Raw genomic sequence first — 57,157 nt, 5'->3', positions numbered from 1 at the left:
GCGCTGGTCGAGCGGCGCAAGGAGTACATCGATGCCGCCGTCTGCCTCGGCCTCGGCACGCGCCGCGTGCTGTTCGGCCACCTGCTGCCGAACTGCCTGCCGCCGCTGATCGTCATCGCCACGGTCCAGGTCGCCCATGCCGTCGCGCTGGAGGCGACGCTGTCGTTCCTCGGCGTCGGCGTGCCGATCACCGAGCCCTCGCTCGGCCTGCTGATCGCCAACGGCTTCGAGTACATGATGAGCGGGCGCTACTGGATCTCCTTCTTCCCCGGAGTCGCCCTGGTCGTCGTCATCGTCGCCATCAACCTGGTCGGCGACCGGCTGCGCGACCTGCTGAACCCCAGGCTGCAGCGCTGATGGCCAGGACCGCCGAGCCGCTGCTGCGCGTCGAGCAGCTGGAGACGCAGTTCTTCACCAGGGCCGGCGTCGCGCGGGCGGTCGACGGCGTCAGCTTCGAGGTCGCCCGCGGCGAGGTGCTGGGCCTGGTCGGCGAGTCCGGCTCGGGCAAGTCGGTGACCGGCTTCTCGATCCTCGGCCTGGTCGATCCGCCGGGCCGGATCGTCGGCGGCCGCGTGCTGCTCGAGGGCGAGAACCTGGTCGACGCCGGCGAGAGGCGGCTGCGCGCGCTGCGCGGCAACCGCATCGCCATGATCTTCCAGGACCCGATGATGACCCTGAACCCGGTGCTGCGCATCGACACCCAGATGATCGAGGCCGTCCGGGCGCACCATGGGGTCGACCGCGCCGAGGCGCGGCGCCGCGCCCGCGACGCCCTCGGCCGGGTCGGCATCCCGGCGCCCGAGGAGCGGCTCTCGGCCTATCCGCACCAGTTCTCCGGCGGCATGCGCCAGCGCGTCGCCATCGCCATCGCCCTGCTCAACGAGCCGGCTGTGATCATCGCCGACGAGCCGACCACGGCGCTCGACGTCACGATCCAGGCGCAGATCCTCTACGAGATGCAGAAGCTCTGCGGCGAGAGCGGCACGGCCCTGGTCTGGATCACCCACGACCTGGCGGTGGTCAGCGGCCTCGCCGACCGGGTCTGCGTGATGTACGCCGGCCGCATCGTCGAGTCCGGCCCGGTCGACGCGGTGCTCGACCGGCCGCGGCACCCCTACACGGCCGGGCTGATCGGCTCGGTGCCGAGCCGCAACCGGCGCGGCGTGCCGCTGGCGCAGATCCCCGGCATGACACCCTCGCTCCTCGCGCTGCCCGGCGGCTGCGCCTTCCGCACGCGCTGCCCGAACGCCGAGGCCGACTGCGCCGCGGAGCCGCCGGCCGAGCGTCGCCCGGAGGCGGGGCGGACGCTGCGCTGCCACCATCCGGTCGGCGAGGCCGTGTCGTGAGCGCGCCCCAGCCGCTGCTCGGCCTGGAAGGGGTCTCGAAGCGCTTCGTCCGGCGCCTCGACCTCGCCGAGCGCATCGCCGCCCGGCTCGGCGCCCGGCTGCGCGACCAGGTCGTGCATGCGGTCGAGGAGGTCGACCTGGCGGTCGCCGAGGGCGAGGTCGTCGGCCTGGTCGGCGAATCGGGCTGCGGCAAGTCCACGCTGGGCCGCGTCGTCGCGGGGATCCTGCCGGCCAGCGAGGGCCGGCTCACCTACCGCGGCAAGGACATCACCAAGGCCGCCGGCGCCGAGGCCAAGAAGGCGGCGCTGAAGATCCAGATGATCTTCCAGGACCCCTTCGCCTCGCTCAACCCGCGCCTCAAGGTCGCCGAGATCGTCGGCGAGGCGCCGCTGGTCCACGGCCTGGTCGGGCGCGCCGAGCTGGCCGACTACGTCGACGAGGTGCTGACCAGCGTCGGTCTCGATCCGAGCTACCGGCGCCGCTACCCGCACCAGTTCTCCGGCGGCCAGCGCCAGCGCGTCGGCATCGCCCGGGCGCTGGCGGTCAGGCCCGAGTTCCTGGTCTGCGACGAGTCGGTGGCGGCGCTCGACGTCTCGATCCAGGCCCAGGTGCTCAACCTCTTCATGGAGCTGCGCGAGCGCTTCGACCTGACCTACCTCTTCATCAGCCACGACCTCGGCGTGGTCGAGCATCTCTCGGACCGTGTCGTCATCATGTACCTCGGGCGCGTCGTCGAGATCGCGCCGACCGAGCAGCTCTTCGCCGGGGCCAACCATCCCTATGCCCGGGCGCTGCTCGCCGAGGTGCTGCGCATCGACAGCCGGCACCGCATCTTCAAGCCGGTCGAGGGCGAGATCCCTTCGCCGCTCGACCCGCCGCCGGGCTGCGCCTTCCATCCGCGCTGTCCCCACGCCATCGGGCGCTGCCGCGTCGAACGGCCGCTCTTGAAGCAGATCGCCCCGGGCCGCTATTCGGCCTGCCATCTCAACGACCAGAGCTGAGTGACACCATGAGCCGAGCCGCCGCCCATCCCGCCGCCCATCCCGCCTACGACCTCCACCAGCCGGACGAGGCGGGGCCGCTGGTCCTCGACAGCCCGCACAGCGGCAGCTGGTTTCCCGAGGACATGGGCTCCCTGCTGTCGACGGAGACCCTGCTGCGCGGCCGCGACGCCTACATCGACGAGCTCTACGGCGCGGCGCCCGAGCAGGGCGCGCCGCTGCTCGCCGCGCGCTTCAGCCGGGTCTACATCGACCCGAACCGGGCGCCCGAGGATCTCGACCCAGCGATGGTCGAGGGGACCTGGCCGCATCCGACCCAGGCCGGCCCCAAGACCGGGCGCGGCGTCGGCCTGATCTGGAGCCGCATCGAAGGCCGGCAGGCGATCTACGACCGCAAGCTGACCGTCGCCGAGGTCGAGGCGCGCATCGAGAGCTGCTGGCGGCCCTACCACACGGCCCTGAAGGGCCTGCTCGACGACGCGCACCGCCGCCACGGGGCGGTCTGGCACATCGACTGCCACTCGATGCCCTCCCAGGGCGACCCGACGACCGAGGACGGGCCGGTCGCGCGGCCCGAGATCATCCTCGGCGACCGCGACGGCACGACCTGCGATCCGGCACTGACCCGGCGGGTCGCGGAGATCTTCGAGGCACTCGGCTACGAGGTGGTGCTGAACTGGCCCTACAAGGGCGTCGAGCTGGTGCGCCGCTATTCGGCACCGGCCGAGGGCCGCCATTCGCTGCAGATCGAGATCAACCGCGCGCTCTACTGCGACGAGGCCAGCTTCGAGCGCAGCCCCGGCTTTGCCAAGGTCCGGGCGGACTGCACGACGCTGATCGCCGAGCTCGGCGACTTTGCCCGGCGGCGCGCCGCCGCCTGAGGTCGAAGGTCCCGCGGCAGCGGCCCCGGCTCCCGCGTCGGCCTCCTGTCGCGCCGGCCGGCAGCTGACGGGCGGCCGCTCACGCAGGCGTGGCCGGAATTGAACCGCCGGATCGTCCGGCTCGATTGCATCCGCGGCGCCGCTGCACGATCTTCCGCGACAATGAGTCGCGGCGGGCGCCGCTGAGGGGGCGCCCCGCCGGTGAAGCGGGGGGACTGCAGTGCGCAAGCATATCTGGGCGGCTGGCTCCGGCCTGGCGGCAGGGGTGCTCTCGGCGGTGTCGCCGGCCGAGGCGCAGGTCGAGATCGGCCTCGCGGGCTACATGGAGCAGTGGCTCGGCTACGGCCACAGCGATCAGCACCACTATTCGGGCGCCGACGTGAAGAGCGACCTGCGGCTCGAGCTCGAGGGGGAGACGACGCTCGACAACGGCCTGCAGTTCGGCGTCAGCGTCAGGGTCGACTGGGGCAGCGATCCCGACTTCGAGCAGTTCATCGAGGCGTTCCTTCATACGGAGGGCGCGTTCGGCCGGGTCGAAATCGGCGACCGCGACAGCGCGGCGGCCCTGATGCACTACGCGGCGCCGGACGTCGGCATCGGGCTCAACGACGGCGACGTCTCCGACTGGGTCCACAATCCGACGGCGAGCGACGCCGATTCCGCCTTCGAATCGACCTACCTCTACCTGGGCGAGGACAAGGCGACGAAGGTCACCTACTTCACCCCGCGCATCGCCGGCTTCCAGTTCGGCGCGTCCTATATCCCCGAGTTCGAGCAGATGAACAACGAGCAGCCGGGGGACGGCCGCTATCACGACGGCGTCGCACTGGGCGGCAACTTCGTGGACCGGCTGGACCTCGGGGGCGATCGCGGGCCCGTGGCGGTCGCGGCCTCCGCCACCTTCCTGCGCGCGACGGCGCCCGACAGCGTGGCCGGCGTCGACGACGCGCTGGGCTACGCCTTCGGCCTCAACCTCGGCTACGCCGGCTTCACCCTCGGCGGCTCCTACGCGCACACCGCGGGCAGCGCCGCCGGCGGCACGGATCCCGCGATCTCGCTGGACGGCCACGGCTACGACGTCGGCCTGGCCTATCAGACCGGCCCCTGGGCGTTCAGCCTCAGCCACTACCACGGCCAGGCCAAGGGGGATGTCGCCCTGTCCGGCAACGACCTCAGCGACGTCTTCATGCTCTCGACGGCCTACGCGCTCGGCCCGGGTGTCTCCCTCAAGAGTTCGGCCTACCGCGTCGACTACGACGGCGGCGCCTCGGACAACAGTGGCTACGCCCTGGTCGGCGGCATCGTGGTGGACTTCTGAAGGCAGGCGCCGGGCCGGGCGGCCTGCCGCCGCTCAGGAGACCTTGGCCGGTCCCTCGATCGCCTGTTCCAGGGCGTCCAGCAGGGTCCGGCGGTCGCAGGGCTTGGACAGCAGGCGGGTGACGCCGGCGGCCGCCAGCGTCGCCTCGTCCAGGTCGGCGGCGTAGCCGGTGCACAGCAGGATCGGCGTGCCCGGTCGCTCCTCGCTGATGATGTGGGCGAGGTCGAGGCCGTCGCTGCCGGGCATGGCGCGGTCGGTCACCACCGCCGAGAAGCCGCCGGGATCGGCCGCGAAGATCTCGACGGCCTGCTCGGCGCTGGTCGCGGTCACGGTCTGGTAGCCGGCCAAGGCCAGCTTGGCGACCGTCAGCTCGAGCACGTCCGGCTCGTCGTCGACGACCAGGATGCGGCCCACGGCGGCGACCGTGGCCGGGCGCGCATCGGGCTGTTCGCCGACGGCGTCGGCCGAGCGCTTGAGCTGCGGGAAGAGGATCGAGACGCCGGTGCCTTCATAGGGCTTGCTGACGACGTGGATGGCGCCGCCGTAGCGCGTCACCAGGCTCTTGACCGTGGCGAGGCCCAGGCCGGTGCCGCGCCCGGCCTCCTTGGTCGTGAAGAAGGCCTGGAAGGCCTTGCGCAGCGTCTCCAACTCCATGCCGGAGCCGTTGTCGGTGACCCGCAGGCGCAGGTGCGGCCCGGGATGCAGCAGGCCGAGCCAGAGCCGGTTGTAGCCGCCTTTCTCCTCGACCCGGACCAGTTCGCGCCCTTCGCCCTCGGTCACCAGGCTGCGCAGGGTGCCGGCGCAGCCGCCGTCGATCTCGACCGAATCGAGCTCGATGCGGATGTAGCCGTGGCCCTTGGGCAGGGCGTCGCGGGCGTTGATGCAGAGGTTCATCAGGATCTGCTCGAGCTGCACGGGATCGGCCATGACCACGGCCGGATCGGCACGCATCTCGAGCAGCAGCTCGGTCGGATGGGTGATCGTCGCGCGCAGCAGCTGCACGGTCTCGGGCAGGGCCTCGCGCAGGTCGACGGCGCGCGTGCGCGGCGCGTCGCCGCGTCGGCTGAAGGCGAGGATCTGCTCGACCAGGCCCTTGCCGCGGTTGCCGGCGCGCAGGATGCGCTCGGCCATGTCGCGGTTCGGTCCCTCCAGCGCCTCGACCAGCAGCTCGCTGAAGCCGGTGACCACGGCCAGCAGGTTGTTGAAGTCGTGGGCGATGCCGCCGGCCAGCTGGCCGACCGCCGCCATCTTCTCGGCGCGGTGGAAGCGCTCGGTCAGCTCGGCGCGCTCCTCCTCGGCCTGCACCTTGTCGTCGGCGTTGACCACCAGGCCGACCCACGAGCCGATCGAGCCGTCCCGCGCCCGGATCGGCACGATGGTCATGTCGTTCCAGAAGCTGCTGCCATCCTTGCGGTGGTTGAGCAGGCGGACGCGGACGCCTTCGCCGGCGCTGACCGCCTTCGCCATCACGGCGATCTGGCGGCGGTCGCTCTCGGGCGTCTGCAGGAAGCGCGGATCGCGGCCCAGCACCTCCTCCTCGCCATAGCCGGTCAGGCGCGTGAAGGCGCGGTTGACCCGCCGGATCGGGGTCGAGCCCGGTCCGGGATCGCAGATCACCACGCCGACGTCCGAGGCCTCGATCGCCGCGGCCAGCTCGTCGGCCGTCTGCTCCAGGCGCAGCAGCCGCTCGGCGTTCTTCTTGACTTCGGTGATGTCGGTGTGGACGGCGACCAGGCCGCCGTCGCTGGTGCGCCGTTCGCTGACCAGGATGCTCCGTCCGTCCGACAGCCGCTGTTCCCAGGGGGCGCCGGGGCTGCGCAGGCGGGCCGCCCGCTTGGCCGCCCATTCGCGCGGGTTGCGCGAGGCGACCTGGCTGCCGTGTGCGGCGGTCTCGATGACCTGCTGGAACGGCGTGCCGGGCTCGAGCAGCTGGCTGATCACCGGATAGAGCTCGCGGTAGCGCCGGTTGGCGATCAGCACGCGGTCCTTGGCGTCGAGCAGCAGGATGCCCTCGCTGGCGCCGTCGATCGCGCTGGCCAGGCGCTCGCGCGCCTTCTGGGCGTCGGCCTCCGCCCGCTTGGCGCCGAAGTAGAGCCGGCGGGTGCTGCGGTCCTGGCGCAGCACGACCAGGATCAGGGCCGCGCCGGCGGCCAGCAGCACGCCGAACACCGCCAGGGTCTCGAGCAGGCTGTCGTGCAGCCGTTCGCGGTTGTAGACGTAGTTGTCCTGGATCAGCGTGCGCCGGACGATGTCGCGCAGCGGCTCGGAGAAACCGTCGAGCAGCGCCTCGGCCTTCAGGATCGGCTCGACGGCCGGCGGCTCGGTCGACTTCAGCAGCTTGTCCAGCCGCGGCATCGCCGCGGCGATCGGGCCGACCTTCTCGACGACCCCCTCGAGCTTGCGCAGGCCTTCGCCCTCTTCCGAGTCCAGGATGACCGGCAGGCGGCTCCAGAACAGGTCGTTGCGCAGCATGACTTCGTCGAGCTTCTCGGGCGTCGGCTCCGCCCGGTACTCGGCCAGCGCGCGCTGCAGGCGCAGCAGCTCGCTGTCGGCCTGGACCGCGACCCAGGTGCCGCGCCGGTAGGTCTGCAGCGCCAGCTCGCGCTCGTTGAACAGTCGGATCGCCATGAGGATCGCGGTGGACGCGAAGACCGCGACCAGCGCGAGCAGGATCGGACGGGCGAGCCGGTGGCGCATGGCCTGCGGCCGGGTCCTATTGCAGGGTCAGGCGGAGCAGCTGCCAGACCATCTTCGCTTCCGTGTCGGAGCTGCGCAGTTCGGCATGGGCCGAGAGCGGGTAGATGATCCAGAGCGGCCCCTTTTCGCGCACCGACATGGCCTTGCCGTTCAGCTGGTCGGCGATCAGCACGTCGTATCCCTCGATGTCGCTGGCCGGAATGGTCGCCTCGTAGTCGTTGAGCGCGCGGGCGGCGACGGCCGAGACCGGCAGCTTCAGGGCGGCCAGCAGGTCGCGGAGCAGCACGCCCGAAAAGCGGCTGTCGCCCTCGGTCCAGGGGGTCTCCGTGACGATCGTGGTCCGGGGCAGAGCCGCGAACTGCGCCTTGTCCAGGCTGACGGTGGTGCCGTCCTTGGCGACGACCTCGAGGTAGGGGGCGGCGCGGGCGGCCAGGGGCTGGCCGAGGCCGAGCAGCAGGCTGAGGCCCAGGACCGCGAGGCTGCGCAGGATGCTCTTCGTCATCGGGCTGTCTCCGGTGAATCGAATACGGGTCGCCCAGTTGCCCCAGCGGCGGCGCGGCCACAAGCTGGCCGTGCGGGCAGGTCGCACCCTATCCTTTCGGATAGGTCGTCCGGCTCGGCACGAAGCCGGCGGCCATCGCCTCGGCGACCAGCTGGGTGCGGTTGGCCGCGGAGAACTTCCGGAACAGGCCGCGCAGATGCAGCTTCACGGTCGGCTCGGAGATCTCCAGCCGGTACGCGATCAGCTTGTTCGGCGTGCCTTCCAGGATCAGGTCCAGCACCTCGCGCTCGCGCGGCGTCAGCGCCGGGCCGCCGGCGGTCGGCTCCGGCTCGGCGGGCTGGGTCAGCATCTCGATGGGCAGGTAGCTGCCCCCGCCCGCCATCAGGCGGATCGCGTCGACCATCGCCTGGCCGGTCAGGGTCTTCGGCAGGAAGCCGATGGCGCCGGCGCCGAGGCAGGCGCGCACCGCCCGATGGTCCCCGGTGCCCGAGATGATCGCGAAGCGGGTCTCCGGAAAGTCCCGGCGCAGTTCGGCGACCTGCTCGGCGCCGCCCATGCCCGGCATGTTCAGGTCGAGCAGCGCCAGGGTGCAGTCCGCGGCCTCCGAGAGCGCCGTTCGCGCCGCCGGCAGGCTGGCCACCGAGACGACCTCGGCCTCGGGCAGGGCCCGGCGGATATAGACCTCGAGCAGGTCGCCGACGAGCGGGTGGTCGTCGGCGATCAGGATCCGCAGGCTGCTCCGCTCCACCACTGCCAGTCCAATCCGGTCCCGTGACCTATCCAAACGGTCAGGCATCGATCCGATCCGATTATCACCCTTTCGACAGCTATGGCGAGAGCCGAAGCCCCGATAGCGTCGCGGTACTGCCACGGACGCACCACGCGTCGCGCCGAAGGCCAAGAGTCGGGAGCAAGCCTTAATGACCGGTTATCCTTACCAGAGAAGTGCCTCGGACGGCCTTGCCGGCGCGCCCTGCAGGCCGACCGTCCTGGTCATCGACGACGATCCGGACATGCGCGCGTTGATTGCTGCGACGCTGGAGAGCGCCGGCTACCAGGTGCTGACCAGCGAGAACGGCCGCGAGGCGGTCGCGACCCTGATCGAGACGCCGGTCGACCTGGTGATCACCGACCTCTTCATGCCGGAGTTCGACGGCCTCGAGGTCATCCGGGCGATCCGCGACTGCGCCGACCACCTGCCGATCCTGGCGATCTCCGGCAGCAGCGCCTACGTCACGATGGACTACCTGCCGATCGCCCACCTGCTCGGCGCCGACGCCGTGCTGCCGAAGCCCTTCCCGATCAAGGTGCTGGAACAGCAGGTCCGGGACCTGCTGCCGGGCTGCTGCGAGGCCGCGCCGCGCAGCGCCAACGACAACTGAGCGGCCGGATGCGGGGGAGCGACGGGATGTCGGACTGTCGAGAGAGCGAGCGACCTGCGTCGGAACCGGTGGCCGCGTCGCGCCATGCGACCATTCTGCTGATCGACGACGAGGAGGATGCCCGGGACCTGCTGTCCGCCTGCCTGCGTGCTTCCGGCTATCGCGTCCTGACCGCGCCGGACGGGTGGGGGGCGATCGAGCGGCTCGCCGAGACGCCGGTCGACCTGGTCGTCACCGACGTCTTCATGCCGAGGGGCGACGGCCTCGAGCTCATCCGGGCGATCCGCAACTGGACGCGCCGGTTGCCGATCCTGGCGATCTCCGGCGGCGACGGCGGCGGTGCCGACATGCTGCCGGTCGCCCGGCTGCTCGGCGCCGACGCCGCACTATCCAAGCCCTTCCCGCTGCAGGACTTCCGCAGCCAGGTTGCCGATCTGCTGCCGGCCGGCTGAACCGGCCGGCGCCGCGCGCCTCACCCGGCGGGACAGGCCGCGCCGCTGTCGATCCAGGCCTTGACCAGCTCGCCGAACTGCTTCTGGGTTCCGGGCACCGGCGTGCGGCCCGGGCCCGGGTGCCAGCCCCAGCCGACCAGGCCGTCGTTGGCCATGTGGTCCTGGATCTCGGCCAGCGAGCGGTTGCCGTTGCGGGCCGGGTCCTTGAGCTGGGTGCAGATCTCGCCCAGGCTCTTGCCCTCCCAGGCCATCGTCTTCGGCGCCAGCATCCAGGGCTCGTGGCCCGGAATGCTGCCCGGCTTGGCGAGGAACGCGACGTTCTGCGTGCCGTGGCAGGTGTTGCAGTGCATGCCGGCGACGCCGAAGTCGGCCTCGCCGCGCTGCACCGGCGGCTGGTGCAGGTGTCCGTCGTCGCCCTGCAGCGGGCTGTCGCCGCGCGGATGGCAGTTCACGCAGCGGGGATGGGTGACCACCTTGCCGATCTCCTGGAACAGGGCGAGGCTGCGCTGCCGCTGGTCGGCGATACCGGCGAAGTCCTCGACGCTCTTCAGGCTCTGCGGCAGGGCCGTGGCGTGCGGCTTCGCCTGCTGCGCCGGTGCCGGCAGGATCAGGCCGGCGGCGAGCGTGATCGCGCTCGCCGTCAGGAACACGTACTTCAGCAAGACTCAGCCTCCCATCATGCGGCCGGAGAGGAAGGGCAGCCGGCGCAGCGACTGCCCGGTCAGCCGGCGCCAGGCGTTGGCGACGGCCGGGCCGATCGGCGGCACGCCCGGCTCGCCGACGCCGGTCGGCGCCTCGCGGGACTCGACGATGGCGACCTCGACCGCGGGCATCTCGTGGATGCGCAGCGAGCGGTAGTCGTCGAAGTTCGACTGCGTGATGCGGCCCTGATCGCCGAGCGTGATCTCGTCGAACAGCACGGCCCCCAGGCCGTAGCCGATGCCGCCCTCCATCTGCGCCCGGATGATGTTCGGGTTGACTGCGACGCCGCAGTCGACCGCGCACCAGACCCGGTGGACGCGCGGGCCGTCGGGGCCTTCCGAGACTTCGGCGATCTGCGCGACGTAGGTGTTGAAGGACTTGTGCAGCCCGACGCCCCAGGCGCGTCCCTCGGGGACCGCGCCGCCCCAGCCCGCCAGCTCGGCGACCCGCTGTAGCACGCCGCGATAGCGCGCCTTGTCGCTGCCGAGCAGGGCGAGCCGCCCCTCGACCGGATCCTTGCCGGCCTTCTCCAGCAGCTCGTCCAGGAAGGTCTCGGTGGCGTAGCCGGTGTGGGTGTGGCCGACCGAGCGCCACCAGAGCGGCGGCACGCCGGTCTTCATGGTGTGCAGGCTGACGCGCAGGTTCGGGATGTCGTAGGGCAGGTCCTCGGCCCCCTCGACCGTCGTCGGGTCGATGCCGTCCTTGATCATGCCCTCGAAGGGCGAACCGGCGACCAGCGACTGGGTCGCGATGGTCTGGTCCCAGGCGACGATCCTGCCCGTCTCGTCGAGCGCGCCCCGCAGCCGGTGCACGGTCAGCGGCCGGTAGCGGCCGCCGCGGATGTCGTCCTCGCGGCTCCAGACCAGCTTGACCGCGCCGTCGCGGCCGAGCGCCTTCATGACCGCCGCGGCCTCGGCCGCGAAGTCCGAGTCCGGCTGCGCGCGCCGGCCGAAGCTGCCGCCGGCGAGCAGGGTGTTGAGCGTCACCTTCTCCTTCGGCAGGCCGAGTACGCCGGCGATGGTGCCCCTGTCGACGGTCTGCAGCTGGCTGCCCATCCAGACCTCGACGGCGCCGTCCTTCATCTCCAGCACGGCGTCGAGCGGCTCCATCGGGGCATGGGCCAGGAAGGGGAACTCGTAGACCGCTTCCAGGCTGGTGGCGCCGGACGCCAGGACCTCCGTCGTCTTGCCGCGGTCGGTGGCGAGCGTGCCGGTCTGCATGACCTGCTCGCGGTAGGTCGCGAACAGCGTCTCCGAGGAGCGGGTCTCGGCCTCGGCGAAGTCCCACTCGACCGCCAGGGCGGCGCGGCCCTTGAGCGCGGCGTAGGTGTTGCGGGCGTAGACCGCGACACCCTGCGGGATGCCGCGGACCGCCTCGACGCCCTTGACCGCGCGCGCCGCCGCCTCGTCGAACCTGGCCGGCCTGGCGCCGAAGCTCGGCGCATGGGCGACCGCGACGGCCAGCATGCCGTCGCGGTAGAGGTCGAGGGTGTAGAGCGCCTTGCCGTCGGTCTTGTCGGCGGTGTCGAGCTTCGGCCGGTCGGTGCCGATCAGCACGAAGTCCTTGGGGTCCTTGAGCGCCGGCTCGGCCGGCGGGGTCATGCCGGCGGCCTTCCTGGCGAGCGCGCCGAAGCCGCTCGACCGGCCGCTGCCGGCATGGCCGACGACGCCCTTCGAGACGGTGATCTCGCCGGCCGGCACGCCCCATTCCTCCGCCGCGGCGGCGACCAGCAGGGCGCGCGCGGCGGCCCCCGCCTTGCGCATCTGCAGGTAGGAATTCGCCATGGCGGTCGAGCCGCCGGTGCCCTGGATGCCGAACAGCGTGTTGGCGTAGAGCTTGACGTCGGCCGGCGCCGCGGTGGCGCGCATCTGCGACCAGTCGGCGTCGAGCTCCTCGGCGACCAGGGTGGTCAGGCCGGTGTAGGGGCCCTGGCCGAACTCGATGTGCTTGACGAGGACGGTCACCGTGTCGTCGGGGGCGATGCGCACGAAGGCGTTGGGGCTGAAGACCTCGGGCCCCTCGGGCGGCCGGCTGAGCACGGCGGCGGCGCCGGAGCCGTTGGCCGCGCGCGCGGCCTCGGGCAGGAAGACGCCGATCACCAGGCCGGCGCCGAGCCCGCCCAGGAAGCCGCGGCGGCTGGTCTTCAGCGCCGGCGCCTTATGGCCGGGAGAGAAGTGGGCGAAGGCATGGTCTGCCCGGATCGTCTGCCGGTCGGTCATGCTCAGCCCTCCAGCTTGCCGGCGGCGTCGTGGATCGCCTGCCGGATGCGGACGTAGGTGGCGCAGCGGCAGATGTTGCCCGCCATGGCGCCGTCGATGTCGTCGTCGCTCGGCTTCGGCACCTCCTGCAGCAGGGCCACGGCCGACATGACCTGGCCCGACTGGCAGTAGCCGCACTGCGGCACGTCGAGTGCCCGCCAGGCGTCCTGCACGACCTCGGCCTCCTTGCCGGACAGGCCCTCGATGGTCGTCACCGCGCTGCCGGCGACGGTCTCGATCGGCGTGATGCAGGAGCGGCGCGGCTGGCCGTCCAGGTGCACGGTGCAGGCGCCGCACTGGGCGATGCCGCAGCCGAACTTGGTACCGGTCAGGCGCAGCTCGTCGCGCAGCACCCAGAGCAGCGGCGTGTCGGGCTCCGCGTCGACGCTGACGGGCCGCCCGTTGACGGTGAAGTCGATGGTCATGCTTCCCTCTCCCTAGCGCGAGCGGTCGGGGAAGGGGGCGCAGCCCCGCCTTCGTTCCCGCCACCGGCGACGCCTCTCCGCGCCGACCCGTGGCGTAGCTCCGGCTGCTCATGCCGTGCCGTCCGACCGCTCTGAGGCACCGATTTAGGGCCGGGACCGGGATGCGACAGGGGCCGGCGGGCCGGTTTCGCGACATTTCACCGCCCTGTCGCATTTCTGCATCTGCCGACTGTAGTTTCGGGCAAAGCGCCGCGAGGATCGGGCAAAGCGGCCGCGGGAGGCGTGGCGCGCGGCGCCGGCTTGGGCCATCCTGGCGGCCCACGGCAGGGCAGGGAGGGCCGGATGGACGACGAGCGCAGGACGGTCGAGGGCAGCACGGTCACCGAGGCGGACCGCCGCTTCATGGCCGAGGCCTTCGAGGAGGCGCGCAAGGGGCTGGCCGAGGGCGGCATCCCGATCGGCGCGGTGCTGGTGCGCGACGGGGCGGTCGTCGCGCGCGGCCACAACCGGCGGGTCCAGCTGGGCGACCTGACGGCGCACGGCGAAGTCGACTGCCTGCGTGCCGCCGGGCCGGTCAGCGTGCGCGGCGCGACGCTCTACACGACGCTCAGCCCCTGCTGGATGTGCAGCGGCACGGTCCTGCAGTTCGGCATCGGCCGGGTCGTGATCGGCGACAACGTCAACTTCAAGGGCCGCCTGCCGAGCGGCCTGGAGGCCGAGGCCGAGCTCGCCGCCAGCGGGGTCGCCGTCGCGGTGATCAACGATCCCGACTGGATCGCGCTGTTCCGCGACTGGACCGCGGCGCACCCCGAGCTCTGGGGCGCCGACATCGGCAGCTGACGGCTAGCCGCCGAGCGTCGGGCCGTAGCCGGCCGGCCTCAGGCGCCGGTCCTCGATCGAGCCGACCATGAAGCCGTGCTCGGCATGGGTCTCGTCCTTGATCCGACGCCACTCCTCGTCGGCCATGAAGGCGCTCCAGCCCGACTCCAGCGCGGTCTCGTCGGGCCAGGCCAGCAGGTAGACGAACTCCAGCCGCTGCTCCGTCCGGCATTCCCACATGGCCAGGATCCGGAAGCCGTAGTGCGCCATGATGCGCGCGGCATGGTCGCGGAAGCGGGCGTGGAAGGCCTCGCGGTTGTGCTCGAAGATCTCGTAGATGCGCAGCTGGTGGATCATTCGGTTCCTCCGACGGTCTCGGCTCTCCGGCGTGCCCGGTCAGGCCATCAGCTGGCCGCCGTTGACCTCGACGACCTGCCCGGTGACATAGCCCGAGAGCTCGGGCGCGGCCAGGAACAGGTAGGCGCCGGCGCAGTCCTCGGGGGTGCCGAGGCGCTTCAGCGGGATCGACTGGGCGGTTGCCGCCAGCTTCTCCGGCGTCGAGTAGCGGCGGTGGAAGTCGGTCATGATGGTGCCCGGCGAGACCGCGTTGACCCGGATGCCGTCGGGCGCCAGCTCGCGCGCCAGGGAGCGGGTGTGGGTCGCGACGAAGGCCTTGGCCGCGCTGTAGAGCGAGGAGCCGGGGCTGCCGCCGGTGCGCGCCGAGATCGAGACGGTGTTGACGATCGCGGCCGCCGGCGACTCGCGCAGCAGCGGCAGGGCGCCGGCCGAGAGCAGCACGACCGAGCGGGCGTTGAGGTCGAGGACCCGGGCGTAGTGCGCGGCGTCGACCGCCTCCGCCGGCACGCGGCCGAGCATCGTGCCGGCGTTGTTCACCAGGACGTCGAGGCCGCCGAGCGTCTCGCGCAGGGTCGCGAGCAGCGTCCCGGCGCCCTCCGCGGCGGCGAGGTCGCAGGCGGTCAGCGAGAGGCGCTGCCGCGTCTCGGGCGCGAGCCCGGGGAAGGCCTCCTCCAGGCCGCGCGGCTGCAGCCCGGTGTGGGCCAGGACGCGGGCGCCGGTCGCCAGGAAGGCCTCGGCGACGGCCTTGCCGATGCCGCGGCCGGCGCCGGTGACCAGCACGCGCCGGCCGGCGAAGAGATCGCTGCGGAAGGGGGATCGCATGGTGCTTCCTCCGGCTCGCGGCGCCTCCTGCGGCGGTCCGCGCATCTGGTTTTTCAGGCGGGCAGGGCCCTATAGTCGGGAGCGAAAGACAAACGAAAAGAGCTCGGGATGCAACGCCGCGTTCCCGAGAGGGAAGGCTCTCGATGCTGCCGGAACGTCAGAACCAGATCCTCGAGATCGCCAAGGAGTCGGGCCGGGTCAACGTCGAGAGCCTGGCCAGCCTGTTCGGCGTCACGCCCCAGACGATCCGCAAGGACCTCAACGACCTCTGCGACCGCGGCCTGCTCGACCGCGTCCATGGCGGCGCGATCATCGGCTCGACGGTCGAGAACGTCGGCTACGAGGCGCGCCGCCTGATCGCGCGCGACGCCAAGCGCTCGATCGGCCTGGCCGCCGCCGCGCTGATCCCGAACAACGCCTCGCTGCTGATCAACATCGGCACCACGACCGAGGAGGTCGCCAAGGCCCTGCGCCACCACCAGGGCGTCCTGGCGATCACCAACAACATCAACGCCGCCAACATCCTGCGCGCCTGGCCGGGCATCGAGGTGATCATCGCCTCCGGCGTGGTGCGCCGCTCGGACGGCGGCATCATCGGCGAGGCGGCGGTCGAGTTCATCCGCCGCTTCAAGGTCGACTACGCCGTCATCGGCGCCTCGGCGATCGACGCCGACGGCTCGCTGATGGACTACGACTACCGCGAGGTCAGCGTCGCGCGCACGATCATGGAGAACGCGCGCAAGGTCATCCTGGTCGCCGACGCGACCAAGTTCGAGCGTGCCGCGCCGGTGCGCATCGCGCACGTCTCGGCGGTCGACGTCTTCGTCACCGACCGCCTGCCGGCCGGGCCGATGCGCCAGGTGCTGCAGGACGCCGAGGTGGAGGTGGTAGAAACGCAAGGCCGTTCTGCTACTTAACGCATCTGCGAGATGACCTTCGCAATGCAGCGAATAAATTTTCGCTTCACCCGGTTGATCTTCGAAAAGCGCAAGCGTAGCGTTCACTTCGAGCGCGAAACGAAAACAATGTGACAAGCCGACGCGCTCAGGGAGAGGTCTGCCTTGGAGCGTTTCGACATCGCGGTGATCGGCGGCGGCGTGAACGGCTGCGGCATAGCGCGCGATGCCGCGGGGCGCGGCTGGCGGGTCCTGCTCTGCGAACAGTCCGACCTCGGCAGCGGCACCTCTTCGGCCTCGACCAAGCTGGTCCACGGCGGCCTGCGCTACCTCGAGCACTACGAGTTCCGGCTGGTCCGCGAGGCGCTGATCGAGCGCGAGGTGCTGCTGCGCGCCGCGCCCCACATCATCTGGCCGCTGCGCTTCGTGCTGCCGCACCACAGCGGGCTCAGGCCGGCCTGGCTGCTGCGCCTCGGCCTGTTCCTCTACGACCATCTCGGCGGCCGCAAGCTGCTGCCGGCGACCCGCCAGCTCGATCTCGGCCGGGATCCCGCCGGCGTGCCGCTTTCGGATCGGTTTCGAAGGGCTTTCGAATATTCCGACTGCTGGGTCGAGGATTCGCGGCTGGTCGTGCTGAACGCCATGGATGCGGCCGAGCGCGGCGCCCGGATCCGGGTGCGCACGCGCTGCGTCGAGGCGCGGCGCGCGGATCCCGCCGAGGGCGGCGGCTGGCGGGTCACGCTGGAGGCGGCCGACGGCACGCGCGAGACGATCGCGGCGACGGTCCTGGTCAATGCCGCCGGACCCTGGGTCGAGCAGGTGCTGACCGGGGCGATCGGCGCCAACGCGCCGGCCCGCGTGCGCCTCGTCCAGGGCAGCCACATCGTCGTGCCGCGGCTGTTCGAGCACGACCGCGCCTACATCTTCCAGAACGCCGACGGCCGGATCGTCTTCGCGATCCCCTACGAGCGCGACTTCACCCTGATCGGCACGACCGACCGTGACTGGCAGCAGGACCCCGGCAAGGTCGCGATCAGCGACGAGGAGATCGACTATCTCTGCAAGGCGGTCAGCGAGTACCTCGCGACCCCGGTGACCCGCGACCAGATCGTCTGGACCTATTCGGGCGTTCGGCCGCTCTACGACGACGGTGCCTCCAAGGCGCAGGAGGCGACCCGCGACTACGTCCTGAAGCTCGACGGCGGCGAGGCCGGCCAGGCGGTGCTGCTCAACGTCTTCGGCGGCAAGATCACGACCTACCGCAAGCTCGCCGAGGCGGCGCTCGCGCGCCTGGCGCCGAGCCTGCCGGCCGGCGGCAAGCCCTGGACCCACGCGACGCCCTTGCCCGGCGGCGACTTCCCGGTCTCCGGCTTCGAGGCGCTGGTGGCGCAGGTCGGGCGCGAACACCCGTTTCTGTCGGAAGCGACGGCGCGCCGGCTGTGCCGGGCCTACGGCACGCGGGTCGGCAAGCTGCTCGGCGTGGCGCGCGCTGCCGAGGATCTGGGCCGGAGCTTCGGTGCCGACCTCAGCGAGGCGGAGGTCGACTACCTGATGCGCTTCGAATGGGCGCGGCGCGCCGAGGACGTCGCCTGGCGGCGCTCCAAGCTCGGCTTGCGGCTGACGCGAGAGGAGATGGCGGCGCTCGACGCCTGGATGATCAAGCGCGCCGAGACGCTGGCGGTGCAGGCGGCGGAGTAGGGCATGGCGCTGGAACTGATCGGCATCAGCAAGACGGTCGGCGGCGAGGCGCACATCGTCGACGTCTCGCTGACCCTGGAGAAGGGCAGCATCAACGTGCTGCTCGGCCCGACCCTGTCCGGCAAGACCAGCCTGATGCGCCTGATGGCCGGGCTCGACCGGCCCACCGAGGGCCAGGTGCGCGTCGGGGGCCGGGAGGTGACCGGCGAGCCGGTGCAGCGCCGCAACGTCGCCATGGTCTACCAGCAGTTCATCAACTACCCGACCCTGACGGTCTACGAGAACATCGCCTCGCCGCTGCGCGTCGCCGGCGTCGACAGGGCGACGCTCGACCGCCGGGTGCGCGAGGCCGCAGAGCTGCTGCGCCTGTCGCCGATGCTCGAGCGCACGCCGCTCGAGCTCAGCGGCGGCCAGCAGCAGCGCACCGCCCTGGCGCGCGCCCTCGTCAAGGGCGCCGAACTGGTGCTGCTCGACGAGCCCCTGGCGAACCTCGACTACAAGCTGCGCGAGGAGCTGCGCGCCGAGCTGCCGCGGATCTTCCAGGAGTCCGGCGCGATCTTCGTCTATGCGACGACCGAGCCGACCGAGGCGCTGCTGCTCGGCGGCCGTACCGCGACGCTGCACCAGGGCCGGGTCACGCAGTTCGGGCCGACCCCGGAGGTCTACCGCCAGCCGATCGACCTGACGACGGCACGGACCTTCTCCGACCCGCCGCTCAACGTGCTGGCGGTGACCAAGCAGGGTGAGCGGGCGACCGGCGTCGGCGCGCCGCTCGAGCTCGCCGCGGAGGGCAGCCTCGCCGGCCTGCCCGACGGCCGCTACACGATCGGCTTCCGGCCCCACCACCTCTACCTGGCGCCGCCGGGCGGCCGGGCCGTGGCGCTGACCGCGACGGTCGCGGTCACCGAGATCACCGGCTCCGAGAGCTTCGTCCATCTCGACGTCGGCAGCGAGCGCTGGGTCGCGATCGCCCACGGCATCCACGAGCTGGCGGTTGACGCGCCGGCACAGGTCTGGATCGACCCGGCGCGCCTCTTCGTGTTCGACGGCGGCGGCCGGCTGGTCGCCGGGCCCCGGCCGGCCCGACAGGCGGCCTGAGGAGTCCCGCATGGCACGCATCACCCTCGAAGGCCTCGCCCACTCCTACCTGCCGGCGCCGCGCGGGCCCGAGGACTTTGCCCTGAAGCAGCTGGACCACGTCTGGGAGGACGGCGGCGCCTACGCCCTGCTCGGGCCGTCGGGCTGCGGCAAGACCACGCTGCTCAACATCATCTCCGGCCTGATCCGGCCGACCCGCGGCGAGATCCGCTTCGACGGCCAGGACGTCACCGACCTGCCGCCCGAGCAGCGCAACATCGCCCAGGTGTTCCAGTTCCCGGTCATCTACGACACCATGACCGTCTACGAGAACCTGGCCTTCCCCCTGTGCAACCGGCGCATGGCGCCGCGCGCGGTCGACGCCCGGGTCCGCGAGATCGCCGAGATGCTCGACCTCGGCTCGGAGCTCAGGCGCAAGGCGCGCAACCTGACCGCCGACGCCAAGCAGAAGATCTCCCTGGGTCGCGGCCTCGTCCGCGCCGACGTTGCGGCGATCCTGTTCGACGAGCCGCTGACCGTCATCGACCCGCACCTCAAGTGGCTGCTGCGCTCGCAGCTGAAGCACCTGCACCGGCGCTTCGACTTCACGATGATCTACGTGACCCACGACCAGACCGAGGCGCTGACCTTCGCCGACAAGGTCGTCGTCATGTACGAGGGCGAGGTCGTCCAGGTCGGCACGCCCGACGAGCTGTTCGAGCGGCCCGCCCACACCTTCGTCGGCTACTTCATCGGCTCGCCCGGCATGAACATCCTGCCGGCCGAGATCAGCGGTGACCGCGCCCGCATCGAGGGCCACGAGCTGCCGCTCGGCGCAGCCTACGGCCGCCTGCCGGCCGGCGCCCGCGTCGAGATCGGCATCCGCCCCGAGTTCCTGAGCCTGGCGCGCGCCGGCGAGGCCGCGGGTGCCGCCGTGCCGGCGACGATCCGCGCGGTCGAGGACGTCGGCCGCTACCGCATCGCGCGGACGCGGATCGGCGAGCACGAGGTCGCGGTGGTGGCACCGGAGGACGGCGAGATCCCGAGCGACGGCGCCTGCGTCGTCTTCGATCCGCAGCGCATCAACGTCTACGCCGACGGGCATCGGGTGCAGGAGGGCGGCTGATGGACAAGACCTGGAACAACAAGGGCTGGTTCTTCGTCCTGCCGGTGCTGGCGCTGGTGCTGTTCAGCGCCGCGATCCCGCTGATGACCGTGGTCAACTATTCGGTCCAGGACACCTTCGGCAACAACGTCTTCTTCTGGGCCGGCAGCGAGTGGTTCGAGGAATTGCTGCACTCCCAGCGCTTCCACGACGCGCTGTGGCGGCAGTTCCTCTTCTCGGCGATCATCCTGGCGATCGAGGTGCCGCTTGGCATCGGCGTCGCGCTGGCCATGCCGCGCAAGGGCTGGGGCGTGCCGGTCTGCCTGGTCACCATGGCCCTGCCGCTGCTGATCCCCTGGAACGTCGTCGGCACGATCTGGCAGATCTTCGGCCGCGTCGACATCGGCCTGCTCGGCCACACGCTGTTCGGCCTCGGCCTCGACTACAACTACGTGCGCGACCCGCTCGACGCCTGGATCACGATCATCGTGATGGACGTCTGGCACTGGACCAGCCTGGTCGTGCTGCTGTGCTACGCCGGCCTCGTCTCGATCCCCGAGGCCTACTACCAGGCCGCCAGGATCGACGGCGCCTCGCGCTGGGCGGTGTTCCGCTACATCCAGCTGCCGAAGATGCACCGGGTGCTGCTGATCGCGATCCTGCTGCGCTTCATGGACTCCTTCATGATCTACACCGAGCCCTTCGTGGTGACCGGCGGCGGTCCCGGCAACTCGACGACCTTCCTGTCGATCGACCTGGTCAAGATGGCGATCGGCCAGTTCGACCTCGGCAAGGCGGCCGCGATGTCGCTGGTCTACTTCCTGATCATCCTGCTGCTGTCCTGGATCTTCTACACGGTGATGACCAACGCCGGCGCCGAGCGCGGCCGCGCGACGGGCGGGGAGGGCGGCCGATGACCGAGGTCGCCGAGAGCGTGGCCGGCCGCATGCCGGCGGCCAGCCGGACCCGCCGCATGGCCGGCGGCCCGCGCCTGCGGCGGCTGGTTCCGGCCCTCTACATCGCCTTCCTGCTGGTGCCGATCTACTGGCTGGTGAACATGTCGCTGAAGACCAACGAGGAGATCGTCTCGATCTTCTCGATCTGGCCGAAGCACCCGACACTGGCCAACTACATGGTGATCTTCACCGACCCGTCCTGGTACTCGGGCTACATCAACTCGATCATCTACGTCGTCATGAACATGGCGATCTCGGTGACGGTGGCGCTGCCGGCGGCCTACGCCTTCTCGCGCTACCGGTTCCTCGGCGACAAGCACCTGTTCTTCTGGCTGCTGACCAACCGCATGGCGCCGCCGGCGGTCTTCGCGCTGCCCTTCTTCCAGCTCTACTCCGCGGTCGGGCTGTTCGACACCCACATCGCCGTGGCGCTGGCGCACTGCCTGTTCAACGTGCCGCTGGCAGTCTGGATCCTGGAAGGCTTCATGTCCGGCGTGCCGAAGGAGATCGACGAGACCGCTTACATCGACGGCTACTCCTTCCCGCGCTTCTTCGTGAAGATCTTCATGCCGCTGATCGCGAGCGGCATCGGCGTCGCCGCCTTCTTCTGCTTCATGTTCTCCTGGGTCGAGCTGCTGCTGTCGCGCACGCTGACCTCGGTCGACGCCAAGCCGATCGCCGCCACCATGACCCGCACGGTCTCAGCCTCGGGCCTGGACTGGGGCGTGCTGGCCGCGGCCGGCGTGCTGACCATCGTGCCCGGCGCGCTCGTGATCTGGTTCGTGCGCAACTACATCGCCAAGGGCTTCGCCCTGGGGCGCGTCTAGGCGAGGGGAGGAAGCGACGCCATGGACCTCTCGTGGATGGCCTGGACCTGGCACACCGCTGCCTTCTTCGGGGTGATCTTCCTGCTGCTCGTCGGCATGGGGGTCTGGGAGTACGCCCGACCCGGCGGCGCGCCACGCATCGGCGTGCTGGGTTTCGAGACGACGCGCGGCGACCGCCTGTTCGTCTCGCTGCTCGGCAGCGCCTTCATCTGTCTTGCCTGGCTCGGCCTGGTCGGCTCGAGCCTCTGGTGGGCTCTCGCCCTCGCACTGGTCTACGCGGTCCTGGTCTTCCGCTGGGTGTGAGTCGGCAGAGACGTGAGGGGGGCACCGGTCCCGCCCCCCAGGGAAACAAGCGGACCGAACAAAGGGAGGAAGGACATGAGAAGAAGTCTGTTGGCGGCCGTTGCGCTGGTCGCCCTGCTCGCCGGAAGCGGCGCGGCCAAGGCCGACGAGGCCGCGGCCAAGCGCTGGCTCGACGAGTTCCAGCCCTCGTCCCTCTCGAAGGACGAGCAGATGAAGGAGCTCGACTGGTTCATCAAGGCCGCCGAGCCCTACAAGGGCATGGAGATCAACGTCGTCTCCGAGACGATCACGACCCACGAGTACGAGTCCAAGGTCCTCGCCAAGGCCTTCTACGAGATCACCGGCATCAAGGTGAATCACGACATCATCGGCGAGGGTGACGTCATCGAGAAGCTGCAGACCCAGATGCAGTCGGGCCAGAACATCTATGACGCCTACATCAACGACTCCGACCTGATCGGTACGCACTGGCGCTACCAGGAGGTCCGCAACCTGACCGACTGGATGGCCGGCGAAGGCAAGGACGTTACCGATCCGATGCTCGACGTCGACGACTTCATCGGCAAGTCGTTCACCACCGGGCCGGACGGCAAGCTCTACCAGCTGCCGGACCAGCAGTTCGCGAACCTCTACTGGTTCCGCTACGACTGGTTCACCGATCCAAAGATCAAGGCCGAGTTCAAGGCCAAGTACGGCTACGACCTCGGCGTGCCCGTCAACTGGTCGGCCTACGAGGACATCGCCGAGTTCTTCACCGGCAAGACCATCGACGGCCACAAGGTCTTCGGCCACATGGACTATGGCAAGAAGGACCCGTCGCTGGGCTGGCGCTTCACCGACGCCTGGCTGTCGATGGCCGGCAACGGCGACAAGGGCATCCCGAACGGCCTGCCGGTCGACGAGTGGGGCATCCGCGTCAACGACAAGAGCCAGCCGACCGGCTCCTGCGTTGCGCGCGGCGGCGACACCAACGGCCCGGCCGCCGTCTACTCGATCCAGAAGTACCTCGACTGGCTGCACAAGTACGCGCCGCCGGAAGCCGCCGGCATGACCTTCTCCGAGGCCGGGCCGGTGCCGGCGCAGGGCAACGTCGCCCAGCAGATCTTCTGGTACACCGCCTTCACCGCCGACATGGTCAAGAAGGGCCTGCCGGTGGTCAACGAGGACGGCACGCCGAAGTGGCGGATGGCGCCGAGCCCGCACGGCGTCTACTGGGTCGACGGCATGAAGCTCGGCTATCAGGACGCCGGTTCCTGGACCCTGCTGAAGTCGACGCCGGTCGAGCGCGCCAAGGCGGCCTGGCTCTACGCCCAGTTCGTCATCTCGAAGACGGTCGACGTCAAGAAGAGCCACGTCGGCCTGACCTTCATCCGCGAGTCGACGATCCGCGACAAGTCCTTCACCGAGCGGGCGCCGAGCCTCGGCGGCCTGATCGAGTTCTACCGCTCGCCGGCTCGCGTGCAGTGGACCCCGACCGGCACCAACGTGCCCGACTATCCGAAGCTGGCGCAGCTCTGGTGGCAGAACATCGGCGACGCCGCCTCGGGCGCCAAGAGCCCGCAGGAGGCCATGGACGCCCTCTGCGCGGCCCAGGAATCGGTGATGTCCCGCATCGAGCGGGCCGGCATCCAGGGCGACCGCGGGCCGCACCTGAACAAGGAGCACGACATGGCCTACTGGGTCGAGCAGGCCAAGAAGAACGGCACGCTGGCCCCGCAGCCGAAGAAGGCCAACGAGAAGGAGAAGCCGATCACCGTCGACTACGACGAGCTGGTCAAGTCCTGGAACGAGGCCAAGTAGCGACGAACCAGGTCACGCCCTCCCGAGGGTGAAACTGGCCCGCGTCCAGGCGGGCAGAGGGGCCGGGCAGCTTGCCCGGCCCGCTTTTTTCCTGCTTGCTGAATACAAGAAGCGACGAAGGGAGGAGGGCAATGACAAGCGGCGCGATCCTGGCGATCGATCAGGGGACGACCTCGACGAGGGCCATGATCTTCGACGTCGAGACCCGCGTGCTCGGCCAGGCCCAGGAGGAGTTCGAGCAGCACTATCCGCGGCCCGGCTGGGTCGAGCACGAGCCCGAGGACATCTGGCAGGGCACCCTCGCGGTCGCCCGCCGGGCCCTGGAGGCGGCCGGCCTCGGGGCCGGCGACGTCGCCGCGATCGGCATCACCAACCAGCGCGAGACCGTGGTGCTCTGGGACCGCCGCAGCGGCAAGGCTTTGCACCGCGCGATCGTCTGGCAGGACCGGCGCACCGCAGAGCTGTGCCAGCGCCTGAAGGAGCAGGGCCACGAGCCGACCTTCACCGAGCGCACCGGCCTGCTGCTCGACCCCTATTTCTCCGGCACCAAGCTGGCCTGGCTGCTCGACAACGTCGAGGGCGCGCGCGCCGCCGCCGAAGCCGGCCATCTCGCCTTCGGCACGATCGATTGCTTCCTGATCTGGCGCCTGACCGGCGGCCGGGTCCACGCGACCGACGCGACCAACGCCTCGCGCACCCTGCTCTACGACATCCGCCGCAACGCCTGGGACGAGGAGCTGCTGGGCCTGCTGAACATCCCCGCCTCGCTGCTGCCCGAGGTGCGCGACAGTGCCGCCGACTTCGGCGCCGCGGAGCCCGGCCTGTTCGGCGGACCGATCGCGATCGGCGGGGTCGCCGGCGACCAGCAGGCGGCGACCGTCGGCCAGGCCTGCTTCGAGCCGGGCATGGTCAAGTCGACCTACGGCACCGGCTGCTTCGCCCTGGTCAACACCGGCGGCGAGCCGGTCGCCTCGAAGCACCGCCTGCTGACGACCATCGCCTACCGCCTCGACGGCCGCACGACCTATGCCCTGGAAGGGTCGATCTTCGTCGCCGGCGCCGCCGTGCAGTGGCTGCGCGACGGGCTCGGGCTGATCCGCCAGGCCGCGGAGACCGGGGCGCTGGCGGCCGCCGCCGATCCGCTGCAGCAGGTCGTGCTGGTGCCGGCCTTCGTCGGCCTCGGCGCGCCGCACTGGGATGCCGAGGCGCGTGGCGCGCTGTTCGGCCTGACCCGCAACACCGGGCCCAAGGAGCTGGCCCTGGCCGCCCTGGAGTCGGTCGCCTTCCAGACCTACGACCTGGTCGAGTGCATGCATGCCGACTGGCACACCGGCGCGGCCGGCCGGGGGAGGGAAACGGGCGGCGACATGGTGCTGCGCGTCGACGGCGGCATGACGGCCAGCGACTGGACCCTGCAGCGCCTCGCCGACATCCTGGCCGCCCCGGTCGACCGGCCGACGGTGCTGGAGACCACGGCGCTCGGCGCGGCCTGGCTGGCCGGCCGCCAGGCCGGCGTCTGGCCGGACCGGCAGGAGTTCGGCCGGCGCTGGCAGCTCGACCGCCGCTTCGAGCCGCAGATGGACGAGATGCAGCGGCGCCGGCGGCTGGCGCTGTGGCACGACGCGGTGCGGCGCACGCTGACCGCCTGACGCTGGCCGCCTTGACAGGGCCCGGCTGCGCGCGGCTGCGACACCGCGCAGCCGGAACCGCGGCGGCGAGGCCTCGTTCGATTCTCCCCATGGATGCGGGAGGATCGGTCCCATGAATCGACTTCTGTCGAATCGACTTCTGTCGGGCAGCCTGCTCGGGCTGCTGCTGGCTTCGGGGGCGGGCGCGCCGTCGGCGCTGCTGGTCGGCGAGGCGCGGGCCGGCGTCGGCGCCGAGATGTGCCAGGCCGAGGTCACCTTGCTGCACGACCGGATCGACGGCGAAAGCGCGGTCCAGCGGGCCGAGCAGCAGACGGTCGCCGGCATCACCGACGAGGACGTCGACGAGCCTCAGTCCGGCTACTCCCTGTCACCGCCGGGTCGCGAGGTGCTGCTCGGCAAGCTCGACAGGGCCGCCAAGCTGGCAGCCAAGGGGGACGGCGAGGGTTGCCGGGCGCTGGTCGAGCAGGTCCGCCGGCAGCTCGGCATCGCCGAGGGGCCGGGCCGCAGCCCCGTGGGCGCGGGCTGAGCGCGTCGGCGGCGGCATGCCCTTGCCGCCGCCTGCGCCATGCTCGAAAGCCAGACCACCTTTGATCCCAACCATCCACGGCAGCTCCGTACCGCTTGACCGATGCGCGGGTACGGCCCCGCTCACTTCACCCTTGATCATTGGTGGGGAGTCCCCCCTGCGCTTTTTTGTGCCGAGGGGTTGAAGCCACGACTTCGGCTCACAGATGCCTAGATCAGGAAAAGATAAGAACGCGATTAACGCGCCCCCCCTTTCGTGGAGAGCCCCTTTTCGATAGGGTGCGCGCGAATCGGGGAGCTATCGGGGAGTAAGTGACGGGCGACGAAGGTGATCGCCTTTGTCGCTTTCGCTCCATCAATCGGCATACAGGTCGAGCGGCCGGTCAGGTCTGCCTTTCGATACTTTGTGCCGTGGGGACATTCGCGCGCTTTATTGAACAAATGTCTTGGGGACTATGACCGAGAAGCTCAGCGTCAAGAACCTCTGCAAGATCTTCGGCGACGACCCCGATGCCGCGCTGGCGCAGCTGCGCGCGGGCCGCTCGAAGGACGAGATCCTCAAGCAGACCGGGATGACGGTCGGCGTCCAGGACGCCAACTTCAGCGTCGGCCAGGGCGAGATCTTCGTCGTCATGGGGCTCTCGGGCTCCGGCAAGTCGACCCTGGTGCGCATGCTCAACCGCCTGATCGAGCCGACCGCCGGCGAGGTGCGCATCGATGGCGAGGACATCGTCTCGGCGGACCCCGAGCAGCTGCGGCAGATCCGCTTGAAGAAGATCGCCATGGTCTTCCAGCACTTCGCCCTCTTTCCGCACAAGACCGTCGCCGAGAACGTCGAGTACGGCCTGAAGGTCCAGGGCGTGCCGGCGGCCGAGCGTCGCCGGCGCGCCATCGCCGCCCTGGAGCAGGTCGGCCTGGAGCCCTGGGCCGACCACCGGCCGCAGGCCCTGTCCGGCGGCATGCAGCAGCGCGTCGGCCTGGCCCGGGGCCTCGCCGTCGACCCCGAGGTCCTGCTGATGGACGAGCCCTTCTCGGCGCTCGACCCGCTGATCCGGCGCGACATGCAGCAGGAGCTGATCGAGCTCCAGCGCAAGCTGAAGATGACCATCGTCTTCATCACCCACGACCTGCACGAGGCGCTGATCCTGGGCGATCACATCGCCATCATGAAGGAAGGCCGCTTCGTGCAGATCGGCACGGCCGAGGAGATCGTCGGCGAGCCGGCCGACGACTACGTCAGCGCCTTCACCCAGGACATCGACCGGGCCAAGGTCTTCGCCGCCGACAGCGTGATGGCCGAGCCGCAGGCGCTCGAGCTCTCGAAGGACACGCCGCGCAGCGCGCTCGAGCGGATGACCGAGCTGAAGCGCAACGCCCTCTACGTGCTCGACGGCGACAGGATCGCCGGCGTCGTCACCTACCGCGGCCTCGCCGGCGCGACGAGCGGCCACGGCGGCGACCTGGGCGCCGCGCTGATCCGCGAATACCCCGCGATCGAGAGCGCCGCGAAGCTCTACCGGCTCTACGACCTGGCCCGCGGCGAGCTGCCGGTCGCCGTGCTCGACGACGGCCGCCTGGTCGGCGTCGCCCGCCAGGGCGACATCTTCAAGCAGCTCGCAGCCGGCGCCGGCGAGGCCGAGGGCGCTGCGCGCCAGCCCGCACCGGCCGGCGCCTGAGCGGGAGGAGCGACCCCATGTGGCAACCATCCGACAGCATCACGCTTCCGCTCGGCGACTGGGTCGACGGCTTCGTCAAGGGCTGGCTCGCCCCGAACTTCCGCGGCGTCTTCCACGCCATCGGCTGGCCGGTCGACCAGGTGCTGCAGTCCCTCAGCGGCTTCCTGCACGCCGTGCCGATGCCGGTCTTCACGATCGTCGTCGCGCTGATCGCCTGGTGGGCGGCGGGGCGCGGCGTCGCGATCTTCAGCTTCCTGGCGCTGCTGGTGCTCGACCTGATCCATGTCTGGTCGGACACCATGACGACCCTGGCGATGATCCTGACGGCAGTCGTGTTCTGCGCCGCGGTCGGCGTGCCGCTCGGCATCGCCGCGGCGCGCAGCGACCGCTTCGCACGGATCCTGCGGCCGATCCTCGACATCATGCAGACGATCCCGCCCTTCGTGTACCTGGTGCCGATCGTCATGCTGTTCGGCGTCGGCATGGTCCCGGGCATCATCGCGACGATCATCTTCGCGCTGCCGCCGATCGTGCGGCTGACCAACCTCGGCATCCGCAACGTCCAGGCCGAGCTGGTCGAGGCTGCCTACGCCTTCGGCTCGACGCCCCGCCAGGTGCTCTGGGAGGTGCAGATCCCGCTGGCCCTCAGGACCATCATGGCGGGCCTCAACCAGACCCTGATGCTGGCCCTCTCGATGGTCGTGATCGCCGCGCTGATCGGTGCCGGCGGCCTGGGCCTCGAGGTCTACACCGGCCTCGGCCGCCTCGACATCGGCGCCGCCACCGAGGGCGGCCTGGGCATCGTGCTGATCGCCATCATCCTGGACCGCATCACCCAGGCCCTGGGCGAGCAGCGCGACGCCACGGCGCCCGGCCTGCTCGACACCCTGAAGTCGCTCTTCCGCCCCGGCCGCCCCGGCCGCCAGGCCCGGCAGGAGCCGCGCCAGGCGGCCTGAGCGCCGACCCGACGCCGTCGCGATCCCGCGCCTCCGGGCGCAGGGCCGCGGCACGACCGAGCCCCGTCCGCGACCCGGTCCGGCGCGGGGGAATCCCTGAAGCAAGGAGGAAGGCATGAAGCATCTGAGAGCCTTCACCAACATCGCCGCCGGCGTCGCCATGGCGGCGATGGCGGCCGGCGCCGTCACGGCCCACGCCGCCGACAAGTCCATGCCCGGCCAGGGCAAGACCATCAAGATGGCGCGCGCCACCTGGGACACCGGCTGGTGGCAGGCCGAGGTCTACCGGCAGCTGTTCGAGAAGCTCGGCTACGACGTCCCGCAGGTCACCACGCTGGACAACCCGCCCTTCTACCAGTCGGTCGCCCAGGGCGACATGGACCTCTGGGTCAACGGCTGGTTCCCGCTGCACAACACCTACGCGGACACCTTCAAGCAGGGTGCCCAGGCGGTCGGCTACGTCGCCAAGGGCGGCGCGCTGCAGGGCTACCTGATCGACAAGAAGACGGCCGACAAGTACGGCATCAAGTACCTCTCGGACATGAAGAAGCCGAAGATCGCCAAGCTCTTCGACACCAACGGCGACGGCAAGGCCAACATGGTCGCCTGCCCGCCGGGCTGGGGCTGCGAGACGCTGATCGCCTACCAGATGGACGCCTACGGCCTGCGCGACTCGATCGACCTGATCAAGGCCGGCTACTCGGCCTCGATGGCCGACGCGCTGAGCCGCTACAAGAACGGTGAGCCGATCTTCTTCTACACCTGGACGCCGAACTGGACCGTCGGCCTGCTGAAGCCCGGCAAGGACGTGGTCTGGCTCCAGGTCAAGGAGACCAGGCTGCCCAAGGACCAGGCGAACCTGAAGGACAAGGCGATCGTCAAGGGCGTCGAGGGCTGCGCCGACGACCCCTGCCGGATGGGCATGCCGGCCAACGACATCCGGCCGGTCGCGAACAGCGCGTTCCTGAAGGACAACCCGGCGGTCGAGACGCTGCTCGAGGAGGTTCGCATCCCGGTCCAGGACATCTTCGCGCAGAACGCGAAGATGAACCAGGGCGCGGACAGCCCGGAGGACCTGAAGAAGCAGGCCGCCGACTGGATCGCCCGGCACCAGGACAAGGTCGACCGCTGGCTGAAGGACGCGCGCGCCGCCGCGATGATGTGACGGCGCGGCGTCGCCGACGCCCCGGAACCGTGCGGAGCCCGGCCCTTGCGGCCGGGCTTCGTCCTTTGCAGGCGAGGCGAGCGGCGCGCCGGAACCCTGCGGCGGCCTCTCGCGTTGCTCCACCCGGGGTAGATGTCGGGGCTCCGGCGTGCCGAGGTACGGAGGGCGCGAGCGAGGCGGGGGGCGACTGATGCCGCCCGGCGCCGGCGACCGGCCGGCGCGCGCGGATCAGACTCTGGGAGGTCGCCGTGACGGAACTTTCTCATCCTTTCCTGCATCGCCTGTCGCTCGGGATCGCCGCCGCGACGCTGCTGACCGGCGCGCCGCTCGCCTCAACGACGGCGCTCGCCGGGACGCTCGGCGCGCCGCCGCCGGCCATGGCTGCGCCCGGCGCCGTGCAGCTCGCCTTCGACGCCGAGGTTCAGCGCATCCAGCACGGGCTCAACCGGCTGGGCTACGACGCCGGTCCGGCCGATGGCCTGATGGGCGCGAAGACGCGCAGCGCCATCGCCGACTATCAGCGCGACCACGGCCTGCTGGTCACCGGCCAAGCCAGCGCCAGCCTCGCCGAGCACATCCGCGGCCAGGTCATGGAGCAGCGCTCCGAGCGCCGGGCCGACAAGCCCGCGGCCGCCGCGGAGAGCGAAGCGGGCAGCTCGACGAGTGCGGAGACGGCCCAGCAGGCTGCGGACCGCCAATCGATCCTGCAGGTCCAGTCCGATCTGCGCCGGCTCGGCTACAATGTGCCGGTCGTCTCGGGGCGCCTGGACAGTGATACCGAGCTGGCCATCCGCGCCTACCAGAAGGACCACCAGTTGCTGGTCGACGGCCGGCTCAGCCCCCAGCTGTTGGCGCATGTCCACGACGCCGCCTCCCGGGAGGCCGTCACCGAGGATCGGGAGACCGTCCGGAAGGTCCAGCAGGCCTTGAACGATCGCGGCTATGACGCCGGGCCGGCCGACGGCGTGATGGGCGGCAAGACCCGCGACGCGATCCGGACCTTCCAGTCCGACGCCCAGCAGCCGATGACCAGTCGGATCGACGGCAAGCTGCTGAGCGCACTGGGCCTGTCGGCAGCCGGCACCGCGGCCGCCGAGGCCCCGGCCGGGCCGGCCGAGACACCCGCGACTTCGGAGAGCCAGCCGGTGACGGTTCTCGACGACCACTTCAGCGACGGCGACTACACGCGCAATCCGCGCTGGCAGGTCGTCGCCGGCAGCTGGCGCGTCACGGACGGCGGCTCGCTGACCAGCGACGTTTCGGCCGGAACCAGCGCCGCGCCCCAGAAGCTCGGCCCGGAACTGCTCAAGGACCTCCTCGGCAACGCGCTTGGCGTGCCGAGCCCGCAGCAGACCGCGAACCTCGCCGCGATCTATACTCCGGCGCGGCTGAGCAACGCTTTCCACCTGGTCCTGCGCGTCTCCAGCGCCGGCAGCCCGGCGACGCTCAACGCCGGCCCCTACCAGGGCAGCAACGTCGGCTACGGCTATCGCCTGGAGGCGGATGTCGGCCAGAGCCAGCCTCTGCATCTGCTGGCGATCACCCAGAACGGAACCACGGTGATCGGGACCAGCGACGCGAACGTCCGATTCGACGACGGTGCCAAGCACACGCTCGACTGGCGGCGCGACGCGAACGGGCTGAACACGGTGGAGCTCGACGGCCGGGTCGTCCTGCAGGTCCTCGACCGGACCTTCCAGGATCCCTTTGACGGCGTGTCGCTGGTCAACGCCGGCGGCACCTGGAGCATCGATGAGGTCCGGGCCGAGTCCCTGACTCCCTGACCCGCCGCTCCCCGACCCGCGACTTCCCGATCGGCGCGCCCGCGTCGGCCGGGAGTCGGTCGGGGGTCAGCCGGGCGAGGCGGTGGTCGCGGCGATCGCCGCCTCCAGCGCGCCGTCGCCGACCGGCAGGCCGAGATCGCGGAAGGTCGCCTGCAGCACGCCGAGCGCGCCGAGCACGTAGGCTTCGTTGAGGAAGCCCATGTGGCCGATCCGGAAGATCTGGCCCTTCAGCGGGCCGAGGCCGCCGCCGATGGTCAGGCCGTAGCGCAGGCGGGCGTGGTCGCGGATTCGCTCGGCATCGAAGTCGCCGGGCACGCGCACCGAGGTCACGCTGGCCGCCCGCTCGGCCGGCACCAGGGCGTTGAACTCCAGGAAGCCGGTCGAGCCCCAGCGCTCGACCGCGGCCTGGACCATCGCGGCGAGCCGGCGGTGCTGCTCGATCACCGCCGGCAGCCCGGGCTCCTCGATCATCGCCAGCGCCTCGCCCAGGGCCGCGACGTGCTGGATCGGCGCGGTGCCGCAGAAGCGCTGGTAGAGCAGCTTGCCCAGGCGTGCCTGCCACATCCAGTAGCTGCCCGGCAGGTGGCGGCCGGCCTGGCAGCGCTCCAGCGCCTTCGGCCCGGCGGCGACGATCGACAGGCCGGGCGGCACCATCAGCGCCTTCTGGGCGGCCGCGACGGTGACGTCGATCCCCCAGTCGTCCATCGCGAAGTCGGTCGTGCAGAGCGAGGCGATCGCGTCGACCATCAGCAGCGCCGGATGGCCGGCCGCGTCGATCGCCGCGCGGACGCCGCGCAGGTCGCTGCAGACGCTGGCCGCGGTATCGGTGTGCACGACCATCACGGCCTTGATCCGGCCGGCCGTGTCGTCCCTGAGGATCGCCTCGATGCGCTCCGGCGCCACGGCATGGCGCCAGTCGGTCTCGACGGCCTGCGTCTCCAGGCCGAGGTCCGCCGCCATCTGCCGCCAGACCCGGGCGAACAGCCCGGTCTCGGGCACCAGCACCGTCTCGCCGGGCTGCAGGCAGTTGGCCAGGGCCGCCTCCCAGGCGCCGTGGCCGTTCGCGGCGTAGAGGAAGATCTCGCCCTCGGTGCGGAAGATCGGCTTCAGGCCGCGGAACGCGCGCTCGGCGAGCGCGGCGAAGGCCTCGCCGCTGAAGTCCATGGCCGGCGAGGACATGGCGGTGCGGACGCGGTCGGGCAGGGAGGTCGGGCCCGGGATCATCAGGAACTCGGGGCCGAGCAGGCGCTTCATCTCGGGTGACTCCGGCAGGTCGGCGAAGAGCCGCCAGCTTCGGCGCTCGGCGCCGGCGCGGCAACCCGCCGAAAGCTCAATGCTGGCCCGCTGCCCGGCTCTGCGGCTCGATCATCACCTCCGGCCCGGGCGCAAGCGTCCGGCCGAGCGGCGGCTCCTCGGCCGGCGCCGTCGGGAAGCTGACGCGCACGCAGGTGCCGACGCCCTTGGCGCTCTCGACCGTCACGCTGCCGCCGTGCAGCTCGACCAGGCTGTCGACGATGGCGAGGCCCAGGCCGGTGCCGCCGGTCGAGCGCGTGTAGCTGTCGCTCGCCTGGTGGAAGGGCTGCAGGACCCGCTGCAGCTGGTCCTCCTCGATGCCGATGCCGCGGTCCTCGACCTCGATCTCGTAGCTGCCGTCGCCGCCGTCGCGGCCGCGGATCGTGATGATCTCGCCCTCGTAGGAGAACTTGGCGGCGTTCGACAGCAGGTTGAGCAGGACCTGGCGCAGCGCGATCTCGTCGGCGCGCACCAGGGCCGCGCCCTCGAAGTCGTAGGCGATCGTCAGGTGCCGCTTCTCCAGCTGGATGGTCAGCAGCTTGTGCAGGTTGCGCGCGATCTGCCGGACGTCGAGCGTCTCGATGTGCAGGTCGCGCTGGCCGGCCTCGATCTTCGAGTAGTCGAGCAGGTCGTTGATCAGGGCCAGCAGGTGCTCGCCGCTGCTGTGGATGTCGGCGGCGTACTCGCCGGTCTTCGGCTGCTCCAGCTTGCCGCTGCGCAGCAGGTAGGAGAAGCCGATGATGGCGTTGAGCGGGGTCCGGAGCTCGTGGCTCATGTTGGCCAGGAACACCGACTTCGCGCGGTTCGCGGCCTCGGCCTCTCGGGCCAGGCGCTCGGCGCGCTCCTTCTCGTCGCGCAGGCGCGCCTCGCGCTCGGCCGCCGAGGCGGCGAAGTAGGCCGCCGCGCGGCCGATCTCGGCGATCTCGTCGCTGCCGCCGGTCGGGATCTCTGCCTCGCCGCGGCCCTCGACCTGCTCGCGCAGGCCGATGCGCAGCGCCTTCAGGCGCAGCAGCACGCCGCGGCGCACGAAGACGGCGAAGGAGACCACCGTCAGGATGGTCAGCAGCGCGAGGCCGATCAGCATCACCGTGGTGTCGCGCGCGACCCCCTGGAAGTCGGCGCTGCGCCGACCGATGTCGGTGCGCAGCCAGAGGATGTAGTCGGCGGTCGAGCCGACGAACTTGCTGGCCAGGAACTTGTTCTTGTTGATCAGGCCGGCCTGCCGGCGCGTCGCCGTCAGAGACTGCGTCTTCAACGCGTAGGCCCCCTCCTCCGGCAGCAGGAACTGCTCGATCGAGGGCTCGACCGCCGCGATGATGCGCTGCACCGGCTCGATGTCGGAAAGCTGCGCCCGGGCGACGGCGGCATCGCGCAGCCACGCGAGGCTGCGCTCGCGCAGCCGGCGCACGATGGCCAGGTTGTCGATCGTCGGCAGCGACAGCACGTCGAGCAGCGCCAGCTCGCTGCAGGCGATCCAGGTCTCGGCCTGCGCGCGCGCCTGGAAGCGCCGGTCCGGCGGCAGCCGGGACACCAGGCCGAACAGCTCGGCGTGGAGCTGGATCAGGCCCTCGTTGATCTCGCGCGCGCGGCGCAGGGCGACGCCGAGACGCGCCTCGGCGGTCAGGCGCGCCGACACCGTCTTGTCCAGCTCGTCGAGATTGACCACCAGCTCCTGGCGGCTCGCCCGGATCTCGCGGATCAGCGCCTTGCCTTCCTTGGCGTTGCCGGCGCCGCCGGCGACCAGCTCTGCCAGCAATCCGTCGATCGTGCGTACCTGGTCGTCGATCTGGTTGCGCGCCGACCGGCGCACGTACTCCGATTCGACCGTCGCCAGGGACGGCGCCGTGGAGGCGATGGCCTGGGAGATCTGGCCGAGTCGCGAGGCGTCGATCAGCTGGGGCACCGACTGTTCGGCGAGCTGGCCGTAGCCCTGGTTCAGGTTCCGGAAGGCGAAGAGCGCGATCAGGATCGCGCCGCTCGCGACCAGGCCGAAGAGGGCGATGGCGAGGACCAGACGGACCGATATGAGGTTCCACCGCACGCCCAGGTTCTCCGGCCTTGACCGATCGGCTTTCTAGCGCAGCGGCGGAGCGTAGAGCAGCCCGCCGTCGCGCCACAGCGCGTTGAGGCCCCTGTCGAGCCCGAGCGGCGACAGGTTCCGGTTGAAGATCTCCGCGTAGTTGCCGACCTGGGCGACGATCCGCCGGGCCCAGTCCTCGTCCAGGCCCAGATCGGCGCCGATGCCGGGATCGAGCCCGAGCAGCCGGCGCACCTCGGGATCGTTGCTGTCGAGAAAGCTGTCCAGATTGTCGGAGCGGATGCCGTGCTCCTCGGCCAGCAGGGTCGCGAAGACCGACCACTGGACGACGTCGAACCAGTCCTCGTCGTCGTTGCGCAGGGTCGGGCTGAGCGGCTCCTTCGACACCATGTCGGGGAACAGCACGTAGTCGTCCGGGTCGGGCGAGCGGCTGAGGCGGACCGTGGTCAGCGCGATGCGGTCGGTGGTCAGGATGTCGCAGTCGTGCGCGAAGAAGGAATCGTAGGCCATCTCGCCTGAATCGAAGCCGCGGACCTTCAGATCCAGGTGGCGCGAGGCGATCAGTTCCTCGAGATTGCGGATCGTCGTGGTGTTGCGGTTGACGCAGACCGTCGCGTGGTGGACGTCGGCGAGCCGGGCGGCGCCGAGCGCCCGGTTCGCCATGAAGCCCTGGCCGTCGTAGTAGATCGGCTGGGTGAAGGCGAGGCCGAGCTTGGTGTCGCGCGAGGCCGTCCAGGTCGTGTTGCCCATCAGGACGTCGAAGGCGCCGTCGTTGAGCGCCTTGAAGCGCACGGTCTGGGTGACCTCGACGAACTCGACCGCATCGGCATCGCCGAGCACCGCGGCGGCGAGAACACGGCAGTAGTCTGGAAAGAAGCCCCGCCAGACGCCCCGCTCGTCGGTTTCCGAGACGCCCGGGCCGACACGGATGACGCCGCAGCGCAGCAGGCCGTCGTGCCTGATCCGGGCGAGCGTCGGGCTTTCGAGCGCCGGCTGATCCTGGAGCGGGTCCGGGCTCCGGGTCTGGGCCGGCGCGACGCCGACCGACGACACCGCCAGATCCGCCAGGATGCCGAACAGGATGATCGCCCGCCGCATGCCGCCCCTCTCGCTCCGCCTCGCTGCTCCCGCCAGCGCCGTCCGTCGGACAGCCTGACGGTCCCCCGGCGAGGCCGTCGGTGGTGTCATTTATGCAATTTTATCGGATCTTGTTGCTGAACGGTTGGTTAATAGCCGCGGAAAACCGAGGCAAACCCGATGCTTGGGGAAATTCGGCAACCGTCGGGTGCGGAAGCGACGGTCCGGTCTCGGATTTCCGTGGAACGACGCGGAGGAAATGGTGGGCCCGGGTAGACTTGAACTACCGACCTCCCGCTTATCAGGCGAGCGCTCTAACCAACTGAGCTACGGGCCCCCGCGAGGGAGCGCTTTATAAGCGGTTCGGCCCCGCGCTTGTCAAGCCTCGCGCGTCGGATCCGCCGGGCCGCGGCCGGTACGCCGGCGCAGCGGCCGGGCGCGCTGCGCTGGACAAGGCCCGGCGAGGCCCCTATGTCTCGCCGTCCAGGCAAGAACCATCCAGCGAGACGAGCCCGAGCGATGCGCGACGACGGCGCTGCCCCGCCCTATCCCGAAGTCGAGTCCAGCCCCAGCTTCCCGGCGATCGAGACGGAGATCCTGGCCTACTGGGAGCAGGAGAGGATCTTCGAGCGCTCGGTCGAGGAGCGCCCGGCCAAGGTCGACGGCGCCAGCAACGAGTTCGTCTTCTATGACGGACCGCCCTTCGCCAACGGGCTGCCGCACTACGGCCACTTGGTCACCGGCTTCGTCAAGGACATCGTGCCGCGCTACCGCACCATGCGCGGCCGGCGCGTCGAGCGCCGCTTCGGCTGGGACTGCCACGGCCTGCCGGCCGAGCTGACCAGCGAGAAGGAGCTCGGCATCTCCGGGCGCCAGGAGATCCTCAAGTACGGCATCGCCGAGTTCAACGCGCACTGCCGCGTCTCGGTCATGCGCTTCACCGAGGAGTGGCGCGACTACGTCACCCGCGAGGGCCGCTGGGTCGACTTCGAGAACGACTACAAGACCATGAACCTCTCCTTCATGGAGAGCGTGATCTGGGGCTTCAAGCAGCTCTACGACAAGGGCTGGGTCTACGAGGGCTACCGCGTCGTGCCCTACAGCTGGGCCGTGCAGACGCCGCTGTCGATCTCCGAGACCCGGCTCGACAACTCCTACCGCGAGCGCCAGGACCCGGCGCTGACCGTCGGCTTCCTGCTGGAGCCGGCGGCTGGCGAGACGGTGCCGACGCGGCTCCTGGCCTGGACGACGACGCCCTGGACCCTGCCGTCGAACCTGGCCCTGGCGGTCGGTCCCGAGCTCGACTACGCCATTGTCGAGAAGGACGGCGAGCGGCTGATCCTGGGCGCCGCGGCGCTGGAGCGCTATGCCAAGGAGCTGGGCGACTGGACGCAGGTCGCGACGGTCAAGGGCAGTGAACTGGCCGGCCGGCGCTACGAGCCGCTGTTCCCCTACTTCAAGGACACGCCCAACGCCTTCGTCGTGCTGGCCGCCGACTTCGTCGAGGTCACCGAGGGCACCGGCTGCGTGCACATCGCGCCGGGCTTCGGCGAGGACGACCTGGACCTCGCCCGCGCCCACGACATCCCGCTGGTCGTGCCGGTCGACGAGGCCGGCAACTTCACCGCCGAGGTGCCGGACTACCAGGGCCTGAACGTCATCGAGGCCAACAAGGACGTCATCCGCGACCTCAAGGCGCGCGGCGTGGTGCTGCGGCACGAGACCTACCTGCACAACTACCCGCACTGCTGGCGCACGGACACGCCGCTGATCTACAAGGCGATCCACGCCTGGTACGTGACGGTCACGGCCTTCCGCGACCGCATGGTCGAGCTCAACAAGGAGATCGTCTGGACGCCGGCGCACGTGCGCGACGGCCTGTTCGGCAACTGGCTGGAGAACGCGCGCGACTGGAACGTCAGCCGCAACCGCTTCTGGGGCTGCCCGATCCCGGTCTGGAAGAGCGACGATCCGCGCTATCCGCGGATCGACGTCTACGGCAGCCTGGACGAGATCGAGCGCGATTTCGGCGTCCGGCCGACCGACCTGCACCGGCCGATGATCGACGAGCTGACCCGGCCGAACCCGGACGACCCGACCGGCAAGTCGACCATGCGGCGCGTCACCGAGGTGCTGGACGTCTGGTTCGATTCCGGCTCGATGCCCTTCGCCCAGCTGCACTATCCCTTCGAGAACAAGGAGCGTTTCGAGGCGAACTTCCCGGCCGACTTCATCGTCGAGTACGTCGCCCAGACGCGCGGCTGGTTCTACACCCTGATGGTGCTCTCGACGGCGCTGTTCGACCGCGCGCCCTTCCGTAACTGCGTCTGCCACGGCGTCGTGCTGGACGAGAACAAGCAGAAGCTCTCGAAGCGGCTCAAGAACTATCCGGACCCGACCGAGGTCTTCGAGACCTACGGCGCCGACGCGCTGCGCTGGTACATGGTCTCCTCGCCGCTGATGCACGGCGGCGACCTCGCCATGCCCCAGGACGGCCGCGGCATCGCCCAGGCGCTGCGCCAGGCGATCATCCCGATCTGGAACGCCTATTACTTCTTCACGCTCTACGCCAACATCGACGGCTACAGGGCGCGGGAGCGGGCCGACCAGACGGGCGTGCTCGACCGCTATGTCCTGGCCAAGACCCGCGAGCTGGTCGAGCAGCTGCAGGACCGCCTGGAGGTCAACGACCTGCCCGGCGCCTATGCCGTCGTGCCCGGCTACATCGACGCGCTCAACAACTGGTACATCCGGCGCTCGCGCGGTCGCTTCTGGCGCGAAGAGGCCACCGGCTCGGCGGGCGGCGACGGGGCCGACAAGCGCGACGCCTACGACACGCTCCATACCGTGCTGACGACCTTCTGCCGGGCGATGGCACCGCTGCTGCCCTTCCTCACGGAGCGCATCTACCGCAACCTGACCGGCGCGGATTCGGTGCACCTCGCCGACTGGCCCGATGCCGAGGCGCTGCCGGCCGAGCGCGCCCTGGTCGCCGAGATGGACCGGGTGCGCGAGATCTGCGCTGCCGTGATGGCGCTGCGCGAGGGCAAGAGCCTGCGCACGCGCCTGCCGCTCAAGCGCCTGACCGTCGCCCATCCCGAGGCGGCGCGCCTGGAGCCCTACCGCTCGGTGATCGCCGAGGAGGTCAACGTCAAGGAGGTCGCCTTCTCGGCCGATCCGGCGGCGATGGGCCGGCAGGAGCTCAAGGTCAACCCGCAGATCGGCCGGCGCATCGGCGGCAAGATGAAGGAGGTCATGGCGGCCTCGCGCTCCGGCGACTGGTCCCCGGCCGCCGGCGGCAAGGTGGCGATCGCCGGCATCGAGCTCGATCCGGAGGACTACACGCTGCGCGTCGTCGCCGGCGAGGGGCTCGACTCCGAGGGCTTCGACGGCGGCGACGGCATCGTCGTGCTCGACACCCGGGTCTACGAGGAGCTCAAGCGCGAGGGCTGGGCGCGCGACTTCGTGCGCCTGGTCCAGCAGACCCGCAAGGAGGCCGGCCTCGCGGTCACCGACCGGATCCGCCTCGCGGCCGAGCTGCCGGAGGAGGTCGCCGCTGCGATCGCCGAGCACGGCGAGCACGTCTGCCGCGAGACCCTGGCGGTCGAGCTCAGGCTCAACCAGGGACCGCTCGCCGGCTTCACCATGCCCCACAAGCTCGAGGGCAAGGGCGTCCAGGTCTCGGTCGAGAAGACCGCCGCCTGACCGGCGGCCCGCCGCCGGGCCGCCCCTCTTCGTCACCGTCGCTCCGCACACCGCGGGCCGCATCGTCGGCCCGCGGCACCTGCGGCTGTCCGCCATCGCGCAACTAGATCGAGTTTCAAACGATACAAGGGCCATCTTGTCGCCATGATCGAGACAAGTAACGGTCATTTAGAAGCCTTTTTGGTGACAAGAATAGACTGGAATATTTCTGAGATCGCGCAGCCAATAGGGGGTTCAATCTCAAATAAAGACTCGACGAACACTGTCCGCTGTGGCAGCATTCGTCGTGGTCGTGCAGGCCGGGCGTTCGGGGGGCGTGTACGCTGCTCGGACAGAGAGACCGAGCGTCCGGCCGCACGGCGAACCGGCCGCGCAGCAGCAGGCGAGCGCAGCGCGCCGGATCAGGGGACGAAGAGTTTGCGAGGCCTGTGCAGCGCCCCCCAACGCGGCGCAGGCGCACCCAAGGGGCCCACCGGATTGCGTGCCGGCCGGTGGGCCCCAGCGGGTGCCCCCGGGGCTGCCGCGCGGTGCCCCGATCCTGACCGAACCCGATCCTTCCGAAACAGCGAAGAGTGCCGGCCGGCGGCGCGGCGTCTAGCGGGCGGCGTCGCGCGCCCGCAGGTACTCGACGATGGCGTCGGCCGCGGCTTCGGCCGACTGTCGCGCGGTCTCGACGTGCAGCTCGGCCGTCTCCGGAGGCTCGTAGGGGCTGTCGACGCCGGTGAAGTTGGACAGCTGCCCGGCGAAGGCCTTCTTGTAGAGACCCTTGGGGTCGCGCTGCCGGCAGATTTCCAGCGGCGTGTCGACCCAGACCTCGAGGAAGTCCTCGCCCATCAGCTCGCGCGCCATGCGCCGCTCGGCCCGGAAGGGCGAGATGAACGAGACCAGCACGATCAGCCCGGCGTCGGCCATCAGGCGTGCGACCTCGGCGACGCGGCGGATGTTCTCGACACGGTCGGCGTCGGTGAAGCCGAGGTCGCGGTTGAGGCCGTGGCGCACGTTGTCGCCGTCCAGCAGGTAGGTGTGGCGGCCCTCGGCGTGCAGCTTCTTCTCGACCAGGTTGGCGATCGTCGACTTGCCCGAGCCGGACAGCCCCGTGAACCACAGCACGCCCGGCCGCTGGTGCTTGGCGGCGGCGCGGGCGGCCTTGTCGACGTCGACCGACTGCCAGTGGATGTTGGTCGCCCGGCGCAGGCCGTGCTCGATCACCCCGGCGGCCAGCGTGGCGTTGCTGAAGCGGTCGATCAGCAGGAATGCGCCCATGCGCCGGTTGACGGCATAGGGCTCGAAGGCGATCGGCTGGGACAGCGCCAGCTTGGCGAAGCCGATGTCGTTGAGGTCCAGCTTCTTGGCCGCCAGGCGCTCGCCGCTGGCCACGTCCAGGCGGTGCGAGATCTCGGTGACCGAGGCCGGCAGGATGCGCGTGCCGCACTTCACCAGGTATTCCCGCCCCGGCAGCAGGGGCTCGTCGCCCATCCAGACCAGGTGGGCGGCGAACTGGTCGGAGACCTCGGGCCGGTTGGCGGCCTCGGCCAGCACGTCGCCGCGGCTGATGTCGATCTCGTCGGCCAGGGTCAGGGTCACGGCGTCGCCGGCCTGCGCGCCCTCGCGGTCGCCGTCGCGATCGGCGATGCGTGCGATCCGTGTCGTCTGGCCGGACAGCGCCGCGACCACCGGGTCGCCCGGGGCGATCCGCCCGCTGGCGACCGTGCCCTGGTAGCCGCGGAAGGCGGAATCCGGGCGGCAGACGAGCTGGACCTGGAGCCGGAACGGCCGGTCGCCCTCGTCGTGGCCGGCCTCGACGGTCTCCAGCAGCTCCAGCAGGGTCGGGCCGTCGAACCAGGCCAGGCGCTCGCTCGGCAGGGCGACGTTGTCGCCGTAGCGGGCCGACAGCGGGATCGCCCGGCAGGTCTCGAAGGCCTCGGCGAGGCGCCGCAGGTCGGCCTCGATCTCTCGGAAGCGCGCCTGGCTGTAGTCCGCGAGGTCGATCTTGTTGACCGCCAGCACGGCGTGGCGAACGCCCAGCAGCCGGGCCACGGTCAGGTGCCGCCGGGTCTGCTCCGAGACGCCCTTGCGCGCGTCGACGACCAGCACGGCGAGATCCGAGACCGAGGCCGCCACCGCCATGTTGCGCGTGTACTGCGCATGGCCGGGCGCGTCGGCGACGATGAACTTGCGCCGGGCGGTCGAGAAATAGCGGTAGGCGACGTCGATCGTGATGCCCTGCTCGCGCTCGGCCTCCAGGCCGTCGAGCAGCAGCGCCAGGTCCGGCTCCTCGCCGGTCGTGCCGAACTTCCGGGAATCGCGCGCGACTGCCGCCATCTGGTCGTCGAACACCGAGCCGGAATCGAACAGCAGCCGGCCGATCAGCGTCGACTTGCCGTCGTCGACGCTGCCGCAGGTCAGGAAGCGCAGCAGGCTCTTCTGTTCCGCCGCCGCGACCGCCGTCGCGGCCGGCATGCTCGCCGTGTCGGCCACTAGAAATAGCCCTCCCGCTTCTTGCGCTCCATCGAGGAGGCCTGGTCGTGGTCGATCAGCCGGCCGACGCGCTCGGACTGCTTCGACGACAGGGTCTCCGCGACCACCTCGTCGAGGGTTCGGGCACGCGATTCCGAGGCGGCGGTCAGGGGATAGCAGCCGAGCGTGCGGAAGCGCACCCAGGCCTGCTCGACCGTCTCGCCGGGCTGCAGGCGCAGCCGCTCGTCGTCGACCATGATCAGCTGGCCGCCGCGGCGCACCACCGGCCGGGGCGCCGCGAAGTAGAGCGGCACCAGCTCGATGCCCTCGGCCTGGATGTAGGCCCAGACGTCGCCCTCGGTCCAGTTCGACAGCGGGAAGACGCGGAAGCTCTCGCCCTTGGCCAGGCGGGTGTTGTAGAGGCGCCAGAGCTCCGGGCGCTGGGCCTTGGGCTCCCAGGCGTGCTCGGCGGTGCGGTGCGAGAAGACCCGCTCCTTGGCGCGGCTGCGCTCCTCGTCGCGGCGCGCGCCGCCGATCGCCGCGTCGAAGCCGCACTGGGTCAGCGCCTGGCGCAGCGCCAGGGTCTTCATGACGTGGGTGTAGTGGTCGGAGGGATGGTCGATCGGGTTGATGCCCTGGGCGACGCCCTCCCGGTTGGTGTGGACGATCAGCTCCAGGCCCTGCTCGGCGGCGACCCGGTCGCGGAAGGCGATCATGTCGCGGAACTTCCAGGTCGTGTCGACGTGCAGCAGCGGGAAGGGCGGCTTGGCCGGCCAGAAGGCCTTGAGCGCGAGGTGCAGCAGCACCGAGGAATCCTTGCCGATCGAGTAGAGCATGACCGGGCGCGCGAAGCTCGCCGCCGTCTCGCGCAGGATCTCGATCGATTCCGATTCCAGGGCGTGCAGGTGATCGGACAGGGAAGCCATGGCGCCAGGTCCATACCGGTTTCGCGGCTGGCCGGGGCGCCGCCCCGGAAGGAGACGGGGCCGTCGGCCGACATCGTCGGCTGCTTATACAGACCTCGCCCCGCCCAGAAAAAGCAGAAGCTTGCAGGCCGGTCGCGGGTCGCGGATCGCCTGCCGGCCGCGCGAGCGCCGCCCCGGCGCGCCGTCGGAAGCCCGTCCGGCCCGGATCCTGCCCGCCCGAAGAGGGCGTCGCGACGGCCGTCGGCCGACTCTTGTTGGACTCTCGGGGCCGCTTGCGACAAACTACGGCGCCGACCGGACTGGGGCAGGTCCGGCGCAAAAGCAGCAGGCCAGAACAGGCCCAGGAGGGACCGGCGCGCGGGGCACAAGCCGTTGGGCCGGAACGACGGGTATGGCACGGGCCCGTCGAGGGTGCGACAGGGAGGAGCGAGGGGTGAAGAAGGCTGAACCGGCACGCCTGGGGGATACGCGCGGCACAGCTCCATTTTCCCGGGTTCTTCAGGGCATCAAGGCGCGCTTCGACCGCCTCTTCGTCCATCGCGAGATTCTGCTGCGCAGCAGCGACCGGGTGCGCTGCCTGCGCCTGACGCCCCGCTTCCAGAAGGCCGCCTGTCTGCTGCTCGCGATCGGTGCGGGCTGGGCGGCCTATGCCTCCGTCGGCTTCATCGAGCAGCGCCATCAGCTCGCCGACCGCGAGCACGAGATCGCGCGCTCCCAGGCCGCCTATGGCGACCTGCTGGCCGAGGTCGACCGCTACCAGCGCCACTTCGCCTCGATCACCCGCGAGCTGGAGGCGACCCAGCAGCGCCTGCTGTCGCAGCTCGCCAGCGAGGGCGTGCCCGAGGCGGCGGACCAGCGTGCCGAGCGGTCCGACCAGACCGCCGAGATGAAGGCCCGGATGGTCGTCGCCCAGGACGAGCTGCGCGGCCAGCTCGGCGCGCTGGAGGTCGACCTGAAGGACGTCGCGCGGCGCAACGGCTCGCTCAAGGACCGCATCCACAGCCTGCAGTCGGCGCTGACCGCGACCGAGAACCAGCGGGCCGAGGTCGAGGAGGCGCACCACCGCCTCGGCCGCATGCTCAGCGAGACCGAGATGGCGCTGGCGCACGAGCGCAGCGAGAAGGCCGACATGGCCTCCGGCATGACCGACCTGAAGGCCCAGCTCGCCGACTGGAAGAAGCGCTACGCCGCGCTTTCCGACGCCAAGGACGCCGTGGCCCAGGAGCGCGATCTGCTGGAGAGCGATCTCGCCTCCGAGCGCGCGACCTCCGCCTCGCTCGACAAGCAGGTCTCCGACCTCAAGGTCGCGCTGTCCGATGCCCGCCACGGCGTGAAGCAGGCCGCTACGACCCGCGAGGAGCTGACCGGCAAGCTCGGCTCCGTGCGCGGCGAGCTGAAGCAGGCGCTGGGCGCCCGCGAGGCGCTCGAGCAGAAGCTGGCGGCCGCGGCCCGGCAGCTGTCCGACTCGCGCAGCCGGATCGAGGCCCTGGAGCAGCGCCGCGAGGACCTGGAGAAGGGCAGCGACCGCCTGGCCCGCGCCCTGCGCGACAGCAAGAGCCAGAACGACGCGCTGGTCGAGCGGATGGCCGGCCTCGACCAGTCGCTCCAGCTGGCCAGCGACCAGATCGCCGGGCTGAAGAAGGAGCGCGACGGCCACCTGCGCCAGATCGCCGACCTGGCCGGCAACCTGGACGGCAGCCGCAAGAAGGTGGCCTCCCTGCAGGGCCAGCTCTACGGCCTGACCCGCACGCTCGACAGCGCCGACCGGAAGACCGAGGCGCTGGCCGAGCAGCGCGACCTGCTGCGCGCCCGGCTGACCCAGGCGCACACCGATCTGGCCGCCCAGGCCGAGCGCCACGAGGCGGTGATCCGGCGCCTGTCGGCCCGCACGACCCAGTCGATCGACACGATGGAGGAGCTGCTCTCGCTGACCGGCCTCAATCTCGACGCGGTGATGGACGAGGCCAACAGCAAGGTCGAGGGCGACGGCAAGGGCGGTCCCTTCCTGCCCTACGTCGATACGCCCGACCAGCCGCACGCCGGCCACCCGGCGGTCACGCTGGGCGACCTCAACGACAAGATCCGCCACTGGGAGGTGCTGCAGCAGGTGCTGGCCGCGACGCCCTTCGCCGCGCCGCTGTCCACCGACTTCCACATCTCCAGCTACTTCGGCAAGCGCAAGGACCCGATCAACGGCCGCCTCTCCCGTCACGAGGGGCTCGACCTGGTCGCCGCCTATCGCTCGCCGGTGCTGGCCACCGCGCCGGGCGTCGTCTCCTTCGCCGGCTGGCTGTCAGGCTACGGCCGGGTCGTCGAGGTCGACCACGGCTTCGGCATCACTACCCGCTATGCCCATCTGCGCCGCATCGTCGTCAAGGTCGGCGAGCGCCTCGGCTTCCATCAGGAGGTCGGCCAGCTGGGCAACTCGGGACGCAGCACCGGGGCCCATGTGCACTACGAAGTGCGCTACAATGACAAGCCCCTGAACCCCCTCAAGTTCATGAAGGCGGCCAGCCATGTTCTTAAAGGGTAAGAAGCAGAGTCCGCAGACCGTGAAGAGCAGCCCGACGGACGGCGGCCCGGGCGGCGCCGGCGCTTCGTCGAGCGCTGCCCCGGCGAAGCGGCAGGCCTCCGGCGTGCCCTCGATCGTCAGCGCCGACCTGCGCATCGAGGGCAACCTGCACTCGATCGGCGACGTCCAGATCGACGGCATCGTCAACGGCGACATCGCCAGCAAGACCCTGACGATCGGCGAGGGCGCCGAGGTGCACGGCGCGATCGAGGCCGAATCCCTGCGGATCTGCGGCACGGTCGAGGGCGAGGTGACCGCCAAGACCGTGATCCTGACCAAGACCGCGCGGGTCTACGGCGACGTGCTGCACGAGAGCCTGTCGGTCGAGGCCGGGGCGCTGATCCACGGCTTCTGCAAGCGCCTCGACGCGCCGCAGAAGCGCAGCCTGCCGTCGCCCGCGCTCAGCAACGGCGTCGCAGAGCCGGGTGCCAGGCCCGCCCTGACCGACGTGCCGTCCGGCGCCCCGGCGTCGTCGCCGGCGGAATAGCACCGCCGCCCTTCCGGGCGGCCCGTGCGCCTCAGCAGGGATTGCGGTCGAGGGCGGCCTGCATCGTCGCGCCGTCGACGTTGCCGCCCGACAGCACCAGGGCCGTGGTCCGGCCGGCCGTCTCGATCTTGCCGGCCAGGGCGGCGGCCAGGCTGACCGCGCCGCCCGGCTCGACGACCAGCTTCAGGCGGTTGAAGGCGAAGGCCATGGCCCGCTCGACCTCGGCGTCGCTGACGCCGACGGCGCCGGCGAGCAGGCGGCGGTTCAGCTGGAAGGTCAGCTCGCCCGGCGTCGGCGACAGCAGGGCGTCGCAGATCGAGCGCGCCTCCGGGCGGTTCGCCTGGCGGCTGCCGCTGGCCAGCGAGCGGGCGGTGTCGTCGAAGTCCTCCGGCTCCACGGCGTAGACCTCGGCCGCCGGCGACAGGGTCTTGACCGCCAGCGCCGTGCCGGCGGTCAGGCCGCCGCCGCCGCAGCAGACCAGCACTGTGTCGGGCAGGGCGTCGAGCGCACGCGCCTGGCGCATCAGCTCCAGCCCGCAGGTGCCCTGGCCGGCGATGATCGCCGGGTCGTCGTAGGGCCTGACCAGCGTCGCGCCGGTCTTGGCGATCAGCGCCTCGGCGATCGCCTCGCGGTCCTCGCTGTAGCGGTCGTAGAACACCACGGTGGCGCCGTAGGCCTTGGTGTTGGAGACCTTGATCGCCGGCGCGTCCGCCGGCATCACGATGGTCGCCGGCAGGCCGAGCAGCTTCGCCGCCGCGGCGACGCCCTGGGCGTGATTGCCCGAGGAATAGGCCAGCACGCCGCGGCCGCGCTGCTCGGCCGGGATCTGGGCGATGCGGTTGTAGGCGCCGCGGAACTTGAACGAGCCGGTGCGCTGCAGGATCTCGGGCTTGAGCAGCACGCGGCCGCCGAGCCGCTCGTTCAGTTCCGGGTATTCGAGCAGCGGCGTGACCACCGCCTTGCCGGCGAGGCGGGCGGCCGCGGTCTCGATGTCCGCGAAACCCGGCAGGTCAGATGAAACCCTCTCGGCGATCGAGCTCGGCAAGGAAGACCTCCATGGCGTCCAGGACCTCAGGCTCCTCCAGGCTCGGGGCATGGCCGAGCCCCGCGACCTCGAGCCGGGTCAGGCAGGTGTGCCCCTCGCCCATAGACCGAAAGGCCTCGGCGCTCAAGAGCGGCGACGCGCCGCCGCGGATCGCCAGGGTCGGGATCCGGGCGAGGCCGCGCCACAGTGCCCAGAGGTCGGGCAGGGCGCCGCGCCGCTTCATCGGCTCGACGATCCGGGTGTCCCAGTCGACGTGCAGCAGCCCGTCGTCGCCCGGCCGGTAGCTGTTCTCGGCGAACTGCCGCCAGGTCGCCTCGTCGCGGAAGCCGATCTCCCTGCCGAACAGCGCCTGCAGGTGCGCGGTGGCCGCCGCCACGTCCGGCTGGGGATCGTCGTGGCCGATGTAGTCCAGCAGCTTGGCGAGCGTGCCGAGCGCGATGCCGGGGCCGGCATCGTTGAGCACGACGCCGGCCAGCGCCGCCGGATTGGTGACGCCGAGGCCGATGGCCAGGAAGCCGCCCAGCGAGGTGCCGACGACGCAGACCCGCTGCAGCCCGGCGACCGCCAGCAGCTGGCCGATGTCGCCGAGATAGGTCCAGGGATTGTAGCTGTGCCAGTCGCGCGCCGGCTCGGAGCGGCCGCGGCCGCGGTAGTCGAGGGCGACGACCCGGCGGCGGCGGCACTCGCGCTCGGCCAGGAAGCGGAAGTCGCGGGAGTTGCGTGACAGGCCGGCGAGGCAGAGCAGCGGCGTCCGCCCGGCCGCTCCGCCCGGCCCCGGCCAGTCCCGGTAGAACAGGGAGGTGCCGTCCTGGGCCGAGAAGCGCCGCTCGAGCTCGCCGGCCACGGCCGTCCCGCCGCGCCGGCTCAGAGGCCGAGCAGGCCGGGCAGCTCGTCCAGGCCCTCGATCACCGCGGCCGGGCTGTTGCCGAGCCGCTCGTCGGGCATGCCGAAGCGGTTCATCCAGGCGACCCGGAAGCCGAAGTAGCCGGCCCCGGAGGCATCCCAGGCGTTGGTCGAGACGAAGCAGATGCGCCCGGCGGCGAGCCCGAGGCGGTCGACCGACAGCTGATAGACCCGCATGTCCGGCTTGAAGATGCCGACCGATTCGATCGACTGCACGTCGTCCAGCAGGTCGGCGATACCGGCGTGGGCGACGGCGTCCTGCAGCATCGAGGGCTCGCCGTTCGACAGGATCGCCGTCTTCAGGCCGCCGGCGCGCAGCCGCTCCAGGCTCGGCCGCACGTCGGGGTAGGCGTCGAGCCGGCGGTAGAGCTGCATCAGGCGCTCGCGCAGCGCCGGGTCGGCGACGCCGTGCAGCGCCATCGCGTAGTCCAGGGCGTCGCCGGTGACCTGCCAGAAGTCGGCGTGGCGGCCCATCAGGCTGCGCAGCCAGGTGTATTCCAGCTGCTTCTGGCGCCAGCTCGCCGACAGGGCCTTGCCCTTCTCGCCGAGGGCCGCGGCCTCGTGGCCGGCCGCCGAATGCACGTCGAAGAGAGTGCCGTAGGCGTCGAAGACGCAGGCGCCGATGTCGGAGAAGGCTGGATTGCTCATGGCCCGCGAAGCTAGCGGGCGTGCGGCACCCGGGCAAGCCGCGCCGGCTTCAATTGGTCGTGTCCGCCAGCTTCTCGTCGATCATTCTGGTCTGCGGCCCGTAGAGGAAGGCGGCGATCGGGTCGCCGCCCAGGCCCATCCGCCGGGCGTAGACCACCGCCCCCTCGATGACCCGCTGGACGTAGTTGCGCGTCTCGGTGAAGGGGATCGATTCGATCCAGTCGACCGGGTCGGTCGTGCCGTCGCGCGGGTCGCCGTTGAAGCGCAGCCAGCGGTCGACGTTGCCCGGACCGGCGTTGTAGCTGGCGACGGCCATCGGCACGTAGCCACCGGTGCGCGCCAGCAGGCGCGACAGGTAGGCCCGCCCGAGCTTCATGTTGTAGCCGGGATCGCCGGTCAGCAGCCCGACGTGGTAGGGCACGCCCAGCTTGCCGGCGACCTCGCGGGCCGTCGAGGGCATCAGCTGCATCAGGCCGAGGGCCCCCGAGGGGCTGGTCGCCTCGACGTCGAACTCGCTCTCCTGGCGCATCAGCCCGGCGACCAGGGCCCCCTCCAGGTCCTGGCCGACCTTGTGCGGCGGCGGCGGGTAGAGCAGGTCGGGCAGGTAGATGCCGTCGCGCAGCGCCAGCTTGGCGGTGCGCACGACCTGCTCGTCGTGGCCGGTCGAGCGCGCCAGCTCGGCGATCAGGCGCCAGTCGCGCTCGTCGCTCGCCTGGGCGCGCAGGCCGGCGAACAGCCAGGGCAGCGGCTCGTTGGCGTCGATCTCGGCGAGCTCGCGGATCGCCCGCGGCAGCTCCCGGGCCTCGAAGGCGGCGCGCTGCCTGTCGTCCGGCTGGTGCGGCGCGGTCCCGACCACGGCCGGCTGGCCGCCCAGGCGGTGCGCGGCGAGCTGGCCGTAGAAGGTCGTGTCGTGGACCGCCGCCAGGCGGTACCACTTGTCGGCCTGCTGCTCCCGGCCGGCGGCGCGCTCGGCCTCGCCGGCCCAGTAGGCCCCGCGCGCCCGGCTGATCGGCGAGCTGACGCCCTTGTAGAGCCGCTCGAAGTGCTTGAGCGCCGTGTCGTCCTCCTTGAGGAAGCGCAGGGCGATCCAGCCGGCCAGGAACTCGCCCTCGGCGAAGGACAGGCCGTCGTCGGTGCCGTGGTTGGCGGCGATCCGGTAAGCCGAGGAGACCATGCCCTCGGACAGCGCCTCGCGCGCCGCCCAGCGCCGCAGGGCCCACCAGTTGTCGGGATCGGCGTCGGGCGGGTAGGGGCTCTCGAGCAGCTGGACCGCACCCTCCAGCATGCCGCTGCGCAGCCGCCAGCGCGCCCGCTCGTAGACCAGGCGCGGATGGTCGCGCAGGGCCGGCGGCACCCGCTCGATCGCGGCGTCGACGCCCGGCGAGCGGTTGTAGAGCTTGACCGTCGCGGCGGCCAGCGCCTGGTGGCCGCTGCCGATCATCTTGCCGACGCGCAGCGCCGAATCGTCGGCGCGCTTCAGCAGCATGGCGGTCAGCCGCGCCTCGTCGTCGTCGCGCGTGAAGGCGCCGCCGAAGCGCTGCAGCAGGCGGCTCTCCAGGTCGCTGTTCAGCACCTGGCCGCGCCAGATGCTGCGCGCCAGCTCGCTCGCCTGGGCGGTCAGGCCCCGGCGCGCCAGGGCCTCGGCGTAGCGCACGCCGCCCTCGGCGGTCAGCGGCTTGAGCCCGGCGAACCAGGCGATCACCGCGCTGTCGGGCAGGTCGGGCGGCATCGCCCGCTCGGCCTGGCGCTGCAGCTGGTCGCTGCCGGGCCAGTTCGGATTCTTGTCCAGGAAGGTGACGATGGAGGCGAAGTCGGCGCTGTCGTCGCGGCGCAGCCAGTCCCAGCGCAGCACCTTGGCGAGCAGCGGGTCGCTGCCCTGGGCCGACAGCGCCAGGGCCGCGGCCCACTGGCCGTGCTCGGCCTTGTCGAAGGCCTCGTGATAGATCTGCCGGTCCCTGGCGGAGAGCAGCTGGGCCCCGGCGGAGTTCGCCGGAACCAGCAGGCATGCCGTCACCAGGGCCAATAAGAGCGTCGGCACGTAAACGCGTACCACCGTTCGCATTCGGCCTCCTGACTGCGCGCCGCGGTCCCCCACCCAGATGACTTGGAGCGAGTGTAACACCTTCAGGTCTTACACCCCAGTTAACGTATCGCAGTTGCGAAAGATTTGTGCCGAATTCTTCCGGCCGGCGGGACCGCGAATCCGGCAGGTCCCGCGGCGGCCGGCGGGCGTACTCTTGAAAGCGTCGCGGCCTCTTGGCAAGCGCTTGCCGGCCGGCCCCGGCCGGCGCTATGGTCGCGCCCCCGCGGAAATGACCCTGACGATGTCGGCCGCCCGCCGCGGGGCGGCCCGGAGGAAGCCATGGCCGGACCCCTGTTTTCCGGATCGATCACCGCCCTGATGACGCCGTTCCGCGACGGCGCCGTGGACGAGAAGGCCTTCCAGGACTTCGTCAAATGGCAGATCGACGAGGGCACCGACGCGCTGGTGCCGGTCGGCACGACCGGCGAATCGCCGACCCTCAGCCACGAGGAGCACAAGCACGTCGTCGAGCTCTGCATCGAGGCGGCCGAGGGGCGCGTGCCGGTGATCGCCGGCACCGGCTCGAACTCGACCGCCGAGGCGATCGACTTCACCCAGCACGCCCAGCAGGCCGGCGCCGACGCCGCGCTGGTCGTCTGCCCCTACTACAACAAGCCGAACCAGGAGGGGCTCTACCGCCACTTCAAGGCGATCCACGACGCCAGCGACCTGCCGATCGTGATCTACAACATTCCCGGCCGCTCGATCGTCGACATGGCGGTCGAGACCATGGCGCGGCTCGCCGAGCTGCCGCGCATGGTCGGGGTCAAGGACGCGACCGCGGACCTGGTGCGGCCCTACAAGACGCGGGCGGCCTGCGGCGCCGACTTCTGCCAGCTGTCCGGCGAGGACGCGACCGTCGTGCCGTTCCTGGCCCAGGGCGGCCACGGCTGCATCTCGGTCACCGCCAACGTCGCGCCGAAGCTGTGCGGCGACCTGCACGACGCCTGGAAGGCCGGCGACCTGGACACGGTCTACCGGATCAACGACCGGCTGATGCCGCTGCACATCGCGCTGTTCGCCGAGCCGAGCCCGCAGGCCACCAAGCTCGCGCTGTCGCTGCTCGGGCGCTGCGCCAACGAGCTGCGCCTGCCGCTGGTGCCGGTGACGCCGCAGACCGAGGCCAAGGTGCGCGACGCCCTGGTCCACGCCGGCCTGCTGAACTGAAAGAGCGGGCCGCGCGCCCGACCCGAAGAAGCCCATGCCCCCGCGCAAGACGGTCGCCCAGAACCGCAAGGCGACCCACGAGTACTTCATCGAGGAGCACGTCGAGGCCGGCCTGCAGCTGATGGGCTCCGAGGTCAAGTCGCTGCGCGCCGGCAAGGCCTCGATCAACGAGGCCTATGCCGGCGAGCACCGGGGCGAGATCTGGCTGACCAACGCCCACATCGCCGAGTATGCCCCGGCCAACCGCTTCGGCCACGATCCCAAGCGGCCGCGCAAGCTGCTGGTCAACAAGCGCGAGCGCGACCGCCTGCTCGGCCAGGTCCGGCGCGAGGGCTACACGCTGGTGCCGCTGTCGATCTATTTCAACGAGCGCGGCCTGGCCAAGCTCGACCTCGGCCTCGCCAAGGGCAAGAAGAAGGCCGACAAGCGCGAGGCGACGAAGCAGCGCGACTGGCAGCGCCAGAAGGCGCGGGTCATGCGCGAGAGGGGCTGACGCTCAGCGGCCGGCGGCCGAGGCGGGCCCTCGCCAGCGGCAGGAGCGCGGCGGCCAGCCCGGCTCCGAGGACCCACCAGGCCGGCCGCGGCCAGGGCGTCAGCGTCAGGTTCGCCGCCAGCACCAGCCGCCAGGGAATGCCGGTCGCGAGGCCGTACCAGAGCGCTTCCAGCCCGGCGGTCGCGAGGCCGGCGGCGAGCGCGACCACGGTCAGCGTCCGCGGCGCGCCGAGCGGCGCCCCGGCCCGCTGGGCCGCGCGCCAGCCCATCAGCAGCAGCCAGAAGCCCATCATCAGCGTGGCCTCGCTGGCGTCGATCTTGGACTGCAGGAAGAAGTGCAGCACCCCCAGCGCCGCCAGCGCGTAGACGGTCCGATGAAGCTGCTGCCAGCGCCGGCCGAGGCGGCGGATGGCGGCGTCGGTCGAGGTCGCGGCGAGCAGCGCCAGGCCGACGAGGGCGACGAAGCCGACCGTCAGATAGAAGCGGAGAGCGATTTCGGAGGCGGCCTGCCCCAGGTCCCAGCCCTGGTCGGCGACGTAGAGGGCCAGATGGCCGACGGCATAGGCGAAGACCGAGAGCCCGAGCAGCCGCCGGGCGACGATGCAGCGGTTCCAGCCCGTGATCCGGCGCAGCGGCGTGAGCGCGAGCGTGACCAGCAGCAGCCGGATCGTCCAGAGGCCGGTCTGGTGGGTCGCCTCGGTGAGGGGCTTGGCCCCGAGGCCGCCGGTCGCGGCCTCGAAGGCGAGCCAGCAGGCCGGTGCCAGGGCCAGGGCGAAGGCCGCGCCGCGGACGGTGCTGAAGCGGCCGGCCCGGTCGTTCCAGGGAAAGTCGATCAAGGTGGCTGTTCTCCCCAAGTCCATCGGATCTGGGGCCGCGCCGCGCGGATCGCATCCCGCTTCACGAAGAAGTCAGCCGTCGTTACGGGCGGTGGCGCTCACGCCAGGCGCGGCAGCAGTGCCTCGAACACGGCCTCGAACATCGCCGTCGTCAGGCGCCCGGTGTTCGTGTTGTAGCGCGAGCAGTGATAGCTGTCGGCGAGCAGCAGGCCGCCCGGCAGGGCATGCTGCGCGCCGTGGCCGAAGCGGCAGTGCGACTTCTTCAGGCCGAGCGCGGCCAGGGCGTTGCCGTGGGCGACCGAGCCGAGCGCCAGGACCGCCCGGAGATTCGGCATGGCGCCGAGCTCTTCGACCAGGAAGGGGCGGCAGGTCCGCTCCTCCTCGGGGGTCGGCTTGTTCTGCGGCGGCACGCAGCGCACGGCATTGGTGATCCGGGCCCGGGCCAGGACCAGGCCGTCGGCCGGGTCGGCGCCGTAGCGGCCCTCGGCCAGGCCGAACTTCAGCAGGGTCGGATAGAGCAGGTCGCCGGCATAGTCGCCGGTGAAGGGCCGCGCCGTGCGGTTGGCGCCCTTCAGGCCGGGCGCCAGCCCGACGATCAAGAGCGGCGCCTCGAGCGGCCCGAACGAGGGTACCGGCGCGTTGTGGAACGCGGGATAGGCCGCGCGGTTGGCCGTCCGGAAGGCGGCCAGCCGCGGGCAGAGGGGGCAGTCGGCGGTGGGCACGGCGGGCGCCGGGCCGGCAGGCACCTCAGCCCTCCTCGTCGGCGTACTCTTCCTCGTAGCTCTGGCTCGCCTGCTGGCGCTGGGCGTTGGCGCGCGGGTGGTCGGGAGGCAGGCGGCGCTGGATCCGGTCCTGCAGCTCGACCAGATCGATGAAGTTGTCGGCCTGGCGGCGCAGCTCGTCGGCGATCAGCGGCGGCTGGGCGCGGATCGAGGAGACCACGGTGACGCGCACGCCCTTCTGCTGGACGGCCTCGACCAGGCGGCGGAAGTCGCCGTCGCCGCTGAACAGCACGGCGTGGTCCAGGCGGTCGGCGAGCTCCAGCATGTCGACGGCGAGCTCGATGTCCATGTCGCCCTTGACCCGGCGCCGGCCCTGGCTGTCGGTGAACTCCTTGGCCGGCTTGGTGACCATCGAGTAGCCGTTGTAGTCCAGCCAGTCGATCAGCGGCCGGATCGGCGAATACTCCTGATCCTCGATCAGGGCGGTGTAGTAGAAGGCGCGGACCAGGCGGCACTCCTTGGCGAAGAGGTCGTAGAGGCGCCGATAGTCGATGTCGAAGCCGAGCGTGCGCGAGGTCGCGTAGAGGTTCGCGCCATCGATGAACAGCGCGATGCGCTCCTCTGGGTAGAAATTCATGTCGCTACCTTTCTTGCCGCGCCGTCGGGGCGGGCGGCTGCCGGGGGGAAGAAGCAGCTCTGGACGAGAGTCGGGGACGCTTAATGACGAGCCGTCACGATGGGCCTAGAACTGGCATCGGACCGCGGATTCTGCAAGTGCCTGAGGCGATTGGCTGATGTCCCGAATCTATGTCGCGCTCGGCGCGAATCTGCCGCATCCGACTCTCGGGCCGCCGCGCGCAGTCCTGGAGCGCGCGCTCGAGGAGCTCGGCGCCCGCGGCGTCGCGATCCGGCGGCGCTCGCGCTGGTACCGCTCGGCACCGGTGCCGCCGTCCGGACAGCCCTGGTTCGTCAACGGCGTCGCCGAGGTCGCGAGCGGGCTGGAGCCGGGCGCGCTCCTGACCCTGCTGCACGACCTCGAGGCCGGGCTCGGCCGGGTCCGCTCGGTCCCCAACGCCGCGCGCATCGTCGACCTCGACCTGATCGACTGGCGGGGCAGGGTGGCGGCGCCGGGCGACTGGCCCCTGCTGCCGCATCCGCGCCTGCAGGAGCGCGCCTTCGTGCTGCTGCCGCTGCAGGAGCTGGCGCCGGACTGGCGCCATCCGGTGAGCGGCACCGCCATCGCCGACCTCGTCGCCGCGCTGCCGGCGGACCAGCAGGCCGAGCCGATCGAGGAGGAGGGCCCGGCTCCGCCCCCTTTGTGACCGAGCGGCGCCCTGCGGGCCTTGAACCGGCCGGACGGCATCGCTATAAGACGACGAGCCGGCCGTGTCGCGAGCCGGCCTTTCGGTGTTTGACCAGCAGCAGGTGAGATATGGCCCGCGTTACCGTCGAAGATTGCGTCCTCAAGGTGCCGAACCGCTTCGAGCTGGTGATGAGCGCCGCCCAGCGCGCGCGCGAGATCTCGGCCGGCGCCTCGCTGACCATCGACCGTGACCGCGACAAGAACCCGGTCGTCGCGCTGCGCGAGATCGCCGAGGCGACCGTCCAGGTCGACAACCTCCAGGCCTCCCTGGTCTCCGGCCTGCAGAAGCAGGTCGAGGTCGACGAGCCGGAGGAGGAGGAACTGACCGAGCTCGACCTCTCCGCCGAGCTGACCATGCCCGGCAGCGAGCCGAAGCGCGGCGAGGTCGACGAGGGCGACGACGAGGCCTGAGCGGCCGGCGCTTCTCCGGCGTCGCGAGGAACGCAGGCTCGGCCCTGCGTTCCGTTGGCAGCTTTGCAGTTTTTCCGGGGCCCTGCCGTGGCGCGGCGGGGAATTCGCTCCTATAGTGACTCTTTCCGGTCGGTGAAGATGGAAAGGGTCGCTCCTTGGCCGCCGTGATGCGTCAGTACGAGCTCGTCGAGCGGGTCCGCGCGTACGACCCGGCGGCCGACGAAGATCGCCTCAACCGTGCGTACGTCTATGCCCTGAAGGCGCACGGCAGCCAGACCCGCGACAACGGCGACCCCTACTTCTCCCATCCCGTCGAGGTCGCCGGCATCCTGACCGAGCTGAAGCTCGACAGCGCCTCGATCTGCACGGCGCTGCTGCACGACGTCGTTGAGGACACCGCCGGCACCCTGGCCGAGATCGAGCGGCTGTTCGGCGGCGAGATCGCCCGCCTGGTCGACGGCGTCACCAAGCTCAACCGCATCGAGCTGCAGTCGGAGCACACCAAGGCGGCGGAGAACTTCCGCAAGCTGGTGCTGGCGATGTCCGAGGACATCCGCGTGCTGCTGGTCAAGCTGGCCGACCGGCTGCACAACATGCGCACGCTGCACTTCATCAAGTCCGACGAGCGGCGCCGGCGCATCGCGCGCGAGACCATGGACATCTACGCGCCGCTCGCCGAGCGCATCGGCCTGCAGCGCTTCAAGGACGAGCTCGACGACCTGGCCTTCGGCGAGCTCAACACCGAGGCGCGCAGCTCGATCCTGCAGCGCATGCAGTTCCTGCAGGAGCGCGGCGGCTACCTGACCGAGCGGATCATCGACCGCCTGAGCCGCGACCTGATGGCCGACGGCCTGGAGACCTGGGTCTCCGGGCGGATCAAGACGCCCTATTCGGTCTGGCGCAAGATGCAGAAGCGCAACGTCGGCTTCGAGCAGCTCGCCGACATCATGGCCTTCCGGGTGGTGGTCAAGGACGTCGGCGACTGCTACCGGGCGCTCGGCGTGCTGCACAGCCGCTACCCGACGGTGCCGGGCCGCTTCAAGGACTACATCTCGACGCCCAAGCCGAACGGCTACCGCTCGCTGCACACCGGCCTGATCGGGCCCGAGCAGCAGCGCATCGAGGTCCAGATCCGCACGCGCGAGATGCACGAGTACGCCGAGTTCGGCGTCGCCGCGCACTGGAAGTACAAGCAGAGCGGCTCCGAGGGCGGCGACGGCGCCTACCATGTCGAGGGCCGCAAGTTCCGCTGGATCCGCGAGCTGCTGGACATCCTGGAGCACGCCTCGAACCCCGAGGAGTTCCTCGAGCACACCAAGCTCGAGATGTACCAGGACCAGGTCTTCTGCTTCACTCCGAAGGGCGACCTGATCGCCCTGCCGCGCGGCGCCACGCCGGTCGACTTCGCCTACGCCGTGCACTCCGAGGTCGGCCATGCCTGCGTCGGCGCCCGGGTCAACGGCCGCATGGTGCCGCTGCGCACCTCGCTGCAGAACGGCGACCAGGTCGACATCGTCACCTCCAAGGCCCAGCACCCCTCGCCGGACTGGGAG

The 57,157-nt window shown here is 70.9% G+C and carries 50 protein-coding genes and 1 tRNA gene (2 of these 51 only partly in view); 30 read left to right on the top strand and 21 right to left on the bottom strand.

From position 1 onward, the window contains the following. From B9O00_RS10855 to B9O00_RS10835, 5 genes are all read left to right on the top strand, one after another. Nucleotides 1–357, top strand: partial view of an ABC transporter permease gene (locus B9O00_RS10855; RefSeq protein ID WP_085122680.1) — the 3' end only. Its footprint begins 594 nt before the window's first position; the window shows 357 of its 951 coding nt (coding positions 595–951); its start codon lies beyond the left edge, outside the window; it ends in the stop codon at nt 355–357. Further along, nucleotides 357–1,346, top strand: coding sequence for an ABC transporter ATP-binding protein (locus tag B9O00_RS10850; RefSeq protein WP_085122679.1), 990 nt, complete (start codon nt 357–359; stop codon nt 1,344–1,346). The genes B9O00_RS10855 and B9O00_RS10850 overlap by 1 nt, the downstream gene beginning before the upstream one ends. Next, nucleotides 1,343–2,347, top strand: a complete 1,005-nt coding sequence (locus B9O00_RS10845) for an ABC transporter ATP-binding protein (protein ID WP_085122678.1) — start codon at nt 1,343–1,345, stop codon at nt 2,345–2,347. Before B9O00_RS10850 ends, B9O00_RS10845 begins: the two co-directional genes overlap by 4 nt. 8 nt (nt 2,348–2,355) lie before the next feature. After that, complete coding sequence (locus tag B9O00_RS10840; protein WP_085122677.1) at nt 2,356–3,228, top strand: N-formylglutamate amidohydrolase; 873 nt, start codon at nt 2,356–2,358, stop codon at nt 3,226–3,228. Between the two features lie 220 nt (nt 3,229–3,448). After that, complete coding sequence (locus B9O00_RS10835) at nt 3,449–4,546, top strand: porin (RefSeq protein WP_085122676.1); 1,098 nt, start codon at nt 3,449–3,451, stop codon at nt 4,544–4,546. 33 nt (nt 4,547–4,579) lie between these two features. Here the strand turns inward: B9O00_RS10835 and B9O00_RS10830 are convergent, their stop codons facing one another. The 3 genes from B9O00_RS10830 to B9O00_RS10820 all read right to left on the bottom strand — a co-directional run bounded on the left by B9O00_RS10830 (nt 4,580) and on the right by B9O00_RS10820 (nt 8,493). Beyond that, nucleotides 4,580–7,243, bottom strand: a complete 2,664-nt coding sequence (locus tag B9O00_RS10830; protein WP_085122675.1) for a PAS-domain containing protein — start codon at nt 7,241–7,243, stop codon at nt 4,580–4,582. 16 nt (nt 7,244–7,259) lie between these two features. Next, entirely contained in the window at nt 7,260–7,745 is a 486-nt protein-coding gene (locus B9O00_RS10825; protein WP_085122674.1) for a putative pterin-binding protein, read from the bottom strand. Between the two features lie 88 nt (nt 7,746–7,833). Further along, nucleotides 7,834–8,493, bottom strand: a complete 660-nt coding sequence (locus B9O00_RS10820; RefSeq protein WP_159460181.1) for a LuxR C-terminal-related transcriptional regulator — start codon at nt 8,491–8,493, stop codon at nt 7,834–7,836. Nucleotides 8,494–8,665: 172 nt separating this feature from the next. Here B9O00_RS10820 and B9O00_RS10815 point away from each other — a divergent pair, with 172 nt between their 5' ends. Together B9O00_RS10815 and B9O00_RS10810 are read left to right on the top strand one after the other, a co-directional pair. Next, nucleotides 8,666–9,127: a response regulator transcription factor gene (locus B9O00_RS10815; protein ID WP_085122672.1), complete on the top strand. Its 462-nt coding sequence runs from the start codon at nt 8,666–8,668 to the stop codon at nt 9,125–9,127. A gap of 68 nt (nt 9,128–9,195) precedes the next feature. Continuing rightward, nucleotides 9,196–9,579 (top strand): response regulator, encoded by a 384-nt coding sequence (locus B9O00_RS10810; RefSeq protein WP_159460180.1) that lies wholly within the window; start codon nt 9,196–9,198, stop codon nt 9,577–9,579. Between the two features lie 20 nt (nt 9,580–9,599). Here B9O00_RS10810 and B9O00_RS10805 read toward each other — a convergent pair whose 3' ends face one another. Genes B9O00_RS10805 through B9O00_RS10795 form a run of 3 tightly spaced genes read right to left on the bottom strand, consistent with a single transcriptional unit; the run spans nt 9,600 to nt 12,964 of the window. Beyond that, a complete protein-coding gene (locus B9O00_RS10805; RefSeq protein WP_200808466.1) occupies nt 9,600–10,241 on the bottom strand; it encodes a hypothetical protein in 642 nt (213 codons plus the stop codon). Nucleotides 10,242–10,244: 3 nt separating this feature from the next. Next, nucleotides 10,245–12,500, bottom strand: coding sequence for a xanthine dehydrogenase family protein molybdopterin-binding subunit (locus B9O00_RS10800; RefSeq protein ID WP_085122670.1), 2,256 nt, complete (start codon nt 12,498–12,500; stop codon nt 10,245–10,247). A 2-nt stretch (nt 12,501–12,502) separates the two neighbouring features. Beyond that, on the bottom strand, nt 12,503–12,964 hold the full coding sequence (locus tag B9O00_RS10795) for a (2Fe-2S)-binding protein (RefSeq protein ID WP_085122669.1): 462 nt from the start codon (nt 12,962–12,964) through the stop codon (nt 12,503–12,505). Between the two features lie 342 nt (nt 12,965–13,306). On the opposite strand from B9O00_RS10795, the gene B9O00_RS10790 reads away from it, so the two are divergent. Further along, nucleotides 13,307–13,804: a nucleoside deaminase gene (locus tag B9O00_RS10790; RefSeq protein WP_085122668.1), complete on the top strand. Its 498-nt coding sequence runs from the start codon at nt 13,307–13,309 to the stop codon at nt 13,802–13,804. Between the two features lie 3 nt (nt 13,805–13,807). On the opposite strand, the gene B9O00_RS10785 is transcribed toward B9O00_RS10790, so the two are convergent. Next, nucleotides 13,808–14,140 (bottom strand): NIPSNAP family protein, encoded by a 333-nt coding sequence (locus B9O00_RS10785; protein ID WP_085122667.1) that lies wholly within the window; start codon nt 14,138–14,140, stop codon nt 13,808–13,810. Nucleotides 14,141–14,179: 39 nt separating this feature from the next. Continuing rightward, complete coding sequence (locus B9O00_RS10780; protein ID WP_085122666.1) at nt 14,180–14,962, bottom strand: SDR family NAD(P)-dependent oxidoreductase; 783 nt, start codon at nt 14,960–14,962, stop codon at nt 14,180–14,182. 143 nt (nt 14,963–15,105) lie between these two features. Between B9O00_RS10780 and B9O00_RS10775 the strand changes: the two genes are divergently transcribed. The 14 genes from B9O00_RS10775 to B9O00_RS10710 all read left to right on the top strand — a co-directional run bounded on the left by B9O00_RS10775 (nt 15,106) and on the right by B9O00_RS10710 (nt 31,379). Then, nucleotides 15,106–15,879, top strand: coding sequence for a DeoR/GlpR family DNA-binding transcription regulator (locus tag B9O00_RS10775; protein ID WP_085122665.1), 774 nt, complete (start codon nt 15,106–15,108; stop codon nt 15,877–15,879). 144 nt (nt 15,880–16,023) lie between these two features. Beyond that, the gene (gene glpD / locus B9O00_RS10770) at nt 16,024–17,556 is read left to right on the top strand and encodes a glycerol-3-phosphate dehydrogenase (protein ID WP_085122664.1); all 1,533 of its coding nucleotides are present in this window, start codon (nt 16,024–16,026) and stop codon (nt 17,554–17,556) included. 3 nt (nt 17,557–17,559) lie between these two features. After that, the gene (locus B9O00_RS10765; RefSeq protein ID WP_085122663.1) at nt 17,560–18,654 is read left to right on the top strand and encodes an ABC transporter ATP-binding protein; all 1,095 of its coding nucleotides are present in this window, start codon (nt 17,560–17,562) and stop codon (nt 18,652–18,654) included. 10 nt (nt 18,655–18,664) lie between these two features. Continuing rightward, on the top strand, nt 18,665–19,759 hold the full coding sequence (locus B9O00_RS10760) for an ABC transporter ATP-binding protein (protein WP_085122662.1): 1,095 nt from the start codon (nt 18,665–18,667) through the stop codon (nt 19,757–19,759). Further along, nucleotides 19,759–20,655 (top strand): carbohydrate ABC transporter permease, encoded by an 897-nt coding sequence (locus tag B9O00_RS10755; RefSeq protein WP_085122661.1) that lies wholly within the window; start codon nt 19,759–19,761, stop codon nt 20,653–20,655. Before B9O00_RS10760 ends, B9O00_RS10755 begins: the two co-directional genes overlap by 1 nt. Before the next feature lie 56 nt (nt 20,656–20,711). After that, nucleotides 20,712–21,521 carry a carbohydrate ABC transporter permease gene (locus B9O00_RS10750; protein ID WP_085122712.1) on the top strand — a complete coding sequence of 270 codons (810 nt, stop codon included), beginning with the start codon at nt 20,712–20,714 and terminating at the stop codon, nt 21,519–21,521. A gap of 21 nt (nt 21,522–21,542) precedes the next feature. Continuing rightward, nucleotides 21,543–21,824 carry a DUF2160 domain-containing protein gene (locus tag B9O00_RS10745; RefSeq protein ID WP_085122660.1) on the top strand — a complete coding sequence of 94 codons (282 nt, stop codon included), beginning with the start codon at nt 21,543–21,545 and terminating at the stop codon, nt 21,822–21,824. A 75-nt stretch (nt 21,825–21,899) separates the two neighbouring features. After that, nucleotides 21,900–23,624 carry an ABC transporter substrate-binding protein gene (locus B9O00_RS10740; protein ID WP_085122659.1) on the top strand — a complete coding sequence of 575 codons (1,725 nt, stop codon included), beginning with the start codon at nt 21,900–21,902 and terminating at the stop codon, nt 23,622–23,624. A gap of 131 nt (nt 23,625–23,755) precedes the next feature. After that, entirely contained in the window at nt 23,756–25,273 is a 1,518-nt protein-coding gene (gene glpK, locus B9O00_RS10735) for a glycerol kinase GlpK (protein WP_085122658.1), read from the top strand. A gap of 112 nt (nt 25,274–25,385) precedes the next feature. Beyond that, nucleotides 25,386–25,799 carry a hypothetical protein gene (locus tag B9O00_RS10730; protein ID WP_085122657.1) on the top strand — a complete coding sequence of 138 codons (414 nt, stop codon included), beginning with the start codon at nt 25,386–25,388 and terminating at the stop codon, nt 25,797–25,799. Between the two features lie 454 nt (nt 25,800–26,253). Next, entirely contained in the window at nt 26,254–27,474 is a 1,221-nt protein-coding gene (locus B9O00_RS10725; RefSeq protein ID WP_085122656.1) for a quaternary amine ABC transporter ATP-binding protein, read from the top strand. 17 nt (nt 27,475–27,491) lie between these two features. After that, on the top strand, nt 27,492–28,430 hold the full coding sequence (locus B9O00_RS10720) for an ABC transporter permease (RefSeq protein WP_085122655.1): 939 nt from the start codon (nt 27,492–27,494) through the stop codon (nt 28,428–28,430). Between the two features lie 115 nt (nt 28,431–28,545). Continuing rightward, a complete protein-coding gene (gene proX, locus B9O00_RS10715) occupies nt 28,546–29,595 on the top strand; it encodes a glycine betaine/L-proline ABC transporter substrate-binding protein ProX (protein ID WP_085122654.1) in 1,050 nt (349 codons plus the stop codon). A gap of 248 nt (nt 29,596–29,843) precedes the next feature. Beyond that, nucleotides 29,844–31,379 carry a peptidoglycan-binding domain-containing protein gene (locus B9O00_RS10710; RefSeq protein WP_085122653.1) on the top strand — a complete coding sequence of 512 codons (1,536 nt, stop codon included), beginning with the start codon at nt 29,844–29,846 and terminating at the stop codon, nt 31,377–31,379. Nucleotides 31,380–31,445: 66 nt separating this feature from the next. Here the strand turns inward: B9O00_RS10710 and B9O00_RS10705 are convergent, their stop codons facing one another. The 4 genes from B9O00_RS10705 to B9O00_RS10690 all read right to left on the bottom strand — a co-directional run bounded on the left by B9O00_RS10705 (nt 31,446) and on the right by B9O00_RS10690 (nt 36,124). After that, on the bottom strand, nt 31,446–32,633 hold the full coding sequence (locus tag B9O00_RS10705; RefSeq protein ID WP_085122652.1) for a pyridoxal-phosphate-dependent aminotransferase family protein: 1,188 nt from the start codon (nt 32,631–32,633) through the stop codon (nt 31,446–31,448). Nucleotides 32,634–32,709: 76 nt separating this feature from the next. Beyond that, nucleotides 32,710–34,713 (bottom strand): ATP-binding protein, encoded by a 2,004-nt coding sequence (locus B9O00_RS10700; protein WP_085122651.1) that lies wholly within the window; start codon nt 34,711–34,713, stop codon nt 32,710–32,712. Nucleotides 34,714–34,746: 33 nt separating this feature from the next. Further along, nucleotides 34,747–35,808 (bottom strand): amino acid ABC transporter substrate-binding protein, encoded by a 1,062-nt coding sequence (locus B9O00_RS10695; RefSeq protein ID WP_159460179.1) that lies wholly within the window; start codon nt 35,806–35,808, stop codon nt 34,747–34,749. Between the two features lie 239 nt (nt 35,809–36,047). Next, nucleotides 36,048–36,124: transfer RNA gene (locus tag B9O00_RS10690), tRNA-Ile, on the bottom strand. Nucleotides 36,125–36,306: 182 nt separating this feature from the next. Between B9O00_RS10690 and ileS the strand changes: the two genes are divergently transcribed. Continuing rightward, entirely contained in the window at nt 36,307–39,492 is a 3,186-nt protein-coding gene (gene ileS / locus B9O00_RS10685) for an isoleucine--tRNA ligase (protein ID WP_085122649.1), read from the top strand. A gap of 594 nt (nt 39,493–40,086) precedes the next feature. Here ileS and cysC read toward each other — a convergent pair. Both cysC and cysD read right to left on the bottom strand, forming a co-directional pair. After that, nucleotides 40,087–41,970: an adenylyl-sulfate kinase gene (gene cysC / locus B9O00_RS10680; protein WP_437123420.1), complete on the bottom strand. Its 1,884-nt coding sequence runs from the start codon at nt 41,968–41,970 to the stop codon at nt 40,087–40,089. Further along, nucleotides 41,970–42,875, bottom strand: coding sequence for a sulfate adenylyltransferase subunit CysD (cysD, locus tag B9O00_RS10675; protein WP_085122648.1), 906 nt, complete (start codon nt 42,873–42,875; stop codon nt 41,970–41,972). The genes cysC and cysD overlap by 1 nt, the downstream gene beginning before the upstream one ends. 433 nt (nt 42,876–43,308) lie before the next feature. Here cysD and B9O00_RS33760 point away from each other — a divergent pair, with 433 nt between their 5' ends. After that, on the top strand, nt 43,309–45,408 hold the full coding sequence (locus B9O00_RS33760; protein WP_143596199.1) for a peptidoglycan DD-metalloendopeptidase family protein: 2,100 nt from the start codon (nt 43,309–43,311) through the stop codon (nt 45,406–45,408). A gap of 19 nt (nt 45,409–45,427) precedes the next feature. Continuing rightward, entirely contained in the window at nt 45,428–45,934 is a 507-nt protein-coding gene (locus tag B9O00_RS10665; protein ID WP_218822799.1) for a bactofilin family protein, read from the top strand. 31 nt (nt 45,935–45,965) lie between these two features. On the opposite strand, the gene B9O00_RS10660 is transcribed toward B9O00_RS10665, so the two are convergent. From B9O00_RS10660 to B9O00_RS10645, 4 genes are read right to left on the bottom strand one after another with little or no spacing between them, the layout of a single operon-like run. Next, a complete protein-coding gene (locus tag B9O00_RS10660; protein ID WP_235017094.1) occupies nt 45,966–46,979 on the bottom strand; it encodes a threonine ammonia-lyase in 1,014 nt (337 codons plus the stop codon). After that, the gene (locus B9O00_RS10655; protein WP_159460178.1) at nt 46,945–47,823 is read right to left on the bottom strand and encodes an alpha/beta fold hydrolase; all 879 of its coding nucleotides are present in this window, start codon (nt 47,821–47,823) and stop codon (nt 46,945–46,947) included. The genes B9O00_RS10660 and B9O00_RS10655 overlap by 35 nt, the downstream gene beginning before the upstream one ends. 20 nt (nt 47,824–47,843) lie before the next feature. Beyond that, nucleotides 47,844–48,530 (bottom strand): haloacid dehalogenase type II, encoded by a 687-nt coding sequence (locus tag B9O00_RS10650; protein WP_085122644.1) that lies wholly within the window; start codon nt 48,528–48,530, stop codon nt 47,844–47,846. Between the two features lie 49 nt (nt 48,531–48,579). Further along, a complete protein-coding gene (locus tag B9O00_RS10645) occupies nt 48,580–50,592 on the bottom strand; it encodes a lytic transglycosylase domain-containing protein (protein ID WP_085122643.1) in 2,013 nt (670 codons plus the stop codon). 300 nt (nt 50,593–50,892) lie between these two features. On the opposite strand from B9O00_RS10645, the gene dapA reads away from it, so the two are divergent. Together dapA and smpB are read left to right on the top strand one after the other, a co-directional pair. Continuing rightward, the gene (gene dapA / locus B9O00_RS10640; protein ID WP_085122642.1) at nt 50,893–51,780 is read left to right on the top strand and encodes a 4-hydroxy-tetrahydrodipicolinate synthase; all 888 of its coding nucleotides are present in this window, start codon (nt 50,893–50,895) and stop codon (nt 51,778–51,780) included. Between the two features lie 34 nt (nt 51,781–51,814). Then, the gene (smpB, locus tag B9O00_RS10635) at nt 51,815–52,273 is read left to right on the top strand and encodes an SsrA-binding protein SmpB (protein WP_085122641.1); all 459 of its coding nucleotides are present in this window, start codon (nt 51,815–51,817) and stop codon (nt 52,271–52,273) included. Here smpB and msrQ read toward each other — a convergent pair. The 3 genes from msrQ to B9O00_RS10620 form a co-directional block, all read right to left on the bottom strand. Further along, nucleotides 52,254–53,108: a protein-methionine-sulfoxide reductase heme-binding subunit MsrQ gene (gene msrQ, locus B9O00_RS10630; protein ID WP_235017093.1), complete on the bottom strand. Its 855-nt coding sequence runs from the start codon at nt 53,106–53,108 to the stop codon at nt 52,254–52,256. The two genes, smpB and msrQ, sit on opposite strands and share 20 nt — an antisense overlap. 98 nt (nt 53,109–53,206) lie before the next feature. Beyond that, entirely contained in the window at nt 53,207–53,854 is a 648-nt protein-coding gene (locus B9O00_RS10625; protein ID WP_085122639.1) for a uracil-DNA glycosylase, read from the bottom strand. Nucleotide 53,855: 1 nt separating this feature from the next. Further along, nucleotides 53,856–54,467, bottom strand: a complete 612-nt coding sequence (locus tag B9O00_RS10620) for a LabA-like NYN domain-containing protein (RefSeq protein ID WP_085122638.1) — start codon at nt 54,465–54,467, stop codon at nt 53,856–53,858. 157 nt (nt 54,468–54,624) lie between these two features. Between B9O00_RS10620 and folK the strand changes: the two genes are divergently transcribed. From folK to B9O00_RS10605, 3 genes are all read left to right on the top strand, one after another. Then, entirely contained in the window at nt 54,625–55,152 is a 528-nt protein-coding gene (gene folK / locus B9O00_RS10615) for a 2-amino-4-hydroxy-6-hydroxymethyldihydropteridine diphosphokinase (RefSeq protein ID WP_085122637.1), read from the top strand. Nucleotides 55,153–55,262: 110 nt separating this feature from the next. Then, nucleotides 55,263–55,604, top strand: a complete 342-nt coding sequence (rpoZ, locus tag B9O00_RS10610; protein ID WP_085122636.1) for a DNA-directed RNA polymerase subunit omega — start codon at nt 55,263–55,265, stop codon at nt 55,602–55,604. Nucleotides 55,605–55,768: 164 nt separating this feature from the next. After that, nucleotides 55,769–57,157, top strand: partial view of a RelA/SpoT family protein gene (locus B9O00_RS10605; protein ID WP_089229601.1) — the 5' portion only. Its footprint extends 768 nt past the window's final position; 1,389 of the gene's 2,157 nt are visible here — the first part of the coding sequence; its start codon is at nt 55,769–55,771; the stop codon falls past the right edge of the window.

This window comes from Tistlia consotensis USBA 355, assembly GCF_900177295.1.
In the GTDB taxonomy this organism is placed as follows: domain Bacteria; phylum Pseudomonadota; class Alphaproteobacteria; order Kiloniellales; family DSM-21159; genus Tistlia; species Tistlia consotensis.
The sequence above is the reverse complement of the archived record's forward strand: the minus strand, read 5'-3'. Positions and strand labels throughout refer to the sequence as shown.

Bases quoted from the DNA above. Each gene is read 5' to 3' on its own strand.
- B9O00_RS10850 (WP_085122679.1), top strand. From the start codon at position 357: ATGGCCAGGACCGCCGAGCCGCTGCTGCGCGTCGAGCAGCTGGAGACG.
- B9O00_RS10840 (WP_085122677.1), top strand. From the start codon at position 2,356: ATGAGCCGAGCCGCCGCCCATCCCGCCGCCCATCCCGCCTACGACCTC.
- B9O00_RS10830 (WP_085122675.1), bottom strand. From the start codon at position 7,243: ATGCGCCACCGGCTCGCCCGTCCGATCCTGCTCGCGCTGGTCGCGGTC.
- B9O00_RS10825 (WP_085122674.1), bottom strand. From the start codon at position 7,745: ATGACGAAGAGCATCCTGCGCAGCCTCGCGGTCCTGGGCCTCAGCCTG.
- B9O00_RS10815 (WP_085122672.1), top strand. From the start codon at position 8,666: ATGACCGGTTATCCTTACCAGAGAAGTGCCTCGGACGGCCTTGCCGGC.
- B9O00_RS10800 (WP_085122670.1), bottom strand. From the start codon at position 12,500: ATGACCGACCGGCAGACGATCCGGGCAGACCATGCCTTCGCCCACTTC.
- B9O00_RS10795 (WP_085122669.1), bottom strand. From the start codon at position 12,964: ATGACCATCGACTTCACCGTCAACGGGCGGCCCGTCAGCGTCGACGCG.
- B9O00_RS10790 (WP_085122668.1), top strand. From the start codon at position 13,307: ATGGACGACGAGCGCAGGACGGTCGAGGGCAGCACGGTCACCGAGGCG.
- B9O00_RS10785 (WP_085122667.1), bottom strand. From the start codon at position 14,140: ATGATCCACCAGCTGCGCATCTACGAGATCTTCGAGCACAACCGCGAG.
- B9O00_RS10780 (WP_085122666.1), bottom strand. From the start codon at position 14,962: ATGCGATCCCCCTTCCGCAGCGATCTCTTCGCCGGCCGGCGCGTGCTG.
- B9O00_RS10775 (WP_085122665.1), top strand. From the start codon at position 15,106: ATGCTGCCGGAACGTCAGAACCAGATCCTCGAGATCGCCAAGGAGTCG.
- B9O00_RS10765 (WP_085122663.1), top strand. From the start codon at position 17,560: ATGGCGCTGGAACTGATCGGCATCAGCAAGACGGTCGGCGGCGAGGCG.
- B9O00_RS10760 (WP_085122662.1), top strand. From the start codon at position 18,665: ATGGCACGCATCACCCTCGAAGGCCTCGCCCACTCCTACCTGCCGGCG.
- B9O00_RS10755 (WP_085122661.1), top strand. From the start codon at position 19,759: ATGGACAAGACCTGGAACAACAAGGGCTGGTTCTTCGTCCTGCCGGTG.
- B9O00_RS10750 (WP_085122712.1), top strand. From the start codon at position 20,712: ATGGCCGGCGGCCCGCGCCTGCGGCGGCTGGTTCCGGCCCTCTACATC.
- B9O00_RS10745 (WP_085122660.1), top strand. From the start codon at position 21,543: ATGGACCTCTCGTGGATGGCCTGGACCTGGCACACCGCTGCCTTCTTC.
- B9O00_RS10740 (WP_085122659.1), top strand. From the start codon at position 21,900: ATGAGAAGAAGTCTGTTGGCGGCCGTTGCGCTGGTCGCCCTGCTCGCC.
- glpK (WP_085122658.1), top strand. From the start codon at position 23,756: ATGACAAGCGGCGCGATCCTGGCGATCGATCAGGGGACGACCTCGACG.
- B9O00_RS10730 (WP_085122657.1), top strand. From the start codon at position 25,386: ATGAATCGACTTCTGTCGAATCGACTTCTGTCGGGCAGCCTGCTCGGG.
- B9O00_RS10725 (WP_085122656.1), top strand. From the start codon at position 26,254: ATGACCGAGAAGCTCAGCGTCAAGAACCTCTGCAAGATCTTCGGCGAC.
- B9O00_RS10720 (WP_085122655.1), top strand. From the start codon at position 27,492: ATGTGGCAACCATCCGACAGCATCACGCTTCCGCTCGGCGACTGGGTC.
- proX (WP_085122654.1), top strand. From the start codon at position 28,546: ATGAAGCATCTGAGAGCCTTCACCAACATCGCCGCCGGCGTCGCCATG.
- B9O00_RS10705 (WP_085122652.1), bottom strand. From the start codon at position 32,633: ATGAAGCGCCTGCTCGGCCCCGAGTTCCTGATGATCCCGGGCCCGACC.
- B9O00_RS10695 (WP_159460179.1), bottom strand. From the start codon at position 35,808: ATGCGGCGGGCGATCATCCTGTTCGGCATCCTGGCGGATCTGGCGGTG.
- ileS (WP_085122649.1), top strand. From the start codon at position 36,307: ATGCGCGACGACGGCGCTGCCCCGCCCTATCCCGAAGTCGAGTCCAGC.
- cysD (WP_085122648.1), bottom strand. From the start codon at position 42,875: ATGGCTTCCCTGTCCGATCACCTGCACGCCCTGGAATCGGAATCGATC.
- B9O00_RS10650 (WP_085122644.1), bottom strand. From the start codon at position 48,530: ATGAGCAATCCAGCCTTCTCCGACATCGGCGCCTGCGTCTTCGACGCC.
- B9O00_RS10645 (WP_085122643.1), bottom strand. From the start codon at position 50,592: ATGCGAACGGTGGTACGCGTTTACGTGCCGACGCTCTTATTGGCCCTG.
- dapA (WP_085122642.1), top strand. From the start codon at position 50,893: ATGGCCGGACCCCTGTTTTCCGGATCGATCACCGCCCTGATGACGCCG.
- smpB (WP_085122641.1), top strand. From the start codon at position 51,815: ATGCCCCCGCGCAAGACGGTCGCCCAGAACCGCAAGGCGACCCACGAG.
- B9O00_RS10620 (WP_085122638.1), bottom strand. From the start codon at position 54,467: ATGAATTTCTACCCAGAGGAGCGCATCGCGCTGTTCATCGATGGCGCG.
- folK (WP_085122637.1), top strand. From the start codon at position 54,625: ATGTCCCGAATCTATGTCGCGCTCGGCGCGAATCTGCCGCATCCGACT.
- rpoZ (WP_085122636.1), top strand. From the start codon at position 55,263: ATGGCCCGCGTTACCGTCGAAGATTGCGTCCTCAAGGTGCCGAACCGC.